The organism is Kitasatospora sp. NPDC096204, assembly GCF_044763205.1.
Lineage (GTDB): Bacteria > Actinomycetota > Actinomycetes > Streptomycetales > Streptomycetaceae > Kitasatospora.
On the sequence record NZ_JBIWFT010000054.1, the window covers coordinates 1 to 52185 of the forward strand.

Consider the following 52185-nt stretch of genomic DNA (forward strand, 5'->3'; position numbering starts at 1 on the left):
TGCGGGGTGGTGGTTCGCTGCCCTACCGCGCCGCCGCGGCGTGGTATGGGCGGTGGCGCCCGCCGGGCGTGGCCGGGGGGGGGGGGGGGGGGGGGGGCCCGCGGGGGGGGGGGGGGGGGGGGGGGGGGGGGGGGGTGCGGGGGGGGGTGGGGGGGGGGGGGGGGGGGGGGGGGGGGGGGGGCGGGGGCCCCCCACCCCGGTAGGACGCGGTGGAGTGACCCCGGGTGCGAACGCTCCTAGTCGGCCAATCCGGTCGGTGCGCCGCCCCGCCTACCCTCAAATCCGGGTCCCACGTCCGTGGGCCGTAGGACAGACGAGGAGAGGGCCGGTACCACGGTGACCACCACGTACGATTTCTGGCTCGCCGGCCGCCGGGCGAGCGGTGACGCCGACTTCGAGGTGCACAACAGCTGGGACGGCCGTCTGGTCGGCAGGGTGAGCATCCCGACCGAGGCCCAGGTCGACGAGGCGCTGGACGCCGCCGTCGCCGCTCTGCCGGTGTTCGCCGCCACCCCGGCGCACCAGCGTGCCGCCGCCCTGGACCACGTGGCCAAGCGGCTGACCGAGCGCACCGAGGAGCTGGCCCAGCTGGTCAGCGCCGAGAACGGCAAGCCGATCAAGTGGGCCCGCGGTGAGATCGGCCGTGCGGTGTCGGTCTTCCGCTGGGCCGCCGAGGAGGCGCGCCGCACCAACGGCGAGACCATGCGGCTGGACACCGACCCGGGCGGCGTGGGCCGTTTCGCGCTGGTGCGCCGTTTCCCGCGCGGTGTGGTGCTCGGGATCGCCCCGTTCAACTTCCCGCTGAACCTGGTTGCCCACAAGGTCGCCCCGGCGATCGCGGTCGGCGCCCCGATCATCCTGAAGCCGGCTCCGTCGACGCCGCTGTCGGCGATGGTGCTGGGCGAGATCCTGGCCGAGACCGACCTGCCGGCCGGTTCCTGGTCGATCCTGACCGTGCCGAACGACCGGATGCCGGCCCTGGTGCAGGACGAGCGCCTGCCGGTGATCTCGTTCACCGGTTCGGACAAGGTCGGCTACCAGATCATGGACTCGGTGCCGCGCAAGCACTGCACCCTGGAGCTCGGCGGCAACGCCGCGGCCGTGGTCCTCGCCGACTGGTCCTCGGAGGCCGACCTGGACTGGGCGGCCACCCGGATCGCGATGTTCGCCAACTACCAGGGCGGCCAGTCCTGCATCTCGGTGCAGCGGGTGATCGCCGACGCGTCGGTGTACGACGCGCTGGTGGAGAAGGTCGTCGCCAAGGTCAAGGCGCAGGTCACCGGTGACCCGAGCGACGACGCGACCGACGTCGGCCCGCTGATCGACGAGAACGCCGCGAAGCGCGTCGAGTCCTGGGTCGAGGACGCGGTCGCCAAGGGCGCCAAGGTGCTCACCGGCGGGACCCGCGAGGGCGCGACCTACGCTCCGACCGTGCTGGCCGAGCTGTCCGAGGACGCCATCCTGGCCAAGGCCGAGGTGTTCGGCCCGGTGCTGTCGCTGCACAAGGTGGACGGCGTGGACGAGGCCTTCGCGGCCGTCAACGACTCCGCGTTCGGCCTCCAGGCGGGCGTGTTCACCCACGACCTCCAGACCGCCTTCCGCGCCCACCGGGAGCTGCAGGTCGGCGGTGTGATCATCGGTGACGCGCCGTCCTACCGTGCCGACCAGATGCCGTACGGCGGTGTCAAGGACTCCGGTGTCGGCCGCGAGGGCGTCAAGTACGCGATGGACGACTACACCGTCGAGAAGGTCATGGTCCTGAGCGGCCTCGACCTCTGAGAGAGCCCGTGACGGCGCCGTAGCGGTGTCGTGGAGGAGGGCCCGGTTCGGCCGAACCGGGCCCTCCTCGCGTTCGCGCCCGGCGGGTTCAGCCGTCGTGCCCGGCGGCCGCGGCGACCGCCTCCTCGACGGTGGTGTTCCCGGCGACCAGCTCCAGGGTCAGTCCGGCGGTGCGGGGTTCGTGCAGCACGGCGGCCAGGACGGCGGCCACGTCGGCCCGGTCCACCGTGCCGCGGTCGACCGAGGGGGCGAGCCGGACCAGGCCGGTGCCGGGGCCGTCGGTGAGCCGCCCGGGGCGCAGCACCGTCCAGTCCAGCGCGGTGCGGGATCGGACGGCGTCGTCGGCGGCGCCCTTGGCCCGCAGGTAGGCCTCGAAGACCTCGTCGGGGTGGTGCGCCGCAGCGTCGGCGGCCATCGTCGAGACCATCACGTACCGGCGGACTCCGGCGAGTTCGGCGGCGTCGGCGAGCAGCACGGCGGCGTCCCGGTCGACGGTGTTCTTGCGGGCGGCGCCGCTGCCCGGTCCGGCGCCGGCGGCGAAGACCACCGCGTCGGCCCCGGTCAGCAGCCCGGCGAGCTGCGTGGCGGTGGCGGCCTCCAGGTCGAGCAGCAGCGGCTCGGCACCGGCGTCGACGAGGTCCTGGGCCTGTTCGGGGCGGCGGATGATTCCGGCGGGGCGCTCGCCGCGTGCGGCGAGCAGCCGTTCCAGCCGGAGCGCGATCTGTCCGTGGCCCCCGGCGATGACGGTACGCATGGCTCCGACGGTAGCCCGGACGGGGCGCGGCGGCCCGGGGAACCCCGGAAAAGGCCGTGCGGGGCCGGGAAGGACCAGGGGGCTCGGCGGAGTCCGGGGAACCCCGCGGAGGTCGGGGGCGGTGCCGCGGACAGGACACAATGGGCGCATGACTTCGCTCGCCCACCCGCAGCTGCGCTTCACGCCCACCGTGGCGGACCCCTCCGGCCCCCGGGAGCTGGTGATCCTGGGTTCCACCGGTTCGATCGGCACCCAGGCCATCGACGTGGTGCTCCGCAACCCGGACCGCTTCCGGGTGGTCGCCCTGTCGGCGGCCGGCGGCCGGGTGGAGCTGCTCGCCGAGCAGGCGGTGCGGCTGGGTGTGCACACCGTGGCGGTGGCCGATCCGGCGGCCGAGCCGGCGCTGCGCGAGGCGCTGGCCGCGAAGGCGGCGGGCGGTCCGCTGCCGACCGTGCTGGTGGGTCCGGACGCGGCGACGGAGCTGGCCGCCCTGGAGTGCCACTCGGTGCTGAACGGCATCACCGGTTCGATCGGTCTGCGGCCGACGCTGGCCGCGCTGCGGGCGGGCCGGGTGCTGGTGCTGGCCAACAAGGAGTCGCTGATCGTCGGCGGTCCGCTGGTGAAGGCGGTGGCGAAGCCGGGCCAGATCGTGCCGGTGGACTCCGAGCACGCCGCGCTGTTCCAGGCGCTGGCCGGCGGTACCCGGGCCGAGGTGCGCAAGCTGGTGGTCACCGCCAGCGGCGGCCCGTTCCGCAACCGCACCCGTGACCAGCTGGCCGGCGTGACCCCGCAGGACGCGCTGGCGCACCCGACCTGGGCGATGGGCCCGGTCGTCACGATCAACTCGGCCACCCTGGTGAACAAGGGCCTGGAGGTGATCGAGGCGCACCTGCTGTACGACGTGCCGTTCGACCGGATCGAGGTCGTGGTCCATCCCCAGTCGGTGGTGCACTCGATGGTGGAGTTCACCGACGGTTCGACCCTGGCCCAGGCGAGCCCGCCGGACATGCGGATGCCGATCGCGCTGGGCCTGGGCTGGCCGGACCGGGTGCCGGACGCCGCCCCCGCCTGCGACTGGACCAAGGCCGCCACGTGGGAGTTCTTCCCGCTGGACGACGAGGCCTTCCCGGCGGTCGAGCTGGCCCGTGAGGTGGGCACCCTGGGCGGTACCAGTCCGGCGGTGTTCAACGCGGCCAACGAGGAGTGCGTGGAGGCGTTCCTGAAGGGCCGCCTCGCTTTCACCGGAATCGTGGACACTGTTGCCAAGGTCGTGGCCGAGCACGGCCGGCGGGACGGCGGTTCGGCGTCGGGAACTTCCCTGACGGTGGAGGACGTCCTGCACGCGGAGGACTGGGCGCGCGCCCGGGCCCGCGAGCTGGCGGCCGGCTGACGGTCGGCTGACGACCCCGATTGCGGTAGGACGAAACGATGAGCGGAGCGGCATGACGGAGGACCAGCGGTGGCAACGGTTTTGACGGTGGTCGGCATCCTGGTCTTCGTCATCGGGCTGCTCGTCTCGATCGCCTGGCACGAACTCGGCCACCTCTCCACGGCCAAGCTGTTCGGCATCCGGGTGCCCCAGTACATGGTCGGCTTCGGCCCGACCCTCTGGTCGCGCCGGAAGGGCGAGACCGAGTACGGCATCAAGGCGATCCCGTTCGGCGGGTACATCCGGATGATCGGGATGTTCCCGCCGGGCGAGGACGGCCGGATCACCAAGCGCAGCAGCTCGCCCTGGCGCACCATGATCGAGGATGCCCGCGAGGCCTCCTACGAGGAGATCCAGGAGGGTGACGAGGACCGGCTCTTCTACACCCGCAAGCCCTGGAAGCGCATGATCGTCATGTTCGCCGGGCCGTTCATGAACCTGATCCTGGCGTTCGGGCTCTTCCTGACCGTCATGATGGGCTTCGGCGTCAACATGAGCGTGCCGACGGTCAGCTCCGTCGAGAAGTGCCTGGTCAAGGTGGGCCAGCCCAGGGACACCTGCCCGGAGGGCGCCCCGCAGACACCGGCCGCCCAGGCCGGACTGAAGGCGGGCGACCGGATCCTCTCCTTCGACGGCGACCGGATCGGCACCTACGAGCAGCTCCAGGCGGACATCCGCCGGTCGGCCGGCCTGACCGTGCCGGTCGTGGTCGAGCGGGCCGGGGAGCAGATCACCCTCAACCCGACCATCGCGGTCAACGACGTCCAGAAGTACGACGGCAACGGCGTCCCGCTCAAGGGCCAGACCCTCCAGGCCGGGTTCCTCGGGTTCACTCCCGCGAGCGGTGTGGTCCAGTTGGGGTTCGGGCAGTCGGTCGACCGGATGTACGACATGGCCGAGAACGGGGTGAAGTCGCTGCTCGCGTTGCCCGGCAAGATCCCCGGGTTGTGGACCGCGGTCGTCGGGGACGCCCCGCGCGACCCGGACTCGCCGATCGGGATGGTCGGCGCCGCCCGGGTCAGCGGCGAGGTGTTCTCCCTGCACGAGTCGGCCACCCAGAAGATCGCGATCTTCGTGAACCTGCTGGCCGGCATCAACCTGTCGCTCTTCCTCTTCAACATGCTGCCGCTGCTCCCGCTGGACGGCGGGCACATCGCCGGCGCGGCCTGGGAGGCGGTGCGGCGCCGCTTCGCACAGCTGTTCAGGCGGCCTGACCCGGGCCCCTTCGACGTCGCCAAGCTGATGCCGGTGGCGTACGTGGTGGCCAGCATCTTCATCGGTTTCACCCTGCTGGTGATGGTCGCCGACCTGGTGAACCCGGTGAAGATCAGTTAGGGCGTTCGGGTACCACGGGTGTGCTGGGCGCCATGGCGGTGCCGTACCGTGGAGGCCGGGTGCGCGATCGTCAGCGCGCCCGGCCTCGGCCGTGTCACGGCCGGGCGGTCGACCACACCTCAACCCCGGGGAACCCTGCGCACATGACCGCGATCTCGCTCGGTATTCCGTCCCTGCCGCTCAAGCCGCTGGCCAAGCGCCGTCACTCCCGGCAGATCATGGTCGGCAACGTGCCGGTCGGCGGCGACGCCCCGGTCTCGGTGCAGTCGATGACCACCACCGTGACGTCGGACATCAACGCCACGCTCCAGCAGATCGCCCAGCTCACCGCGTCCGGCTGCCAGATCGTCCGGGTCGCCGTGCCCTCGCAGGACGACGCCGACGCGCTGCCGATCATCGCCAAGAAGTCGCAGATCCCGGTCATCGCGGACATCCACTTCCAGCCGAAGTACGTCTTCGCGGCGATCGACGCCGGCTGCGCGGCGGTGCGCGTGAACCCGGGCAACATCAAGGCCTTCGACGACAAGGTCGGCGAGATCGCCAAGGCCGCCAAGGACGCGGGCGTCCCGATCCGGATCGGCGTCAACGCCGGCTCGCTGGACAAGCGCCTGATGGAGAAGTACGGCCGGGCCACCCCGGAGGCGCTGGTCGAGTCGGCGCTGTGGGAGTGCTCGCTGTTCGAGGAGCACGACTTCCGCGACATCAAGATCTCGGTCAAGCACAACGACCCGGTCGTGATGATCAACGCCTACCGCCAGCTCGCCGCCGCCTGCGACTACCCGCTGCACCTCGGCGTCACCGAGGCCGGCCCGGCCTTCCAGGGCACCATCAAGTCGGCGGTCGCCTTCGGCGCGCTGCTGGCCGAGGGCATCGGCGACACCATCCGGGTCTCGCTCTCCGCGCCGCCGGCCGAGGAGATCAAGGTCGGCAACCAGATCCTGGAGTCGCTCGGGCTGCGCGAGCGCGGCCTGGAGATCGTCTCCTGCCCGTCCTGCGGGCGCGCCCAGGTGGACGTCTACAAGCTCGCGGAGGAGGTCACCGCCGGGCTGGAGGGCATGGAGGTGCCGCTGCGGGTGGCCGTCATGGGCTGCGTCGTGAACGGCCCGGGCGAGGCGCGCGAGGCCGACCTCGGGGTCGCCTCCGGCAACGGCAAGGGGCAGATCTTCGTCAAGGGCGAGGTCATCAAGACCGTTCCGGAGTCGAAGATCGTCGAGACCCTGATCGAGGAGGCGCTCAAGCTCGCCGAGCAGATGCGGGCGGCGGGCGTCGAGGCGGGGGCGCCGACGGTGGTCGCCGGGGAGTAACCCCGCGCGGTTCGCCGTTCGTGGGTCGTCGTTCGTCCCGACAGCCGTGGGTTGTCGGCAGTCCTGACCGCGCGGGAGCGCCCGTGCGGTGTTCTCCGGAAGCGGGGCCGTCCGTTCGCGGACGGCCCCGCGGCCGTAGCCGGGTGGGGCCACGGATAGGGTGCGGCCAGAGTCGTCTCAGTGAGGTGCTGTCTCGATGCTCGATCGAGGTGTGATGCTCCCGAGCTCCTTCCAGGCCGCCCGGGCCCTGGCCACCACCCGCGTGCTGGAGCCTCCGGACCTCCCGGACGCCCTGGAGATCCTCCACCGCGACCCGGTCGCCAACGCCTTCGTCGCGACCAGGGTCGAGGCCGTCGGGCTGGATCCGTGGCGGCTCGGCGGGGAGTTGTGGGGCTGGTACGACGGGCAGGGCGTGCTGGACGCGCTCTGCTACGCCGGGGCGAACCTGGTCCTGATCAACGCCGGGTCCGAGGCGGTCGCGGCCTTCGCGGAGCGTGCCCGCCGACAGGGGCGGCGCTGCTCCTCGATCGTCGGGCCGGCGGCGGCCACGGCGGCCTTCTGGGCGCTGCTGGAGCGCAGTTGGGGGCCGGCCCGGGAAGTGCGGGCGCACCAGCCGCTGTTGGCGACCTCGGTGCCGTCGGCGGAGATCGCGCCGGATCCGCTGGTGCGCAGGGTGCGGCGCGACGAGGTCGAGACCTTGATGCCGGCGTGCGTGGCGATGTTCACCGAGGAGGTGGGGGTGTCGCCGCTGGCGGGGGACGGCGGACTCCTCTACCAGGCCCGGGTGGCCGAACTCGTGTCCACCGGACGGTCGTTCGCGCGGTTCGGGGAGGACGGGCAGGTCGTCTTCAAGGCGGAGATCGGGGCGGTGACGGAGGGGGCCTGCCAGGTCCAGGGGGTCTGGGTCGCGCCGGAGCACCGGGGGCAGGGGCTCTCCGAGACGGGGATGGCGGCGGTCCTCGACGTCGCGCTGCGGGAGGTGGCGCCGGTGGTGTCGCTGTACGTCAACGACTTCAACCTGCGGGCCCGGGCGGCGTACCGCCGGGTGGGGTTCCGCGAGGTCGGGGCGTTCATGAGCGTGCTGTTCTGAGGGGCCCGCGGCGGGCCGTGCGGTGGGTCGCGAGGTTCCGGGCCGGGGGCTGTTGGGATCTTCGGCCGCGCCGCGGGGCCGCTGGTAGTAACGTCCGGAGCATGGATCAGCTGACCGGGGTGACGATCGAGGCCATCGACCTTGCGGCCTGGGCGCCGCAGGCGCTGGAGGTCCAGGCGGTGGCGTTCGGGCTGACGCCCGAGGAGGTCGCGGTGCGGCTGCACATCGTGGGGCGGCACGCCCTGCAGCCGGGGGTGATCGCGCTCGGGGCGATGAGCGGGGGGCAGCTGGTCGGGTTCGGGTACGGGATGCCCAACCAGCGGGAGCACTGGTGGAGCACGGTGATCGAGCCCTACCTGACCGCCCGGGGGTACGGGGACTGGCTGGACGGGGTCTTCGCCGTCACCGAGTTGCACGTGCTGCCGGAGTTCCAGGGGCAGGGGATCGGCTCGCGGCTCATCCGGACGCTGTGCGAGGGATCGGGGCTGGAGCGGAGCATCCTCTCGGCGATCGACGCGGAGACGCCGGCGCGGCGGCTGTACCGGGCGCTGGGGTACCGGGACCTGGCGCGGGCGGTGCAGTTCCCGGCGACGGAGCGGCTGTACGCGGTGATGGGGGCTCGGCTGCCCCTGCGCGGGGCCGAGAGCGGGGCGCTCGGGGCTTAGAAGCCTCAACGGCCTTCGGGTCAGAGGGTGTTGGCGAACTCGAGGTAGAGCTCGGCGTCCTCGCGGCGGTCCGCGGCGAGGGCACGGAGGGCGAGGTCGACGGCGCGGAAGAGGGTCCAGCCGCGGAGGCGGTCCTGGTCGACCTCAAGGGCTTCGGAGAGCCGGCCCAGCCGGCGGCGGACGGCGGCGGGGGCGCCGGGGGAGCCGAACAGGGTGTCGGCGCGGTCCAGGGCGAGGCGGGCCAGGTCGAAGGCGCGTTCGCCGGCCAGCGGTCGCGGGTCGATGGCCAGCCAGGGGGCACGGTCGGCGGCCAGGACGTTGCCGTGGTGGAAGTCGCCGTGCAGGAGGAAGGACTCGTCGGCGGAGTCGGCCAGGGCCCGGGCGGTGTCCAGGGCCTCGTCGATCAGCTGCCGCGCCTCGGTGGCGGCGTGGGGGCGCTCCGCCAGGCGGGCGGTGGCGGCGATCCGCTGGGCGGGGGCGGGGAAGGGGTGGCCCTCGGGGAGCTCCGTCCAGAGGCGGTGCAGCAGGCTGGTGGCCTCCAGCATGGCCTTGGGCTCGGCGAGGGAGCGCAGCGGGATCTCGCCGTGGAGGCGTTCGAGCAGGAGGACGCCCTCGGTGGGGGCGGCGTCCAGCAGGAGGACGGCTCCGCGACCGGCCCACTGGGTCAGGGCGGTGTGCTCGTGGGCGGTCTCGGGGGTGGGGAGGCCGACCTTGAGGACGGCGGGGGAGAGGTCGTCGCGGTGGACGTACGCGACGAGACTGAGGCTGCCGCCGGGGTCGAGGGTCCGTTCCAGGGTGAGGTCCCAGGCGGCGAGGTGGGCGGCGGCCCTGGCGGGGAGGGTGGCCAGCCATTGGCGGCCGCTCTCGCCGTGGGTGGCGGTGACGGAGTTCGTCAGCCGGCTGGGGACGGTGATGGTGGGTTCGGCTCCCGACATGGGTCCATTGTCAGGGTTTGGGAGCGGGTGCGGGGCTTTCGGGAGGGTTCGGGGTGGCGGGCGTGCGGGCCCTTGCCCCGCGTGCCCGCCGCGTCAGGTGGCGGGGATGCCGGGGAAGGCCGTGGGCGGGGCGCCCCAGCGGCGGGCGCGCAGGGCGGTCTCGCGCAGGGCGGTCGCGGCGAGCGGGCGGTGGAAGGCGGGGAGGGTGGTGACCAGCTCGGCGTAGGTGGCGGTGAGGCGGGTCTCCAGGTGGACGGCGAGCTTGGTGGCGTCGGCGGGGGAGGCGACGGGGAAGGGGAGCTGGTAGCCGCCGGCGGCCGGGGTGGGGGCGGCGGTGGCGGCGGTGAGGAGGCGCTGCCAGGCGTCGCGTTGGGCCTGGTGGGCGGCGAGGGTGGTGCGGGCGTCGGTGCGCTGGGGGTCGTCGGGGAGGTGGGCGCCGACCACGCCGTAGCCGTAGACGGCGGCGTGTTCGGCGCTGAGGGCGGTCTGGAGGGCCGGGCCGGGGTCGGCGGCGCGTTCGGCGCGGGCGTGGCCGGCCGGGGTGCCGATGGGGGTCTGGTCGCCGAGGGCCGCGGCGTGCAGGGCGTTGGAGGCGGACACGGAGGCGAGCAGCCGGGCGAGGGGCGGGCTGACCTCGTCGAAGCCGTAGAGGTGGGACTCGGCGGTCCGGTGCTCCATGAGGGCCAGCTCGGGGAGCGTGGGCAGGGAGCGGTACGGGGTGCTGGTGGGGGAGGGGGTCGCGGCCGGCAGGCCCTGGACGAGGGCGGTGCGGTGCTGGACGGTGTCGTCGCGCAGGGGCTGGAGCAGGGCGGTCGGGGCGCCGGCGACGGTGAGCAGGTTGTCGTAGGCGCCGAGCAGGAGGTCGGTGTCGGCGATCGCCCGGAGGCGCGCGGGGGTGTCCGGGTCCTGGGGCGGGGTGGGGTCGGCCGGGCGGCCGCCCGGGTCGGCGGTGCAGGCGGCGAGGGTGGTGAGCAGTCCGAGGGCCAGGAAGGTCCGTCGGCTGGGCGGCTGCATCGGGAATCACTCCGGGCGGGTACGGGAGGACGGCCTCCCCGCCTGCCCTCGTTGGCGTGAATGATTACAGAATCCCCACGTTCCCGGGCCCGGTTCGGGGATGCGGTGCCGGGTGTGAGCTTGCTCGCAGTGGATGGTGTGCGCGCGGTCGGCGGAGGTCCGGAATCGGTGGTTGGGGGCTTGACCGGATAGGCTTTGGGCCGAGCTGCCGTGATCCGGTGCGTGACACCGGGGGCGCGGGGCGACCTCTGACAACAGCAGACGCGGCCGAGGAGTCCACCCGGATGAGCACCACCCACACCGACCGGCTGCGAGCGTTGCTGGAGCCGCTGGCCGAGCAGGCCGGACTGGATCTGGAGGACGTCAGGGTCACCAGGGCGGGCAGCCGCCGGCAGGTCCAGATCGACGTCGACACCGATGGCGGCGTGGACATGGACACCATCGCCGAGTTCAGCCGGGTGGTCGGTGAGGCCCTGGACGAGTCGGACCTGATGGGGGACGACGCGTACCTGCTGGAGGTCGGCTCGCCGGGTGCGGAGCGCCCGCTGGCCCTGCCCCGGCACTGGCAGCGCGCCGAGGGTCGGCTGGCCAAGATCCACCTGGTGGACGGCGGGGAGATCGTCGCCCGGGTGCTGGAGGCCGACGAGGACGGTGCACTGGTCGAGGTGCAGCCGGTGAAGGGCCGTGGCCGCCCGAAGGAGCGCCGTCTGGCGTACGCCGAGGTGGCCCGTGCCCGGGTCCAGGTCGAGTTCAACCGCAAGGACGACGAGAAGCTCCTGGACGAGGCCGCTGACTTCGACGAGGGGGAGGACGGCGCCGAGTGACCCTCGAGTGCCGTACGACCATGACGAACGTGACGAAAGACGAGGAGGCGTAGCCGTGGACATCGACATGAGTGCCCTGCGCACGCTGGTCAACGAGAAGAACATCCCCTTCGACCTGCTGGTCGAGTCCATCGAGTCCGCCCTCCTCACCGCGTACCACCGCACCGAGGGCTCGCGCCGCCGGGCCCGGGTGCACCTGGACCGCAAGAGCGGCCACGTCACCGTGTGGGCCATGGAGGACCCGGCGGAGCTGGACGAGGGTGTCGAGCCGAAGGAGTTCGACGACACCCCGAACGGCTTCGGCCGGATCGCGTCCAGCATCGGCATCCAGGTGATGATGCAGCGTCTGCGCGACGCCGCCGACGACCAGACCTTCGGTGAGTACGCGGGCAAGGAGGGCGACATCGTCACCGGTGTCGTCCAGCAGGGCAACGACCCGAAGAACGTGCTGGTCGACATCGGCAAGCTGGAGGCCATCCTGCCCCCGCAGGAGCAGGTCCCGGGCGAGGACTACCGGCACGGCACCCGGCTGAAGTGCTACGTGGTGGCCGTTCGCCGGGGCGTGCGCGGGGCTTCGGTGACGCTGTCGCGCACCCACCCCAGCCTGGTGAAGAAGCTGTTCGCGCTGGAGGTCCCGGAGATCGCGGACGGCAGCGTGGAGATCGCGGCGATCGCCCGCGAGGCCGGCCACCGGACCAAGATCGCGGTCTGGTCGCGCCGCCAGGGCCTGAACGCCAAGGGCGCCTGCATCGGCCCGATGGGCTCCCGGGTGCGCGCGGTGATGGGCGAGCTGCACGGCGAGAAGATCGACATCGTCGACTGGTCGGAGGACCCCCGGGAGATGGTGGCCGCCGCCCTGTCGCCCGCGCGGGTGACCAGCGTGGAGATCGTGGACGCCGCCCAGCGCTCCGCCCGGGTGATCGTGCCGGACTACCAGCTGTCGCTGGCGATCGGCAAGGAGGGGCAGAACGCCCGCCTGGCCGCGCGCCTGACCGGCTGGCGGATCGACATCCGCCCGGACACCGAGGGCCAGGCCGAGGAATCGCAGGCCCGCTAGTCAGTGTTGTCGTTGCCGAGCCCGCCGTCCTCCAGGATCGGCGGGGCGGCGCCATGTCGCTCCGGAGGGGTAGACTTGCCTTCGTCTGGCCGGACGCATGTCCGAGCACGCCCGGAACGCACCTGCGTGGGCTGCCGCAAGCGCGCGGCCAAGCACCAGCTGTTGCGTGTCACGGCGGTCGAGGGCGAGTGCGTCCCTGATCCCCGTGGCGCACTCCCGGGCCGGGGTGCTCACGTGCACCCCGATCCGGCCTGCCTCGACCTCGCGGTCCGCCGTCGGGCGTTCCCCCGGGCCTTCCGGCTCCAAGGAGCGCTCGACACGGAGCGGCTCCGCGGGTTCATCGGGGAGCGGGCGGACGAAGCCTCGTAGCAGGGCCGTCTCCCGCGACGGCCGCCGCTCGCGCGGCGGAGAACCACCGCAACAAGCACGGCATGCGGGCAGCCGCGCGTCGTGCCACCAGTCAGGTACCTCGCGATGTGGAAGTAGGTCGAGATTGCGATGAGCACTCGATGAGTACGCGATGAGTACGCGATGGGTACGCCCATGAAGTAGCGACAGTCCGGCGGACGAGACCCCCGGACTCATAGACAGGAGTGAAGTGGCTAAGGTCCGGGTTTATGAACTCGCCAAGGAACTTGGCTTGGAGAGCAAGGCCGTCATGGCCAAGCTCACCGAGCTCGGTGAGTTCGTCCGTTCGGCGTCCTCGACGATCGAGGCGCCGGTCGTGCGCAAGCTGACTGACGCGCTTGGTGTGGCCCCCACCGGTGGTGGATCCGCTGCCAAGCCGGGCCCGCGGAAGACCGCGGCGCCCTCCCCCGCCGCCGGCTCGGGTGCCCCGAAGCCGGGGGCTCCGACTCCGGGTCCGCGCCCCGGCGCGACCCCTGGTCCCCGTCCGACCCCGGCTGCCGCCGCGCCTTCCGCGCCGGCCGCCCCCGCCGCCCCGAGGCCGGGCGCGCCGACTCCGGGCCCGCGCCCGGCCGCGCGTCCCGCCGCTCCGGCGGCCCCGGCCGCGCCCGCGGCCGAGTTCTCCTCGCCGGCTCCGGCCGGCGACGCCCCGCGTCCGTCCACCCAGGCCCCGCGCCCGGGTGGCCAGGCCGCCGCCGGTGCCCGTCCGGGCCCGCGTCCGGCCGGTCCGCGTCCGGGCAACAACCCGTTCACCTCGGGTAGCGCCACCGGCATGGGCCGTCCCGGCGACCGCCGTCAGGGCGGCCAGGGCGGCGCCCCGCGTCCGGGCGGTGCTCCGGGTGCCGGCGCTCCGCGTCCCGGTGGCGACCGTCCGCGTCCGGCCGGTGCCCCCGGTGCCGGTGCTCCGCGTCCGGGTGGCGACCGTCCGCGTCCGGGCGGTGCTCCGGGTGCCGGTGCCCCGCGTCCCGGTGGCGACCGTCCGCGTCCGGCCGGTGCCCCCGGTGCCGGTGCTCCCCGTCCGGGTGGCGACCGTCCGCGTCCCGACGGCATGCCGCGTCCGGCCGCGCCGCGTCCCGGTGGCCCGACCCCGTCCGGCATGCCGCGCCCGAACCCGGGCATGATGCCGCAGCGTCCGGCCGGCCCGCGTCCGGGTCCGGGTGGCCGTGGTCCGGGTGGCCCCGGCGGCCGTCCGGGTGGTCCGGGTGCCGGTGGCGCCCGTCCCGGCTTCCAGGGCCGTCCGGCCGGTCCGGGCTCGCGTCCGGCCGGTGGCGGTGGCTTCGGCGGTCCGCGTCCCGGTGGCGGTGCCCCGGGTGGCGGCGGTGGCTTCGGCCCGCGCCCCGGTGGCTTCGGCGGTCGTCCCGGCGGCCCGGGTGCCCGTGGTGGCACGCAGGGCGCCTTCGGTCGTGGCCCGGGCGGTCGCCCGGCGCGTGGCCGTAAGTCGAAGCGGGCGAAGCGCCAGGAGTACGAGGCCATGCAGGCCCCGTCCGTCGGCGGTGTGATGCTGCCTCGCGGCAACGGCCAGACCGTTCGCCTGTCGAGCGGCGCCTCGCTGATGGACTTCGCGGAGAAGATCAACGCCAACCCGGCCGCGCTCGTCTCCGTCATGTTCAACCTCGGTGAGATGGTCACCGCGACCCAGTCGGTCTCCGACGCGACCCTCGAGCTGCTGGCCGGCGAGATGGGCTTCCAGCTGGAGATCGTCAGCCGGGACGACGAGGACCGCGAGCTGCTGGAGTCGTTCGACATCGACTTCGGCGCCGACGAGGGCGACGAGGACCAGCTGGCCCCGCGCCCGCCGGTCGTCACCGTCATGGGTCACGTCGACCACGGTAAGACCCGCCTGCTGGACGCGATCCGCAAGTCCAACGTGGTGGCCGGCGAGGCCGGTGGCATCACCCAGCACATCGGTGCCTACCAGGTGGCGACGATCGTGAACGGCGAAGAGCGTCCGATCACCTTCCTCGACACCCCGGGTCACGAGGCGTTCTCCGCCATGCGTGCCCGTGGTGCCAAGTCCACCGACATCGCGATCCTGGTGGTCGCGGCCAACGACGGTGTCATGCCGCAGACGGTCGAGGCGCTGAACCACGCCAAGGCCGCCGGTGTGCCGATCGTGGTCGCCGTCAACAAGATCGACGTCGAGGGCGCCGACCCGACCAAGGTCCGCGGCCAGCTGACCGAGTTCGGCCTGGTGGCCGAGGAGTACGGCGGCGACACCATGTTCGTCGACATCTCCGCGCGCCAGGGCCTGAACATCGACCAGCTGCTGGAGGCCGTGGTCCTGACCGCGGACGCCTCGCTGGACCTGCGGGCCAACCCCGAGCAGGACGCGCAGGGTATCGCCATCGAGGCGCACCTGGACAAGGGCCGCGGCGCCATGGCGACCGTGCTCGTGCAGCGCGGTACCCTCCGCGTCGGTGACTCGATCGTCGTGGGCGACGCCTACGGTCGCGTCCGCGCCATGCTGGACGAGAACGGCAACAACCTCACCGAGGCCGGCCCGTCCCGCCCGGTGCTGCTGCTCGGTCTGACCTCGGTGCCCCGCGCCGGCGACAGCTTCATCGTCGTCGACGAGGACCGCACCGCCCGCCAGATCGCCGAGAAGCGCTCGGCCCGCGACCGCAACGCCGCCTTCGCGCAGCGTCGCGTCCGGGTGTCCCTGGAGGACCTGGACAAGGCCATCGCCGCCGGCTCCATCGAGCAGCTCAACCTCATCATCAAGGGTGATGTCTCCGGTTCGGTGGAAGCCCTCGAGGACGCCCTCGTCAAGCTGGACGTGGGCGAGGAGGTCGAGCTCCGGGTCCTGCACCGCGGTGTGGGTGCCATCACCGAGTCCGACGTGGACCTGGCGATGGGCTCGGACGCCATCATCATCGGCTTCAACGTGCGCGCCGAAGGCCGTGCGCGCGCCGCGGCCGACAAGGAAGGCGTGGACGTCCGGTACTACTCGGTCATCTACCAGGCGATCGAGGAGATCGAGAACGCCCTCAAGGGCATGCTCAAGCCGGAGTACGAGGAGGTGCGCCTCGGCGCCGCGGAGATCCGCGAGGTCTTCCGCTCCTCCAAGTTCGGCAACATCGCCGGTGTCCTGGTCCGCGACGGCATCATCCGCCGCAACGCCAAGGCCCGCCTCATCCGCGACGGCAAGGTCGTGGCGGAGAGCCTCACCATCGAGGGTCTGCGCCGCTTCAAGGACGACGCGACCGAGGTCCGTGAGGGCTTCGAGGCCGGTGTCACCCTGGGGTCGTTCAACGACATCAAGGTCGAGGACATCATCGAGACCTACGAGATGCGCGAGAAGCCGCGCGCCTAGTCGGTGTCAGCCGGGGCCGGTCGACGGGTGGTATTTCCGTCGACCGGCCCCGGTCTCGCTGTGTAGGGTCCGGGAGTAGTCAGAAACAGTGGCACCAGCCCGGTTCCGGGCTGCCCCCGAGGCCTTCCAGGTCGGCGAGACCTGTCACACATGTTCGTGGGAACACTCACCTTCGACCTGCTGCTGGGCGACGTCCACTCGCTCAAGGAGAAGCGTTCGATCGTGCGGCCCATCGTGGCCGAACTGCAGCGCAAGTACAGCGTGTGCGCTGCCGAGACCGGGAACCAGGACCTGCACCGCCGGGCCGAGATCGGCCTCGCGGTGGTCTCCGGCGAAGCCGGGTACGTCACCGAGGTCCTGGACAGCTGTGAGCGGTTGGTCGCCGGCCGCCCCGAGGTGCAACTCCTCTCCGCGAGGAGGCGCTACCACAACGACGACGACGAATGAGGACCGTGGAGCCGGCCGGCGGAAGTCGCCGTTCTCACACGGATCAGGACCGAGAGCGCCCGCAAGGCCGGGCGCGGGCCGGTACTTTGGGGCGTGGGCCCCGACGGGTGCGCAGCTCGCCCGGGTACCGGGCCCACTGCACGAGGAGGCAACGTGACCGACACCGCAAGGGCGCGCAAGCTCGCCGACCGCATCCAGGTGGTCGTCGCCCAGACTCTGGAGCGGCGGATCAAGGACCCCCGGCTGGGGTTCGTGACCATCACCGACACCCGGGTGACCGGAGACCTGCGCGAGGCCACCGTTTTCTACACCGTCTTCGGTGACGAGACCGAGCGCGAGGCCACCGCGGCCGCGCTGGAGAGCGCCAAGGGCGTGATCCGCTCCGAGGTCGGCAAGATCGGGGTGCGCTTCACCCCGACGCTGACCTTCGTCGCGGACGCGCTGCCGGACAACGCCCGGAACATCGACGACGCGCTCGACCGGGCCCGCACCTCGGACGCCGCCGTGCGCACCCAGGCCGCGGGAGCGAGCTACGCCGGCGACGCGGACCCGTACCGGGTTCCGGCGTCCGAGCGTGACGACGAGGACGAGTAGTCATGGCGGGTGAGCCGGCGCGGGCCGCCTCGCGAGCCGGATCGACCACGGGGGCGTCCTCCACCACCACGGTGGAGGGTGCCCTCGCGGCACTCCCGGGCCCGCGCACCGAGGAGAGCGGGTTCGAGCTGCTCTGGCAGCAGGTGGTGGCGGAGATCGGGCGGGCCCGTTCGATCGACCTGATCTGCCACATCTGCCCGGACGGCGACGCGCTGGGCTCCTCGCTGGCGGCCGCGCTGGCGCTGCGCGCGCTCGGCAAGCGGGTGCGGGTCTCCTTCGGCGACGACCCGCAGATCGTGCCCGAGTCGCTGGCCTTCCTGCCCGGCCAGGAGCTGATCGTGCCGGCCGGCGAGGTGCCGGACGTGCCCGAACTGGTGCTCTGCTTCGACGTGGCCGCGGAGAGCCGGCTCGGCCTGCTCCGGGACAAGGCCTTCGCCGCGCCCGTCCTGGTGGTGTTCGACCACCACGCCTCCAACCCGGGTTTCGGCACCCACCAGTTGATCGACCCGACCGCGCCGGCCACCGCCGTGCTGGTCGACGAACTGCTGCGCAGGCTCGGCGTGGTGCTCGACCAGGAGCTGGCCACCTGCCTCTACACCGGTGTCGCCACCGACACCGGCTCGTTCAAGTACCGGGCCACCACGCCCGCCACCCACGAGCTGGCCGGCCGGCTGCTGGCCACCGGTATCCGGCACGACCTGATCTCCCGGCAGCTGTGGGACACCTCCTCCTTCGGCTACCTCAAGGTGCTCGCCGGCGCGCTCGACCGGGCCGTCTACGAGCCGGAGGCGGCGGACGGACTGGGCCTGGTGTGGACCTGGGTGCCGTACCAGGACCTCGCGCTGTTCAGCGTCACGGTCGAGGAGATCGAGGGACTGATCGACATCCTGCGCCGCCCGGCCGAGGCCGAGGTGGCGCTGGTGCTCAAGCAGGACCCGGACGGCACGCTGCGCGGCTCCTCGCGTTCCAAGGGCGCGGTGGACGTCGCGGCGGCCTGTGCCGAACTGGGCGGCGGGGGGCACGTCTACGCGGCCGGATTCAGCGTCCGGGAGGACGTGGCCGCAGTGGTCGAGCGGTTCCGGGGCGCGCTGCGACCGGTACGTTGATCATCTCCGCTGATGTTGTTGAGAGAAAGAACCCGATGAAGCGCAAAGGCACCGGCCCGGACGGCCTGGTGATCGTCGACAAGCCCGAGGGCATCACGTCGCACGGGGTCGTCGCCAAGTTGCGGTGGCTGGCCGGGACCCGGAAGGTCGGGCACGCCGGCACCCTGGACCCGATGGCCACCGGCGTGCTGGTGATCGGCGTCGAGCGGGCCACCCGGCTGCTCGGCCACCTGATGCTCACCGCCAAGACGTACGAGGCCACCATCCGGCTCGGCCAGACCACCGTCACCGACGACCGCGAGGGCGAGGTGACCGCCTCGACCCCGGCCGACGCCGTCACCCGGGAGGCGATCGACGCCGGGATCGCGGCGCTCACCGGCGAGATCATGCAGGTGCCGTCCAAGGTCAGCGCGATCAAGATCGACGGCAAGCGCTCGTACGCCCGGGTCCGCGAGGGCGAGGACTTCGAGCTCGCGGCCCGGCCGACCACGATCCACTCCTTCAGCGTGCACGAGCAGCGCGCGGCGGTCGCCGAGGACGGCACCCCGGTGATCGACCTGGACGTCACCGTCGAGTGCTCCTCCGGCACCTACATCCGGGCGCTGGCCCGGGACCTGGGCGCCGGGCTGGGCGTCGGCGGGCACCTGACGACGCTGCGGCGCACCAAGGTCGGGCCGTACGGGGTGGAGTCGGCGCGCACCCTGGAGCAGCTGGAGGCCGAGGTCACCGGCGAGTCCGCCAAGCCGCTGGAGGTGCTGCCGATCGCCGACGCCGCGGCCGCCGCCTTCCCGCGCTGGGACCTGGACGAGGCCTCGGCGCAGAAGCTGTCGCACGGCGCCCGGCTGAAGGCGCCCGGGATGGGCGTGGACGGGCCGATCGCGGTGTTCGGACCGGACGGGCGCTTCCTCGCGCTGGTCGAGGAGCAGGGCGGGCAGGCGAAGCCGGTCGCGGTCTTCGTCGGCTGACGGTCCGGTAGCCGTTCGGAGCCCCCGTCGGGAGTCATCCCGACGGGGGCTCCGCCGTTCCCGGACGCCGTTCACCCGCGCGAGGGAGCGCACGGAGTGAACGCCCGTGGTGAGCAGCGCGGGCGCGGTCGGGCGGGCACCTCGGCGGGCAGGCTCCGGGCGGCGGGCGAGCGACGGCCGAGGGGGCACGAGATGCCGGGTTTTCCGGAGGGCGATCCGGGGCGGTACCTGCTGCGGATCCGCGACCTCAACGGCCGGCTGCACGGCTTAGGGTTCGTCGCCGACCCGCAGGGGGTCGTGCTGACGGCCCACGAGAGCGTCGCCGGACTGGACCGGGTCGTCCTGCACACCCCCGGCGGGCAGACCAGGGTGCTCGGCCCGGACGCCGTGCTGCCGCTGCCCGGGTACGGGCTCGCGCTGCTGCGCACCGAGGCGGTCGGCGGGCTGCCGGTGCCGCCGCTGCCGCTGGCCGCCGTCGCGGCCGGGCCCGAGGTGCTGCTGCCCGCGCTGGTGGGGGAGGACGGACGGGTGGTCGCGCTGCGCTGCGGACTGCTCGGCGTCGCCGACGCGGCGTACGGCGGGCACCGGTCGGCCGGGGTACTGCTGCTGGACGTGCCGGTGGTCGGCGGGGTCGCGGTGCCGGCCGGCTCGCCGGTGCTGGACGCCCGCAGCGGGGCCGTGGTCGCCCTGGCCGCGCCCGCCGTGCGCGGGCCCCGGCACGGCGGGGCACTGCCGGCCGTGCCGGTGGGCGCGGCGGCGGTCGGGGCGGGCCCACCGGGCGGAACGGGCGGCGCCGAGGTGCTGGCCGGGCTGCTGGCGAGCAACGCGGCGGCGGTGCCCGGCTACGGCCCGGCGCTCAACCTGGCCGGGGTGCTGCGGCTGACCGCCGCCCAGGTGGCGGCCGCCGGCGCCGGACCGGGCCGGCTGCCCCACCTGGCCGCCGACCGGGTGGACCGGCCGGACGGCCTGGCCGGGGACGAGCCGGTCGCGACCGTCACCGTGCTGGTCGGCGCCCCCGGCAGCGGGCGCACCACCGAACTGGCCGCGCTGGCCGCCCGCCGCACCGGCGGCGCCCACCCGCTGCCCACCCTCTGGCTGCGCGGCGCCGACCTGCGCGCCGGGGACCGCTCGCTCGCCGAACCGGTGGAACGCGCGCTGGCGGCCGCGGCGGCCGGGCTCGGCACCCCGGCGCCCGCGCCCGAGCCGGTGGCGGCGCTGTGCGCGGCGGCCGGCCGGCGGCTGCTGGTGGTGCTGGACGGCCCCGAGGAGGCCCCGCTGCCGGTGGACGCCCGTTGGCTGCGCGGCGCCGGGCAGTGGCTGACCGGCTGCGGGGCCCGGCTGGTGACGGCCTGCGGGGAGGAGCTGTGGGAGCTGCTCGCCGCCGAGACCTGGGGGAACGGCACCCCCGGCCCCCGGCGCGCGGAGGAGCCGCACCCGGACGGCGACCTGGGCAGCGCCCCCACCGTGCGGATGGACGGCCGCGGCGCGGGCGGGCCGAGCCTGGCCGGGCAGCGGCTCGGCCCGCTGCCCCCCGAGGCGGCCGAGCGGGTGCGCCGCCGGTACGGGCTGCCGCCGGGCCGCCCGGCCGCCGCCGAGGACGCCCGGCACCCGCTGGCCGTCCGGCTGGCCGGGGAGTTGTGGGCGCAGGGGCTGCACGACGGGCCGGTGCGCCGGAGCGAACTGTTCGGCGCCGTCCTGGACCTGCGCTGCCTGCGGGTGGCCCAGCGGCTGGCCGAGGACGACCGGCCGCGCCGCCCGGGCGCCCACCGGCGGGGCGCGGTGCGCCCGGGCGGGCCGCGGCACCGCCGGGTGCGCCGGCTCGCGGCGGCGGTGGCCGGACGGGTGCACGAGGCGGCCCGGCGGATGCTCGGCGACCGGTGCGGCGGCGGGCTGGACCGGGCCGTCTTCGAGGAGCTGTTCCCGGTCGAGGGCGGCTGGGCCACCGCGGTGCTCGCCGAGGGCCTGTTCGTCCCGGCCGGGCCCGGATTCCGCTTCGCGCACGGGGAGTTCGCGGACTGGCTGCAGGGCCGGCACCTGGACCTGGACGCGGCGCTGCGGCTGCTGCTCGGCGAGGCCGAGGACACCCCGCCGTGGCCCGCCGACGAGGCGCGGGAGCCCGGCGGCCACCCGGCGGGGGAGCCGGCCGGGGTGAACGCCGTCGCCCGGCACCGGATCGGCCCGGTCGCCGCCGCACTGCGCCGGGTGGCGGAGACCTGGGGCGCCGGCGCCCTGGACCCGTGGCTGCACCGGATCTGGCGCGCCCTCGACCTGCGCCCGCCGGGCAGCGAACCCGCCTGGTGGGCGGCCCGGTTGCTCGCCGCGGGCCTCGCCGCCAGCCCGGACCGCTCCGAACACGTGGCCCTGCTCGAACAGTTGGCGTCCCGGATCGCCGAACGGGCGGGCGCGGCCGGTGCGGTGGCGCTCCCGGCGGCCTGGCTCGGCCGCTTCGGCCCGGCCTTCTGGACCGGCCTCGGCCTGCCCGTCGAGACCGAACTCGCCCTGCTGCGCCGCCTGGTGCCCGCCGACGGCCCCGGGCAGCGCTTCCTCGCCGCGGTGGCCGAGCGGCTGCGCGCCGACCCGGTCGCGGTGTTCCCGCTGCTCTGCGCCTGGTTCGAGGACGCGCGCGGCCTGCCGGGGCGCCCCGGACGCACGACGGCCGACATCGCCCACGACCTTCTGCTCGCCCACCGCCGGCTCGCCCTGGACGAGTTGGCCGACGCGCTGGCGGCCGCCGCGCACCCGCGGGCGGACGCGCTGCTCACCGTGCTGGCCGCCGAGGAGCCGTCCGCGCTCTGCCGCGCGGTGGACCGCTGGAGCCACGACCGGCGGCCCGAGCGGCACGTCGCGGCCGCCGTGCACGCGCTGCGGACGGCCCCGTACGCCTCCGGTGCCGGGGTCGAGCTGCTGCGGTACACCGCGCTGACCCTGCTCGCCCGCGAGGACGAGCCCGGTCTGCACGGGGCGGCGCTGGCGCTGCTGGTCGGCGACCCGGTGACCAGGGCCGAGTACCTGCCGGCCGCGCTCGCCCGGTTCCGGGCCGGTGGCGACGCCTTCCTCACCCCGCGGGCGCTCGGCCCGGCCCTGGAGAGCGACCCGGAACCCGTCCTGGCCGCGCTCGCCGACCGGGCGGCCGCCCCCGGTGCGGCCCCCGCCGAGACGCTGCGGGTGCTGGCCGACGCCACCGCCCCGGCGGCCCTGCGGCGGGGCGTCGAGCTGGCCGCCGGGCTGCTGCGCGGGAACCCGGCGCTGGCCGGTCCGGTCGCCGTCGACTACCTCGGCCGCCGGCTGGGGCGGGCCGCCGCGGTCGGCCCGGGCGGCCGGCCGGAGCTGCGGATGCTGCTCGGCGCCGCGCTCGCCGACCGCGGCGCGGCGGTCCGGCGGCCGTTCGCCGAGGTGCTGTCCGTCCCGGTGGCCGACCCGGCGGCGGACGCGCTGCGCCGCGAGCTGCTGGACGCCCTGCTCGCCGCCGAGACCGACCCGGCGGTGCTGACCGCCGTCGTGGAGCGGCTCGCCGAGCACTGCGCGGCCGAGGACCCCGCCCGGGCCCGGGCGGTGCTGGCCAGGGCCACCGCGGGGCTGCCGGGCGCGGACGAGCTGCTGGTGCGCTGCGCCGGGCGGTCGGCGGCCTTCGCCCGGCTGCTCGCCCGGTGGCCGTCCGGTGCCGCGCCGACCGCCCCGGACGGTCCCGGGCCGGCCCGGATGCGGGCCCTGGCGGCGGCCGGACGGGACGCGCGGTACGCCGCCGCGGAGGCCGAGCGGGCCGTGCCCGGGCGGTCGGCGGGGCCCTCGGTGGGCTCAACCCGTATTCCGGTGCCTGAGCCGGGGCAGGCGCATGGCACGCTATAGGGGTTCGGGTTTTGAGCGTTTGAGCGTACAGAGGGTACGCACCGTACGGAACAAGGAGCGGTCAGGTGCAGCGCTGGCGTGGCCTGGAGGAGATCCCCGGGGACTGGGGACGCAGCGTCGTCACCATCGGCTCGTTCGACGGGGTGCACCGCGGACATCAGCTGATCATCGGGCGGGCGGTCGAGCGGGCCCGTGAACTCGGCATCCCCTCGGTCGTGGTGACCTTCGACCCGCACCCGCGCGAGGTCATCCGCCCGGGCAGCCACCCGCCGCTGCTCGCGCCGCACCCGCGCCGTGCCGAGCTGATCGCGGAGCTGGGCGTGGACGCGGTGCTGGTGCTGCCGTTCACCACCGAGTTCTCCCAGGAGTCCCCGGAGGTCTTCGTCCGGCAGGTGCTGGTGGACGCGCTGCGCGCGCGGGTCGTCATCGAGGGCCCCAACTTCCGCTTCGGGCACCGGGCGGCCGGGGACGTCGCGCTGCTCGGCGAGCTGGGCCGGGCGGACGACTTCGAGGTCGAGGTGGTCGACCTCCAGGTGTGCGGCACGGCCGGGGACGGCGAGCCGTTCTCCTCCAGCCTGACCCGCCGGCTGGTGGAGACCGGGGACATGGCCGGGGCCAACGAGGTGCTGGGCCGTCCGCACCGGGTCGAGGGCGTGGTGGTGCGCGGCGCGCAGCGCGGCCGCGAGCTGGGCTACCCGACCGCCAACGTCGAGACCGTGCCGCACAGCGCGATCCCGGCCGACGGCGTGTACGCGGGCTGGCTGACGGTCGTACGGCACGGGCCCCTCCTGCCCGAGAGCGGGCAAGGAGGGAGGATGCCGGCGGCGATCTCGGTCGGCACCAACCCGACCTTCGACGGCACCGCCCGTACCGTGGAGGCGTACGCCATCGACCGGGTCGGCCTGGACCTGTACGGGATGCACGTGGCCGTGGACTTCCTGGCCTACCTGCGCGGGATGGAGAAGTTCGACTCCATCGACGCGCTGCTGGACCGGATGGCCGACGACGTCAAGCGGGCCCGCGAGCTGACCGACGGCGCCTGAGCGCCGGGACGGCGGAAGGGGCCCACCGACCGGGTGTCGGTGGGCCCCTTCCGCCGTCTCACTGCTGGGGTGCCGGCGGGTAGCCGTAGCCCGGGCCCGGCTGCTGCGGCCAGGGCGCCCCGGGCGCGGGCTGCTGCGGGTAGCCGTACCCGGGCGGGGGCGGCGGGACCTGGCCGGGCTGCGGGGCCCACGGCGCCCCGGGGGCGGGCTGGCCGGCCTGCTGCGGGTAGGGCTGGGGCTGCTGCGGGTCGGCGTACGGCTGCGGGTAGCCGGGCTGCGGCTGGGCCTGCTGCTGCCAGCCGGCCTGCTGGGCGGCCTGCTGGGCCCGGACGATGTCCTCGCCGACCAGGGTGGCCAGCTCGAAGTAGGCCTCCCGGACCTTGGGCCGCATCATGTCGAGGTTGACCTCGGCGCCGGCCGCCAGGCTCTCGTCGAACGGCACCACGATCACGCCGCGGCAGCGGGTCTGGAAGTGGGCGACGATGTCCTCGACCTTGATCATCTTGCTGGTCTCGCGCACTCCGGAGACCACCGTGATGCTGCGCTGCACCAGGTCGGCGTAGCCGTGCGCGGAGAGCCAGTCCAGCGTGGTCGAGGCGCTGGAGGCGCCGTCCACGCTGGGGGTGGAGACGATGATCAGCTGGTCGGCCAGGTCCAGCACCCCGCGCATCGCGCTGTACAGCAGGCCGGTGCCGGAGTCGGTCAGGATGATCGGGTACTGGCGGCCCAGCACGTCGATCACCTGGCGGTAGTCCGAGTCGTTGAAGGTGGTCGAGACCGCCGGGTCCACGTCGTTGGCCAGGATCTCCAGGCCCGAGTTCAGGTCCTGCGAGGTGAACTGACGGATGTCCATGTAGCTGCGCAGGTGCGGGATGGCCGTCACCAGGTCGCGGATGGTCGCGCCGGTCTGGCGCTTGACCCGCCGGCCCAGGGTGCCGGCGTCCGGGTTGGCGTCGATCGCGATCACCTTGTCCTGGCGCTCGCTGGCCAGGGTCGCGCCGAGCGCGGTGGTGGTCGTGGTCTTGCCGACGCCGCCCTTGAGGCTGATCACGGCGATCCGGTAGCAGCTCAGCACCGGGGTGCGGATGATCTCCAGCTTGCGGGCCTTCTCGGCCGCCGCGGCCTTGCCGCCGAACTGGAAGCGCGGCTGCTGGCGCTGCTGCTTGGGCTGGCTGCGCAGCAGCCGGTCCGAGGACAGTTCGACGGCCGCGGTGTAGCCGAGCGGTGCGCCGTGCGCGGTCTGCTGCGGGGCGGCGGCCTGCTGGAAGGCGCTGGGTTGCGGGGCCTGCGGCTGCTGCCACGGCTGCCCGGGGTGCCCCGGCAGCGGCTGGCCGGGCTGTGGCTGGCCGGGCTGGGCCTGCGGGCCGGGCTGCGGCTGGGCCGGCTGCTGGTACGCGGCGGGCTGCGGCCAGCCGCCCTGGCGCGGGTCCACCGGGCCGGGCTGCGGCTGGCCGGGCTGGGCCTGCGGGCCCGGCTGCTGCGGGGCGACGGGCTGCTGGGGGACGACGGGCTGCTGGGCCTGCTGGGCGGCCCACGCGGCCTGCGGGTCCCAGGCCGCCGGCGGGCCCTGCGGGTCCTGGGGGTGCGGCGGCGGGGCCTGCTGGACCGGCGGCTGCGCGAAGTTCTGCGGCTGGACGGGCTGCCCCGGCTGCGCGGCCGCCGCGGGCCCGGCCGCCGGGTACGGCTGCGCTACGGGCTGCTGCGCCGCGGCCTCCGGCATCGGCCAGGCCGGGGCGCCGGCCTGCGGCTGCTCGGTGACCGGCGGGGCCGGGGCGGCAACCGGGAACGGGACGTGCTGGGCCTCGGCCTGCACCGGCGGGACCGGCGCGGCGGGCGTGGCAGCGGGCGCCGGAACGTGGGCGACGGGGGTGGCGGTCGGCACGGCCTCGGCCGCCGGGGCGGTGGCCTGGCCGGGCACCGGGGCGTGGGCCTGCTGCTGCACCGGAGCCTGCGGAGCCTGCCCCGGAACGACGGCGGGCGCCGGTGCGTCGGCCTCGGCCGGAGCGGGGGAGGCCGGTGCGGAAGCGGCCGGCGCGGCCGCGCCGGAAGCCCCCGCGGGCTCGGTCTGCACGTACCAGGACGGGGGAGTGTAGTCAGGCGCGTCCGACCAGTCGTCGTCGTCCTCTGCCGCGTTGTCGCCGACGTAGACGCCGTCCCGATCGCTGCTCACTCTGGCTCCCTCGTGTTCGCCGCCGCTTGTTCAGCGGTGCCGTTGCCGCATCAAAGACTAGGCCGTACGGCAACCCCCGCTGAAGGCGGCTTCGCTTCCCCGCCGGCCCGCCCGGTGCGGCGAGCCGCCGCTCAGTCCATCCGGCGCGGCCCGCCGAGCACCTGCTGTTCGGCCTGCCCGGCCACGGCCCGTACGTACTGACGCCGCATCCGGGTCGCCCACAGAGTGAGGTCGTCGCCGAGGGTGGGAAGCGCGGCCACGTCCTCCGGCGGCAGCGACAGCACCCGGCCGGTCAGTTCCGCCTCCTGCGGCGAGATCCGCTGCACACCGACCAGGTCGGCCGCGTTCAGCACCCGGGAGGCGTTCGGGCCCAGGTAGGGCAGCAGCGTCAGGGTGGTCTGCCAGGGCGCGGCGGAGAGCCGGCTGCGCGGCGGGCGGGCGCCGAGGTCGCGCACCACCAGGACCGGCGAGGCCACCGAGGCGCCCTGCGGGCCGAGTCGGCCGACCTGGTGGATCGTCACGCACGGCTGGCCTCCGCCGGCCGCCTGGGCCATCGGGCCCCACAGCTGTCCGCGGGCGGTCTCCACCGCGACCCGGGCGCCGATCGCGGCCGCCCGCAGCGCGATGACCTGGGCCGTCCACATGCCGCCGACGAGCACCAGGTCGTACGAGGTCGGGCGGAACAGGCCGAGCACCGCGGGCAGCCCCTGCGGGTCGACGCCGATCACCACGCCGTCGTCGCCGACCGGGAAGGCCAGCGCCGCGAGGTCGGCGGGCTCCAGCACGTGCTTCTCCCGGCGAGGGCCGCGCAGCCCGAAGCCGGGCAGGATCCGCGGCCGGGCCCGGCGCTGCTCGGCGCCGGGCTGCGGTCCCGTGGTGGGGTAGGTCTGGTACGCCATCAGGAGGCCCCTCCGAGCGGCAGGGTGGCGAGCATGCCGGGCGCCTGCTCCAGGTCGAGCCGGACGAGGCCGAGCCCGCTGCTCTGGGCCCGGGTCTCCACCAGGCGGCCGATGTCGCCGACCTCGCTCTCGTTGCGGCCGGTCACCCGCAGGTGCCCGCTGACCGTCACCGAGCCGCCGGTGCCGTGCCCGGCCGTCAGGCTGAAGGTGCTGGCGAGGGCCGGGGAGCCGGTGATCAGGTTGACCAGGTCCGGCGCGGCGATCCGGCCGGGGGCGCCGCCGGGGCGGCTCAGCTGCGGCCAGCGGGAGATCCAGTACGTGGTGTGCCAGCGGTCGTCGATCCGCCAGAACCGGTTGCCCTCCTGGGTGCGGCGGGTGGTGCCGCCGCCGCTTCCGGTGCCCTGGCGGCCGGCCACCGCGATCGGGTTGGCGCAGGTGGAGATGGCCAGCGCGGCGATCAGCTCGCGCTCGTCCAGCACGGTCGCGTTGAAGCCGGCGCTGTTGAGCCGGCCGGCCAGCTGGTCGGTGACCCGCTGCAGCGCCTTGCGGGCGCCCTCCTCGCCGCCGCCGCGGGCCCGGACGGCGGTCGCCGCGCGCTCCGGGTCGAGCTTCAGGGCGATCCAGGTCAGCCGGAGCCCGGGGGTGGCGGTGCCCTCCGGCAGCTCGCGGTAGGCACGGGCGGCCAGCGACTGGTCGGGCAGGTGCTGGGCCGGGGCGGGCTGGGTGTGCTGGACCAGCTGCACCGACTCCAGGGTGATGTCGTCGACCGTGAGCGCCGAGCAGATCACGTCCAGCGGCAGCGGCAGGGCGGTGCGCGCCGGGCGCAGCGGCTGGTCCTTGGCCTGGACGAGCAACACCGAGCTGAGGAAGGTCCCGTCGCCGACCATGCCGGTCTCCCGGCGGACCGGGCGGCCGCCGAACTCGGCCTCGGTGGCGTGGGTGCAGGTGCGCAGCCCCGGTTCGAGCTCCAGGGCGGGTGCCAGCGCCGGGTCGGTGCCGGCCGGCGGCAGCAACGTCCTGGCCTGCTTGCGGCGGGACTTGAGGGCGGCGCGGACCAGCAGCAGCTCGGGGACGGTGCGGCCGCGCACCGGGACGAGGGCGAGCAGGACCAGCACCAGCGCGACCGCGCCGAAGCCGGCCGCGACCGTGCGGCTGATCGTCCAGCCGACCGCGACCAGGGCCGCCGCGACCTCGACCAGGACGAGCTGCTGGAGCTTCAACCGCCCGCCCAGCAGCCCCGGTCGGGGGTTGACCCGCACCTGGACGGCGCCGCCGCCCCCGGTGCCGGTCGGCTGCGGTCCCGCGCTCGCGGGCCCGGCCCCCGTTCCCGTCCCGGTCGGCGGCGCGCTGCGCTGCGCCCGGCCGGCCCGGCGCGTCCTCCCGCCGCCCGCGCTGCGGCGGCGTCCTGGAGCGGTCTGGCTTGGCATCCCCCGGTGGCCCTCTCTGATCCGTTGTCGCGGCCCGGCTGGCTGTGTCGCGGACCGTACCCGTACCGTACTCACCGTCTGCTGCCGCATCGTAGAGGGTTCGCGCCGGTTCGTGCCCGGCGGGTGACCACGGGGCAGGTCGGTCTGAGAACGCCCGACGACGTCTGACTAGGGGGACGACGAGGTATGGCATCGCGCCGGGACGAGCTGAACGCGTACACCTTCGCCCGCAAGCGCACGGTGGGCGCCTTCCTGCTGCCCGCCGGCGGCGGCAGCGACGAGGACGCGCCGCGTCCGGTGAAGGCGGTGCTGCCGAGTGTGCTGGCCGGGGCGGTGTTCGTGGCCGGGTTCGGGATCTGGGGGGTCTTCAAACCGAGTGCGCCGGTGAAGTGGGACGACGGCAAGAACATCATCCAGGGCAAGCAGTCGACCACCCGGTACGTGGTGCTCACCGACCAGGACAACAAGACCAAGCGGCTGCACCAGGTGCTCAACATGTCCTCGGCGCGGCTGGTGCTGCCGGCGGGTGCCAAGGTCGTGGTGGTGGACGACGGGGTGCTCGACCGCTACCCCAACCACGGGCCGACGATCGGGATCCCGTACGCGCCGGACAAGTTGCCGACCACGGACAACGCCAGCAAGCCGATGAAGTGGGCGGTGTGCGACCGCCCGGGCTCGGACGACAAGCAGGAGACGGTCAACCAGGCGGTGTTCGTCGCGGCCGGCGCGGACGCGGCGGCCCTGGCGGCCAAGGACCGGATGCTCGGCCCGGACCAGCTGATGCTGGTGCAGCAGGCCGACGAGCAGCAGATCTCGGCCGCGCCGGCGCCGGGTCAGCCGGCCGGCGGGGGCGCCGCGCTGTTCCTGGTCGACGCGCAGGGGCGCAAGCACCCGATCGGATCGCCGCAGTCGGACGACAAGGAGCGCAAGGCGCTGGTCACCGCGGTGTTCGGGCCCAACGCGGTTCCGCAGCGGGTCAAGCGGGACTGGCTGGACACCCTGGTGAACGCCACCCCGATCACCTTTCCGCAGGTCGAGGCGGTCGCCGACAGCCAGGGCGCCAACTCCAAGGTGGAGCTGAGCAACCCGGCCGACCGCCGGATCGGCCGGCTGGTGCACTACCAGGACCGCCACTACGTCGTCGGCAAGGACCAGCTCTTCCTGGTCACCCCGTTCCAGGCGGAGCTGATCCGGCAGAACCCGGCGTACCAGATGCTCTACAAGTACGACCAGGACAAGAAGCCGCGCAGCGACGAGATGACCCCGGCCGACAACGCCCAGTGGGGCGGGGACGCCCCGCTGAAGGGCACCGCCCCGGACTGGCCGGTGAAGACCGGCGCGCCGGTGAACAACTGGCAGGACCGCCAGGACGCCCGGATGGTCGTGTGCAGCACCTACGACGGCGTCGCCGCGGACGGCAGCACGGCCAAGCGCAGCGTCTGGGCCGGGACTTCGTACCCCGCGCAGTACAACAACGGCGCCGGGGCGGCGTACGTGACCCCCGGTCACGGGCTGTTCTACCGCTCGATGGACAACGCGGCCGCCGGCTCCGGGACCGACTTCCTGATCACCGAGACCGGGTTGCGCTACTCCGTCCCGTCCAACGGTGACGGCGGCCAGCGCCCCGCGGCCTCGCCGCAGCCCGGCCAGAGCGGCTCCCCGAAGCCGTCGGCGCAGCAGCCCACCGGCACGCCGACCCCCGGGGCGCCGTCCCAGGAGCCGGGGCAGCAGCAGGACGAACCCGGCGGCAACCAGGCCAGGTTGGGCTACCAGGGGGTCCAGCCGCTGCCGGTGCCGAAGGAGTGGTCGAACCTGGTTCCGGCCGGTCCGCCGCTGACGGCGAAGAGCGCCGCCCAGCCGCAGAACGCCTGATCGGCCAAGCGCGGCAACCGAATTGGCCCCAGTGTCATGGTCTGGTAACTACTCGGTGATCGGTGTTGGGTGAGTTGCGTGTGCCGACTACAGTGCTGCTGGACATCACACAGGTGATGCGACGGTCGGCCCGCTGGGCCCTCCGTACACGCAAATGTTGTCTCATGGGGGACGTGGAGCATGGCTCAGGGTCAGTTCACGATGACCGCGCAGGAGATGCTGGCTTTCGCCAAGCAGATCGAAGAGGCCATCGGCAAGATCGAGGCTGAGAAGAACAAGCTGATCAGCACGGTCACCGGCATCACCAGCGGTTGGCAGGGCCAGGCCGCGACGGCCTACACGAACCTGCAGAACCGGGTCAACGAGGACATCGCGAGCCTCAAGGAGTCGCTCAACGCGATCAAGCACGCGATCGAGATGACCACCAAGCACTACGCGAGCACCGAAGAGGAGCAGAAGGCGATGTTCTCCTCGGCCCAGGGCTGATCACCGCATCCGCGCTGATCGCCGCACCTGCGCCGACCGCCGTTCTGTCCCGATCCACCGCTCTGCGGAGCGCCCGTCGCTGACCTCGCGGCGCTCCTCATCCTCGTAAGGGAGACAACGTGTCCGAACACATCCTCGTCAACTTCCAGACCGTCCACCAGGCGGCCGAGGAGGTCAAGGCTTCGGCGAGCCGTATCGACCACCTGCTGAACGACCTCAAGGGCAACGTGACCCGCATCGCCTCCAGCTGGCAGGGTGCCGCCCAGCAGGGCTACCAGGCCCACCAGGCCAAGTGGGACGCCAAGGCCAACGACCTCCAGCAGGTCTGCACGCAGATCGCGACCTCGCTCGAGAACGCCGCGCAGAGCTACCGGACCACCGAGGACGCCAACACCAAGCTCTGGGGCTGACGTTCGGGTTCCATGGGGAACGACAGGGGGCGGGTACCCGGATTCCGGGCACCCGCCCCCGGCGCGCGGCACGGGTGGACGACATGAGGGGTGGCAGGGTGACCCGACACGGGTACCGGAAGGCGGCCGCGGCGATCGCCGCGCTCGCGGTGCTGGGCGGCCCGCTCGCCGCCCCGGCGTACGCCGACGGCGGGCCCGGCCTGGCCGCGGCCGGCGACTGCCCCAAGCCCGCGCCCGACGTGCAGACCGTGCCGTGGTCGCTGCAGCGCCTGCTGCTGAACGAGCTGTGGCAGGACGGTAAGACCACCGGTGCGGGCGTGACGGTCGCGGTCATCGACACCGGGGTGGACAACGGCAACCCGCAGCTGGCCGGCAAGCTCGACGAGGGCCCGAACCTGCTGGTCAACCGGGAGACCAAGGAACCGATCCAGGGCAAGTCCACCGAGGACCCGGTCGGCCACGGCACCAAGGTGGCCGGCATCATCGCCGCCCGGCCCAGCAAGACCACCGGCTTCGTCGGGCTGGCTCCCGACGCCCGGATCCTGTCGATCCGGCAGAACGACAGCGACGGCAACGGCGACGTCTCCACCCTGGTCACGGCGATCAGGGAGGCGGTCAAGCGCGGCGCCAAGGTCATCAACATCTCCCAGGACGTGCGCGGGGCGGGCGACGCCCGGTTCGGCGGCTACCAGGAGCTGAAGGCCGCCGTCGAGTACGCCGAGGAGAACAAGGCCGTGGTGGTCGCCTCCACCGGGAACGACGGCAAGGAGGGCGACACCTACCCGGGCGCCTTCCCGACCGTGCTGGCCGTCGGCGCCTCCGACCGCAACAACGAGCGTGCGCCCTTCTCCCAGTACGGCGGCTTCGTGAAGGTCGCAGCGCCCGGCGTCGACATGCTGTCCACCGTGCCCGGGGGCGGCCAGTGCGTGGACAACGGCACCAGCTTCGCCGCCCCGTACGTCTCCGGCCTCGCCGCGCTGCTGGTCGGAGCCCACCCGAACTGGAAGCCGGCCCAGGTGCGGGCCTGGATCGAGCAGACCGCGCAGCGCACCCAGCGCGACCCGGACACGTTCATCGGCTGGGGCGTGGTGGACCCGGTGAAGGCCGTCACCACGGCCCCCGTCGACGCGCCCCTCGCCGCCGTCCCGGACGCCCCGGTGCAGCTCGCCGCCGCGCCGATCGTGCCGCGCCCGGTGGGCCTCGGCGAGACCCAGGCCGACCGCGACGGCCGCACCGCGACGTACGTCCTCGGTGTCGGCGCGCTGCTGGTCGCCCTGTTGATCGGCGGCGGCGTGGTGCTGCGCGACCACCGGCGCAAGTCCTCCTCCTGACCCGCGGCCTGCGCCCGCCGCCCGGTGCCCGGTGCCCGGTGCCCCTCCGAGATTCCGCCGGACCCCTGTAACACCGCCGCCCGCCCGCCGCATCGATGAAGTGTCAGGGAGGGCGGACCACGGGGGGCAGGGCGCATGGGGCGGATCGGGTCGGGCCGGGAGGCCAAGGACGCGGAGTTCCTGGAGCTCGTCTCCGGCCGGACCGGCCACCTGTACCGCTCGGCCTGCCTGCTCACCAGCGGCGACACCCACTACGCCGAGGACCTCGTGCAGGAGGCCCTCAGCCGGATGTACGTGCTGTGGCGGCGCAGCGCCTTCACCGGCCGCGGCCGGATCGACAACCCGGCGGCCTACACCCACACCGTGATGGTGCGCACCTTCCTGGCCCAGCAGCGCCGCCGTTCCAGCGGCGAGCGCCCCAGTGCCGCCCTGCCGGAGCAGGAGGGGCAGGACGCCGACAGCGCCCTGCGGCTGACCCTCCTCGACGCGCTCGGCCGGATGCCGCCCAAGGACCGCGCGGTCCTGGTGCTGCGCTACTGGGAGGACCGCAGCGTCGAGGAGACCGCCGAGGCCATGCGGGCCTCCTCCGGCGCCGTCCGCACCCGCACCACCCGGGCCCTGGCCAGGCTGCGCGCCCTGCTCGGCGACTCGCTGGCCGAGCTGGCCGCCCGCTGAGGCGGGCGCCCGCCCAGGCCGGCGCCCGTCGGCCGCAAGGAACTTCTCTCGCAACCCGCGACGCAAGGAGACGGTGAACACCCATGTCCGAACCGGACAAGTTCGAGGACGATCTTCTCTACGCCCTCACCCGCACGGGCGAAGGCTTCCGCACCGAGCAGGCCGAGCAGGCGGGCCTGGTCGCGGACGGCTACCGGCTCGGCCGCCGCCGCTGGCGCCGCCGCTCGGCCGCCGCCGTGGTGGGCGGCGCGGCCGCGCTGGCCCTGGTGGGCACCGGCACCGTGTACCTGGTCTCCCCGGGTGCCGGGGACGCGGGCACCGTGAGCGCGGCCTCCGCCCCGGCCTCCTCCGTCGGCATCACCGCGGGCAGCAGCGCCGGCGCGGCCACCCCGACCGTGCTGCAGTCCGCGGCCCGGGCCGCGGTCTCCGGCGACGAGGTGCTGGCCACCTTCCGGGCCCTGCTGCCCAAGGGGGAGATCACCGAGGCCACCGGGCAAGGTACCGATGGCGGGCCGAAGGCCACCCAGGCCTTGGCGAACCTGGTCTTCGACGACGGCCAGGGCAAGTCGCTGATCCAGTTCAGCATCAGCAAGCACCGGCCCGGTCAGGTGCAGCTGCCCAGCTGCCCGCCGGACCCCACGTTGGTCCGGGTCGACGCCTGCACCGACACCGTCCTGCCGGACGGCTCCAAGCTCCTGCTGCAGCAGGGGTACGAGTACTCGGACAGCCGGGCCGACACCAAGGAGTGGTTCGCCGTGCTGAACGGCCCGGACGGCCGGTCCGTCGCCGTGCACGAGTGGAACGCGCCCAAGGAGAAGGGCGCGCCGGACAGCCGTCCCAACCCGCCGCTCACCCTCGACCAGCTGAAGGCCGTCGTCACGGACAAGTCCTGGGACCGGATCGTCAAGGCCCTCAGGTTCGACGGCATCGACACCGAGGCGATCGACCCGGGCCTGTCGCCGGCGGACTACGAGACCGTCCTGACCGGGCTGCTGCCGTCCGGGGCGACCGTGACGGGCCGCACGGGCCAGGACACCGGGGTGGCCTTCGAGCTGGCCAGGGCCGGGCGGGCCGGCACGGTGTCGGTGCTGGTGAAGAACTGGGCCAAGGCCCCCGACGACCGGCCGGCACCGCAGTGGTACCAGGACGCGGAGATCCTGCCCGACGGGACGAAGCTCCTCACCCACGCCCCGGCCGCCCCCACCCTGTCGGGCAAGCTGATCGCGGACGCGACCAGGCCGGACGGCTTGGAGGTCCTGGTCGTGACGGCGTCGAACGGCGACCCGCTGCTGACCGCGGCGGAGCTGAGGACGATCGTCACCAGCCCGGCCTGGAAGGCCGGGAAGTAGCGGAACACGGCGGTGCCCCGGGCTGGGGGAGGCCCGGGGCACCGCCGTGTGAGGGAGGGGTGGGGATCAGTCCTGCTGGTCCTCGGGAAGGCTGATCACCCAGCGGGTGTCCTGCCGGGGGCGCAGGTAGAACAGCCAGTAGAGGGTGGCGGCGGCGGTGATGCCGCCGGTCCACAGCAGGGGCTCGGCGTCCAGCTTGGTGATCACGTAGACCAGGACGGCGATCAGCACGACCGGGATGGCCGGCCACAGCGGCATCCGCCAGGCGGAGGCGTGCTTGTGGTGGGCGCGGCGGGAGAGCAGCGCGGCGATCGCGACCAGCAGGTACATCCCGGTGACGGCGACGCCGGTGATGTTGCTCAGCAGCTCGCCCTTGACGAAGCAGAGCGCGGCGCCGGGCAGGCCGACCGCCAGGGTGGCGATCCACGGCGAGCCGAACCGGCCGAGGGTGCCGAAGGCCTTGTTGACCGGCTCCGGCCAGGCCTTGTCACGGGCGGAGGCGAACAGCACCCGGGAGTTCTGGATGACCATGACGATGCCGGCGTTGATGATGGCCAGCGCGACGCAGAGGCTGATGAAGGTGCCGACGGCCGAGTTGCTCCAGGCGGTGACCATGCCGGAGATGTTGCCGGAGGACAGGGTCTGCAGGTCGGGGGCGCCCACGGTGATGGCGACGACCGGGACCAGGATGATGGCCGAGGAGATGCCGAGCGTCCACAGCACGGTGCGCGAGACGTTGCGGCGGGGGTTCTCCAGCTCCTCCGACAGGTAGACCGCGGTGGAGAAGCCCTGGGTGATGAACAGGGCGATGCCGAGCGCGCCGACGATGGCGCCCACGCTCACCGTGGTGGTGGCGCCGCCGTCCCCGGCGACCACGCCGTGCAGCAGGCTGGGGGCGTCGCTGTTGGTGTGGGCGAAGCCGAGCACCGAGACCACGCCGGCCGCGATGACCTCCAGCACCAGGAAGATGCCGGTGATCCAGGCGTTGGCGCGCAGGTCGAGCAGTCCGGCCAGGGTGGCGGCCAGCATCACGGCGGCGCCGGTCATGGCCTTGTCCAGGTGCAGGACGGGGGCGAGGTAGTCGGCGGTGCCGAGGGCGATGACCGAGGGGACGATCATCACCACGATCAGCGAGAGCACGAAGACCAGCCAGCCCATCAGCCGCCCGGCGAGGGTGCCGACCATCGCGTACTCGCCGCCGGCGCTGGGGATCAGGGTGCCGAGTTCGGAGTAGCAGAACGCGACCGCGACGCAGAGCACGGTGCCGATCGCGATCGCCAGCGCGGTGGCGCTGCCGATGCTGGAGAACAGCTCCGGCACGATCACGAAGAGCGTCGAGGCGGGCGTGACGCAGGACAGCGTGAGCAGGGTGCCGCCCACGACGCCGATCGAGCGCTTGAGCTGTTGGGGCGCTGCCGCCTCGGCCGCCGGGGCGGCTACGGTCTGTGGCGGACGAAGCGTGTCGGTCATGTGGCTTCCGATCGGCTCTGTGCGGTGCTGGGGTGGGAGCGGTATCGCCTCCGCTGGCTGGTTGCTCGGTGTCCGGTTCCAGTCGCTCCCTGGCCGCAATGGAACCTCGGCGTATTGATTGCGTCAACGTCGGAACTGCTTCGGAATCCGTTGCGGTGAACGGCATAAACATGCGATCCGATGATCACGTTCAGTCATTGCGACCTTTGTCCGACTTGTTACCTAAGCCACATCGCAATTGAATCGAAGGTGAACAAAGCGGGGAGTGCCGTCATTCAAAGGTCGTGCTCCGGGTGGACAGTGCTACGCCCAGGCGCCCCCGAAACGCCCGGCAACTCCCCGGCCGGGTACGGGAACCGCAGCTCCCGCCCGGAAAGAACTAGGTAACGTTTCGGAACCCGGGACGCCGAAGGGGCCGGACTCCACGAGTCCGACCCCTTCGCTCACCGTCCGTGACGGGCGGCGCGGCTACACCACCGGCAGCCAGCCCGTCTGGATCATCTGCCCGCCGGTCGCGCGGCGGGACACGTAGACCCCTCGGCCGGGCGGCAGCGCCTGCGGCTTGACCGTCCCCAGCAGCGCGCCCTCGTCCCGGTTGCCGGAGAGGATCACGCCCTGGCCGCCGAGTTCGCGCATCCGCTGCAGCACCGGCTCGTACAGCGAGCGGCCGGCGCCGCCCGCGCTGCGGGCCACGATCACCCGCAGGCCGATGTCACGGGCGAACGGCAGGAACTCGGCCAGCGGGGCCAGCGGGTTGCCCGAGCTCGTCGAGACCAGCTCGTAGTCGTCGACGATCACGAACATGTCCTTGCCGCTGTACCAGCTGCGGTTGCGCAGCTGCTCGGCGGTCACGTCCGGGCCCGGCAGGCGGCGCGCGCAGGCGCCGCGCAGCATGTCGACGATGGCCGCCATGGCCGGCTGCGCGGCCGCGTACTCCACCAGGTACTCCGGCGGTACGGTGCCGAGCAGCGCGCGCCGGTAGTCGCCGATCACGATGCCGGCCTGGTCCGGGGTGTAGCGCTCGGTGATCTGCTTGATCAGCATCCGCAGCACCGCCGACTTCCCGGACTCGGTGTCGCCGAAGACGATGAACAGCGGGTCGGTCTCGAAGTTGACGAAGACCGGCGCCAGCTCCGCCTCGTCCACGCCGAAGGCGACGCCGCGCTCCGGGTGCTCGAAGCCCTTCGGCAGCGAGTCGCCGTCCAGTACGGCCGGCAGCATCCGCACCTGCGGGGCGCGCGGGCCGGTCCAGGCCCCGTCCACCGCGCTGACCAGTCCGGCGACGCCGTTCTGCAGGTCGTCCACCGAGGAGGAGCCGTCCAGCCGCGGCAGGCCGGACAGGAAGTGCAGCCGCTCCGGGGTGATGCCGCGCCCGGCCAGCGCCGGGACGTTCTGCGCCACCCGGCGGTCGACCTCGGACTCCATCGCGTCACCGAGCTTCAGCTCGGTCCGGTTCTGCAGCAGGTCCTTCAGCGCCGGGCGCACCTCGGCGTACCGGGCCGCGGTGATGACCAGGTGCACGCCGTAGCCGAGACCGCGCTGGGCGATGTCGCCGATCACCGGCTCCAGGCCCTCGAACTCCTGCTTGAAGGTGTTCCAGCCGTCGATCACCAGGAAGACGTCGCCGAAGGCCTCGTCCGGCAGCCGGCCGGCCGCCCGGGTGGCCCGGTACGTGGCGATGGTGTCGATCCCGGCGACCCGGAACAGCTCCTCGCGCCGGTTGAGCACCCCGTGCACCTCGGAGACCATCCGGCGCACCTTGTCCACGTCCAGGCGCCCGGCCACCCCGCCGACGTGCGGCAGTCCGGCCAGCGACTGGAAGCTGCCCGCACCGAAGTCGAGCAGGTAGAACTGCACTTCCAGCGGGGTGTGGGTGAGGCCGAACGAGGCGACCATGGTGCGCACCACGGTCGACTTGCCGGACCGCGGACCGCCGACGATCAGGCCGTGGCCGGCCGCCCCCGCGTAGTCGACCTCGAGGATGTCCGTCTTCTGCTCGCGAGGCTTGTCCACGATGCCGATCGGCACCCGCAGCCGGCCCGCCGGGTAGCCGGGTGCGGTCAGCCCGCGCTCCGGCACCACCTGCAGCGGCGGCAGCAGGTGGTCCATGCTGGGGGCGTCCTCCAGCGGCGGCAGCCACACCTGGTGCGCGGCCGGGCCCTGGCCGGTCATCCGCTGGACGAACACGTCCAGCACGGTGTCCACCAGCGCGTCGTCCTGCTCCGGGACCTGCGGCGCGACCTCCTCTTCCACCGGGTCCGGCAGCTCCACGAAGGCCGCGGTGAACTCCACCGGGCGGGTGTCGACCCGGCGCCCGCCGGTCGACCGCTGCTGCCCCGGCGCGCGGTACGGGCCCGAGACGTAGGCGGCCTTGAACCGGTCCATCACGTCCTCGCCGAACTTGAGGTAGCCGACGCCCGGCACCGGCGGCAGGTGGTAGGCGTCCGGCACGCCGATCGCCGCCCGGGACTCCGCGGCCGAGAAGGTGCGCAGTCCGATCCGGTACGAGAGATAGGTGTCCAGGCCGCGCAGCTTGCCCTCCTCCAGGCGCTGCGAGGCCAGCAGCAGGTGCACGCCCAGTGAACGGCCGATCCGGCCGATCTGGATGAACATCTCGATGAAGTCGGGCTTGGCGGTGAGGAGTTCGGAGAACTCGTCGATGATCAGCACCAGCGAGGGCAGCGGGTCCAGGGCCGCGCCGGCCGCCCGGGCCCGCTCGTACTCGTGGATGTTGGCGTAGTTGCCGGCCGAGCGCAGCAGCTCCTGGCGGCGGTGCAGCTCGCCCTCGATCGCGTCGCGCATGCGGTCGACCAGGGTGAGCTCGCCCTCGAGGTTGGTGATCACCGCGGAGGTGTGCGGCATGTCCGCCATGCCGGAGAAGGTCGCACCGCCCTTGAAGTCGGCGAGGACGAAGTTCAGGATCTCCGAGGAGTGGGTCATCGCCAGCGCCAGCACCAGCGTGCGCAGCAGCTCCGACTTGCCGGAACCGGTCGCGCCCACGCACAGGCCGTGCGGGCCCATGCCCTCCAGTGCGGCCTCCTTGATGTCCAGGTAGACGTGCTCGCCGTTGGCGCCGACGCCGATCGGCACCCGCATCCGCTCGTGCTGGGCGCGCGGACGCCAGCTGCGGGCCACGTCGAAGGAGCCCGGGTCGCCCGAGCTCATCATGTCGGTGAAGTCGAGGTTGGACAGCAGCGGCTCGTCGTCCCCGCCGGCCGAGATCCGGTACGGCGCCAACTGCCGCGCCAGCGCCTCGGACTGCCACACCGAGAGCAGGTCCGGCTTGCCGGTGTACGTCGCGCCGGAGGCCGAGCGCAGCACCAGCTCCTCGGCGCCGACCGTCACCATCAGGTGCCCGCTGGGCTCGTCGACCTCGCCCGGCACCACCTCGATGACCGTCACGCCCTGCACGCCCTCCGGGCTCGCCAGCAGCGAGTCGTGCGGCACACCGGCGCCGTCCATGACGACCACCAGGTGCGGCTGGTCGGCGGGCGGTGCCACCTCCCGCACGAAGCGCTGGCGGCCGGCCAGCTCGTCCTGGAGCAGGTACTCCAGGTCGCCCAGGTCGCTCGCGAAGAGCCGGCGCGAGCCCGCGCCGTCGGCCTCCTTGCGGTGCTGGTTGTGCGGGAGCCACTTGGTCCACTCCCACTCCTCGGCCGCACCGGGCGCGGCCGCGACCGCCACCATCAGGTCGTCCGGCGAGTGCAGGGTGGTCAGCTGGGCGATCATCGCGCGCACGTTCCCGTACACCGAGTCCGGGTCCCCGCACACCGTGATGTGGTAGAAGGCCCGCAGCGAGACCGCCAACGGCAGGTCCTGGAGGGTGCCGTGGGCCTTCAGGAAGGAGTGCATCGCGGCCGCCGACAGCGGCTCCAGCTCGTCCATCGGCGCGGTCTGCGGTGCCACCAGCGGGGTGGACAGCTGCACCGGCCCGAGACCCACCCGGATCTGCGCGAAGTCGCCGTCCCCGATGCGCCGTTCCCACAGCCGCCGGCCGTCCTCGACGATCGACCAGAGCTGGTCCGGCGCCGGGTTCAGGAACAGCAGCGCGCCGCGCTGGCGCTCCGCCGTGCGGCGCACCTGGCGGCGGGTCTGCTGGAGGTACTTCAGGTAGTCGCGCCGCTCGTCCGCCATCGCGGTCGAACCGCCCTTGCGGGCCCGGACGATCTGCGCCAGCACCATGCCGAGCGTCGAGGCGATCATCAGACCGCCCATGATCTTCATCGGGGCCGCGGCCCCCGGCGAGAAGAAGAACACCGCCGAGCCGCCCATGCCCAGCATCGGCAGGATGCTCATCAGCCAGTCCTCGCCGCCCTGCCTGGGCAGTTCGGGCGGGCTCACCAGCTCCACCGGTTCGTCCGGCACGGTCGGCGGATACGCCCTCGCCGGTCGCTTGACCGTGATCACACCCATGTGTCATCCACCCCGCGGCGTCGATCGATCACTTCGGCATCAGCCCTCACGCGATTGCGTACGGTCCGTACGGGAATCCGGTGGCTGAGGACGCCCCACCCAGCGCAGCCCCCGTACCTTGCGCAGGCGCCGATCCTAACGGTCGCCCGCGCACCGCCCGTCGGCGCCCGGGTACGCACCGGCAGCGGACACGAACCGAACGGGTAGGGTAACGCCGCGCCAACTCGCGGCCCGGTCGGGCCGGTTCCACAGCAACACCGAGCGCCGCCGGGCCTCGGCACCGTCAACAAGGGGGAGCGCCAAGTGCGTCGAAGGATCGAGGTGGGCGCCCGCATCGGCGTGCGCAGCGAGGTGGGCGCATGAGTGCCGCCGCGACCGGATACTGCCGCGTGACCGTCGTCGCCCCGGACCGCCGGATCGACGTCGCTCTGCCCGAGGACGTCCCGCTCGCGGACGTCTACCCGGAGGTGCTGCGCCTGGCCAACCAGAGCCAGCCCGACGGCGCCCCCACCGGCTTCCACCTGGTCCGCCGCGACGGCACGGTGCTCGACAGCGGACTGCCGCTGGCCGCCCAGCAGGTCCGCGACGGCGACCTGCTGGCGCTGCGCCCCTTCGCCGAGTCGCTCCCGCCGGCCGTCTACGACGACGTCGCCGACGCGATCGCCAGCGCCGTCGAGGCCGACCGCCGGTTCTGGACCGCCGAACTGATGCGCGGCTTCGGCCTGATCGGCGCCGGGGTGCTGCTCACCCTGCTCGGCTTCGCGCTCTGGTTCTCCGACCTGCGCCACGACATGCACGGCCTGCCCGGCGTCCTGGCCGGCGTCACCGCCGTCGTGCTCACCGCGCTCGCCGGGGTGCGGGCCCGGGTCTACCAGGACGCCCACGCGGCCGTCGCGCTCGGCCTCGGCGCGCTGCCCCACGCCATGATCGGCGGCAGCGGCCTGATCGCCGTCGCCCACCCGTGGGAGGGCCCCGGCCGGCTCCAGTTCCTGGCCGGCTGCGTCGCCGCGCTGGTGGTCTCCGTCCTGCTGGCCGGCCTGCTGCCGGAGAGGGACGCGGTGTTCGTCGCCGCCGCCCTGGTCTCCACCGCCGGCGCGCTCGCCACCTTCGCGGCCGTCCTGCTGCCGCAGACCCCGGCCGGGCACATCGCCGCCGTCACCGGCGTCGCCGCCGTCGCCGTGGTCGGCTTCCTGCCCGGCCTCTCCGCCCGCTTCGCCCGGCTGCCGGTCGGCTTCAGCGCCCCCGGCCAGACCCGCACCCGAAGCCGCGACTACGACGAGGAGGCCGAGCGCGCCGAGGCCGTCCAGTACGAGCGGATCGCCCACCAGGCCCGCCGCGGCCACGAGGTGCTGGTCGGCCTGGTCGGCGGCTGCGCCGCGGTCGTGGTCGGCGCCTGCGCCGTCCTCGGCTTCACCGACGAGACCTTCCCCGAGCTGCTCGCGCTCGCCCTGGGCCTGACCACCATGCTGCGCGCCCGGCTGTTCCGTTACACCGCGCAGGTGCTCAGCCTCACCGTGGCCGGCCTGCTCGGCCTGAGCCTGCTGATCGTCGGGCTGTCCCTGCACACCCCGCAGTTCTTCCTGCGGGTGGCCGGCTCCACCACCGAGCTCGACCTGCGCACGATCTGGCTGACCGCCTCCATCGCCTTCGGCGCCGCGCTGCTCACCGCGATCGCCCTGGTGGTGCCGCGGCTCGGGGTGTCCCCGTTCTGGGGGCGCATCCTGGACCTGGTGGACAGCCTCACCCTGATCTCGCTCGTCCCGCTGGCGCTCGCCGTCCTGGACGTCTACCGGCTGGTCCGCGGCGCCACCAGCTGACCGGTGCCACCCCCGTGCCGCCCACCTGCGCTGCCCCGGCCACCCGCCGGACGACCGGGTGGGCGGCACTGGTACGCTTGGCCTCCGAGCGCAGCCGTGTTGTCCGCAGCCCATCCGTGGGCGGCAGAGCGCCGGCCGCGCTCACGACACCGAGTTCTCGATGAGTCCTGTGTTGTCGACCAGGACCGCTCGGTAGACCCTGAAGGAGTTGCAGTGGCTCTCGCCTCTGACGTCAAGAAGCAGATCATCGCCGAGTTCGGCCAGAAGGAGGGCGACACCGGCTCCCCCGAGGTCCAGGTGGCCATGCTCTCCCGTCGCATCTCGGACCTGACCGAGCACCTGAAGACGCACAAGCACGACCACCACTCGCGTCGTGGCCTGCTGATCCTGGTCGGCCAGCGTCGCCGCCTGCTCCAGTACCTGGCCAAGAAGGACATCGAGCGTTTCCGTACGCTCGTCGACCGCCTGGGCATCCGCCGCGGTGCCGCCGGCGGCGCCCGCTAAGACCGCCGCACGGGGCGGCTCCCCACACCGGGGGGCCGCCCCTCGCGCGTATGCCGCGGCTGTCCGGCCGCGGCGCCCTGAGATAACAACTCGCGCGCACCTCCCCAGGTGGCCGAGGATTGCACCGTAGGGTTGTGGGCATGTCGGGTGATGGCGCACCAGCGCGCCACCCGGGCAGAAGGACCCGAACCCCCCGCGGGACGAAGGCTTCAAACGGAAGCCGCCCGCATCCGAGAGAGCGTCCAGACGCGGACCGCCCATCCCGGCCCGGCAGCCGTGAGGCGCCGGTCCTCGGTAGTGGCCGTCGGAACCCCCGCAGACCGAGCGGGGCACTCCGGAGGCTTCGATCGAAGACCGGCCCGACTGCCGCCCTCCTTGACGAGGGCCCGGGGCCCACCGCAGGCAGTGCGCGGGGACGCTCTCCCGGAGACGTACGAAAGAGGAGATCTTCCAGGTGGAAGAGAACGTGTTCTACGCCGAGGCCGTGATCGACAACGGTTCCTTCGGCACCCGTACCATCCGCTTCGAGACCGGCCGTCTGGCCCGTCAGGCCGCCGGTTCCGCCGTGGCCTACCTGGACGACGACACCATGGTGCTGTCGGCCACCAGCGCGTCCAAGCAGCCGAAGGAGCACTTCGACTTCTTCCCGCTGACCGTGGACGTCGAGGAGCGGATGTACGCCGCCGGCCGCATCCCCGGCTCGTTCTTCCGTCGCGAGGGCCGGCCCTCCGAGGACGCGATCCTCACCTGCCGCCTGATCGACCGCCCGCTGCGCCCGTCCTTCGTCAAGGGCCTGCGCAACGAGGTCCAGGTCGTCGTCACCGTGATGGCGCTCAACCCCGACCACCTGTACGACGTGGTCGCGATCAACGCCGCCTCCGCCTCCACCCAGCTGGCGGGCCTGCCGTTCTCCGGCCCGATCGGCGGCGTGCGCGTCGCGCTGATCAACGGCCAGTGGGTCGCCTTCCCGACCCACAGCGAGCTGGAGTCGGCCGTCTTCGACATGGTCGTCGCCGGTCGCGTCCTGCCGGACGGCGACGTCGCGATCATGATGGTCGAGGCCGAGGCCACCGACAAGACCATCAAGCTGGTCGAGGGCGGCGCCGACGCGCCGACCGAGGAGATCGTCGCCTCCGGCCTGGAGGCCGCGAAGCCGTTCATCAAGGTCCTGTGCGCCGCGCAGTCGCAGCTGGCCGCCCAGGCCGCCAAGCCGACCGGTGAGTTCCCGGTCTTCCTGGACTACCAGGACGACGTCCTCGCCGCGCTGACCGCCGCCGTCAAGGACGAGCTCGCCCAGGCCCTGACCATCCCGGGCAAGCAGGAGCGCAACAACGAGCTGGACCGCGTCAAGGCGCTGGCCGCCGAGAAGCTGCTGCCCGAGTTCGAGGGCCGCGAGAAGGAGATCAGCGCCGCCTACAACGCGCTGACCAAGAAGATCGTCCGCGAGCGCGTCATCACGGACAAGGTCCGCATCGACGGCCGCGGCGTCACCGACATCCGCACCCTGGCCGCCGAGGTCGAGGCCATCCCGCGGGTGCACGGCTCCGCCCTGTTCGAGCGCGGCGAGACCCAGATCCTGGGCGTCACCACGCTGAACATGCTCCGGATGGAGCAGCAGCTCGACACGCTCTCCCCGGAGACGCGTCGCCGCTACATGCACAACTACAACTTCCCGCCGTACTCCGTCGGTGAGACCGGCCGCGTGGGCTCGCCCAAGCGCCGCGAGATCGGCCACGGCGCGCTGGCCGAGCGCGCCCTGCTGCCGGTGCTGCCGACCCGCGAGGAGTTCCCGTACGCCATCCGCCAGGTCTCCGAGGCGCTCGGCTCCAACGGCTCCACCTCGATGGGCTCGGTCTGCGCCTCGACCATGTCGCTGCTGAACGCCGGTGTGCCGCTGAAGGCCGCCGTCGCCGGCATCGCCATGGGCCTGATCTCCCAGGAGATCGACGGCGAGACCCACTACGTCACGCTGACCGACATCCTCGGCGCCGAGGACGCGTACGGCGACATGGACTTCAAGGTCGCCGGTACCCGCAACTTCATCACCGCCCTCCAGCTGGACACCAAGCTGAACGGCATCCCGGCGTCGGTGCTCGCCGCCGCGCTGAAGCAGGCCAAGGACGCCCGCCTGCACATCCTCGACGTGATGAACGAGGCCATCGACTCGCCCGACGAGATGTCCCCGAACGCGCCGCGCATCATCACCATCAAGATCCCGGTGGACAAGATCGGTGAGGTCATCGGCCCCAAGGGCAAGATGATCAACCAGATCCAGGAGGACACCGGCGCCGAGATCACGATCGAGGACGACGGCACCATCTACATCGGTGCCGCCGACGGCCCGGCCGCCGAGGCCGCCCGCACCACGATCAACCAGATCGCCAACCCGACCATGCCGGAGGTCGGCGAGCGCTACCTGGGCACCGTGGTCAAGACCACGACGTTCGGCGCGTTCGTGTCGCTGATGCCGGGCAAGGACGGCCTGCTGCACATCTCGCAGATCCGCAAGCTGGCCGGCGGCAAGCGCGTCGAGAACGTCGAGGACGTCCTCGGCGTCGGCGCCAAGGTGCAGGTCGAGATCGCCGAGATCGACCCGCGCGGCAAGCTCTCCCTGATCCCGGTCATCGAGGGCGAGGAGGGCGGCGAGGCCGCTTCCGAGTGAAGCGCCGCTAGCTGACCCCCGCGGCCCGTACGCCTCCCGGCGTGCGGGCCGCACCCCGTTGTCCACGCGTTCGTCCGTACGTGCCCAGCCGCACGTGCGATTCCTCTGGAGGTACCCCCCGTGGCGCAGGCCCCGGCGGTAACGCAGCGTCCCGGCACCACCCGGACCCTGCTCAAGGGCGTCGACGGCGCCGGCACGGTGCGCCGCACCGTCCTCCCCGGCGGCCTTCGGGTCGTCACCGAGACCCTGCCGACGGTGCGCTCCGCGACCTTCGGCATCTGGGTCGGCGTCGGCTCGCGGGACGAGACCCCGCAGCTCAACGGCGCCACCCACTACCTGGAGCACCTGCTCTTCAAGGGCACCGAGCGGCGCAGCGCGCTGGACATCTCGGCGGCCCTGGACGCGGTCGGCGGCGAGATGAACGCCTTCACCGCGAAGGAGAACACCTGCTACTACGCCCGGGTCCTGGACACCGACCTGCCGCTGGCCGTCGACGTGGTCTGCGACATGGTCACCGGCTCGCTGATCCGGCCCGAGGACGTGGAGTCCGAGCGCGGCGTCATCCTGGAGGAGATGGCGATGGCCGAGGACGACCCGGGCGACGTGGTGCACGACCTGTTCGCCAAGGTGATCTTCGGCAGCGGCCCGCTCGGCCGCCCGATCCTCGGCACCCAGGAGACCATCAGGACGCTCACCCGGGACCAGATCGCCGGCTTCTACCGCCGCCGCTACCGGCCCGAGAACCTGGTCGTCGCCGCGGCCGGCAACCTCGACCACCGCAAGGTGGTCAAGCAGGTCGAGCAGGCCTTCGCACCGGTGCTGGCGGCCTCCACCGCGGCTCCCGCCGAGGCCCGCCGCGGCCACAAGGCGCTGCGCACGGCCGGCAGGGTCGAGGTGCTCAACCGCTCCACCGAGCAGGCCCACCTGGTGCTGGGCGTGCCGGGGGTGCCGCGGCACGACGAGCGCCGCTGGGCGATGGGTGTGCTCAACGCGGCCCTCGGCGGCGGGATGAGCTCCCGGCTGTTCCAGGAGGTCCGCGAGAAGCGGGGCCTGGCGTACTCGGTCTACTCGTACTCCTCGTCCTACGCGGACAGCGGCCTGTTCGGCATCTACGCCGGCTGCCAGCCCAAGCGGGTCGAGGAGGTGCTGCGGATCTGCCGCGCCGAGCTGGCCAAGGTGGTCGAGGAGGGCATCACCGAGGAGGAGCTGAACCGGGCGATCGGCCAGATCTCCGGCTCCACCGTGCTCGGCATGGAGGACAGCGGCTCGCTGATGAACCGGATCGGCAAGGCCGAGCTCAGCTACGGGCACCACCTGTCGGTGGACGACATGCTGGAGCGGATCGCGTCGGTGACCCTGGAGGACGTCCACGCGGTGGCCCGTGATGTGCTGGGCGCGTACCGGCCGTCGCTCGCCCTGATCGGCCCGGTCAACGACAAGCGGGCCGCCAAGCTCGCCGACCTGCTGGTCTGATCCGCCGATTTCCGGGTGAGAGGAATTTTGCTATGACGCTGCGTGTCGCCGTGATCGGCGCCAAGGGACGGATCGGCTCCGAGGCGGTCAAGGCCGTGGAGGCCGCGCCCGACCTGGAGCTGGTGGCCGCCCTCGGCCGCGGCTCCAAGCTGGAGGAGCTGACCGAGGCGGGCGCCCAGGTGGCCGTCGAGCTGACCCACCCGGACTCGGTGATGGGGAACCTCGACCACTGCCTGCACCACGGCATCCACGTGGTCACCGGCACCACCGGCTGGACGGACGAGCGGCTCGCCACCGTCCGCGGCTGGCTGGACCAGGCCCCGGAGCTCGGCCTGCTGATCGCCCCGAACTTCTCCATCGGCGCCATCCTCGGTATGAAGTTCTCCCAGGTCGCCGCCCGGTACTTCGAGTCGGTCGAGGTGGTCGAGCTGCACCACGACCGCAAGGCCGACGCCCCCAGCGGCACCGCCACCCGCACCGCCCAGCTGATCGCCGCCGCCCGGGCCGAGGCCGGCCGCCCGCCGCAGCAGGACCCGACCACCCACAGCCTGCCCGGCGCGCGCGGCGCCGACGTGGACGGGGTGCCGGTGCACGCGGTGCGGCTGCGGGGTCTGCTCGCCCACCAGCAGGTGATGTTCGGCGACACCGGCGAGACGCTCACCATCCGGCACGACTCGCTGCACCACAGCAGCTTCATGCCGGGCATCCTGCTGGGCGTGCGCAAGGTCGTCGGGACGCCGGGGCTGACCTTCGGCCTCGAACACTTCCTGGACCTGTGACAGTGTCGACCTCCAGGAGGGCGTCATGACCTCTCGTACCGGTTTCTTCGTCCTGTCCGGCGTCCTGCTGCTGGTCGCCCTGGTCTGCGTGGGCGAGGGCGTCCAGCTGATCGCGACCGGCAAGCCGCTCGGCATCGGCATCGGGATCTGCGCCTTCGTGATCCCGGTGATCGGCGTCTGGTTCCTGCGCCAGACCGTCCGCTTCGGCCGGGACAGCGAGCGGCTGGCCCGCGAGCTGGAGGCCGAGGGCGGCCTTCCGGTGGACGAGCTGGAGCGCAGCAAGGGCGGGCGGATCGACCGGGCCTCGGCCGACGCGGTGTTCGCCCGCCGCCAGGCCGAGGCACAGGACGCGCCGGGCGACTGGCGGGCCTGGTTCCGCCTCGCCGTGGCCTACGCCGACGCCGGCGACACCCCGCGCGCCCGCAAGACCATGCAGCACGCCATCAAGCTGCACAGCACCGAACCCGCAAGGAGTAACGCGTGAGCGACGAACCGACGGCCCCCAGCTTCCGCAGCGACGTGACGGTGGAGCTGGTCCGCAGCGCCGCCGCCGACTCGGACGTCATCTGGGCGGCCCGGGTCTCGACCGCGGGCGAGCAGTCCCTGGAGGCCCTCGACCAGGACCCGGAGAAGTCCAAGGGCCTGATCAACTTCCTGATGCGCGACCGGCACGGCACGCCGTTCGAGCACAACTCGATGACCTTCTTCATCAGCGCGCCGATCTTCGTGTTCCGGGAGTTCCACCGGCACCGCAGCGGCTGGTCGTACAACGAGGAGTCCGGCCGCTACCGCGAGCTCCAGCCGGTCTTCTACGTCCCGGGCGAGGAGCGCAAGCTGGTCCAGCAGGGCCGCCCCGGCAAGTACGAGTTCCACGAGGGCACGCCCGAGCAGCACCGGACCACCACCGGGGCGATGGAGGCCGCGTACCTCGAGTCCTACGCCCGCTACCAGGAGATGCTGGCCGCCGGCGTGGCCCGCGAGGTGGCCCGCGCGGTGCTGCCGGTGGGCCTGTTCTCCTCGATGTACGCGACCTGCAACTCGCGTTCGCTGATGCACTTCCTGTCGCTGCGCACCCGGCGGGAGAACTCGGCGGTGCCGTCCTTCCCGCAGCGCGAGATCGAGATGGTCGCGGAGCAGATGGAGGAGCAGTGGGCCCGGCTCATGCCGCTCACCCATGCGGCCTTCGAGAAGCACGGCCGAGTCGCCCCCTGACCTGGGACGACAGGCATACGGGCAGAGTGTCTGGCATGTCTGGATTGCGGCTTTTCTAGCCGCTCCCTACATTCGTGAACACGGATTCCGGTGCTGTCCGAACCCCCGAGCGGGCAGCACCGGAATCCCACGTCCGCGCCACGAATGCGCCGCACCTGTCCGAACACCGGACCGGCATGGGTACCGCCCCACCGCCTACGAGTAGCTTTGGACGCATGGCTCCGACCTCCACCCCCCAGACGCCGTTCGGCCGGGTACTGACCGCGATGGTCACCCCGTTCACCGCCGACGGCGCGCTCGACCTCGACGGCGCCCAGCGCCTCGCCACGCACCTCGTGGACTCCGGCAACGACGGCCTCGTCGTCAACGGCACCACCGGTGAGTCCCCGACCACCAGCGACGCCGAGAAGGCCCAGCTGGTCCGCGCCGTGGTCGAGGCGGTCGGGGACCGCGCCCACGTGGTGGCCGGCGTCGGCACCAACGACACCCACCACAGCATCGAGCTGGCCCGGCAGGCGGAGGCGGCCGGGGCCCACGGCCTGCTGGTCGTCACGCCGTACTACAACAAGCCCCCGCAGGAGGGCCTGTACCGGCACAACGTCGCCGTCGCCGACGCGACCGGGCTGCCCGTCATGCTGTACGACATCCCGGGCCGCAGCGGGGTCGCGCTGAGCCACGAGACGCTGGTCCGCCTCGGCGCGCACCCGCGGATCGTCGCCAACAAGGACGCCAAGGGCGACCTCGGCGCCGCGGCCTGGGCGATCGCCCGCGCGGACCTCGCCTGGTACTCCGGCGACGACATCCTCAACCTGCCGCTGCTGTCCGTCGGAGCCGTCGGCGTGGTCAGCGTGGTCGGGCACGTGGTGGCCGGGGACCTGCGGGCGATGGTCGAGGCCTTCCTGGCGGGCGATGTGGTCAAGGCCACCAGCATCCACCAGCGCCTGCTGCCGGTGTTCAGCGGTATGTTCCGCACCCAGGGCGTCATCCTCGCCAAGGCCGCGCTGGAACTCCAGGGCCGGCCGGCGGGCCCGCTGCGGCTGCCGCTGGTCGGCGCGACGCCCGAGGAGATCGAGCGATTGAAGCAGGATCTCGCCGCCGGCGGGGTACACCTCTAACAGACACGGACGTGCGCGCCCCGGCTCGCCGGACCTCCCAAGGGTCCGCCGCTGGACCGGACCGAAGGCGCGAGAGCACAGACCCAGTAGGAAAACGACACTGAGAACGCACGCCATATGTCTCCAGGGGGAGGACCCCGAGCATATGGCGTGCGTCGTGAGGAGAGTCTTTTGAGCCACCCGCACCCCGAGCTCGGCGCGCCCCCGGCCCTGAAGGAGGGCGCCCTCCGCATCACTCCGCTCGGCGGCCTCGGCGAGATCGGCCGCAACATGACGGTCCTGGAGTACGGCGACCGCATCCTGATCATCGACTGCGGCGTCCTCTTCCCCGAGGACGAGCAGCCCGGCGTGGACCTGATCCTGCCGGACTTCAGCTACATCCGGGACCGCCTCGACAAGGTCGACGGCATCGTCCTCACCCACGGGCACGAGGACCACATCGGCGCCGTCCCCTTCCTCCTGCGGGAGAACCCGGACATCCCGCTGATCGGCTCCAAGCTGACCCTCGCGCTGATCGAGGCCAAGCTCGCCGAGCACCGCATCCGGCCGTACGTGCTGGAGGTCAAGGAGGGGGAGCGCGAGCGCATCGGCCCCTTCGACTGCGAGTTCATCGCGGTCAACCACTCCATCCCGGACGCCCTGGCGGTGGCGGTCCGGACCCCCGCCGGCATGGTCGTGGCCACCGGCGACTTCAAGATGGACCAGCTGCCGCTGGACGGCCGCCTGACCGACCTGCCGACCTTCGCCAAGCTGGCGGAGGAGGGCATGGACCTCCTGCTGGTGGACTCCACCAACGCCGAGGTCCCCGGCTTCATCCCGCACGAGCGGGACATCTCGGCGGCGCTGCGGAACGTCTTCGCGAACGCCGACAAGCGCATCATCGTGGCCTCCTTCGCGAGCCACGTGCACCGCATCCAGCAGGTCCTGGACGCCGCCCACGAGTACAAGCGCAAGGTCGCCTTCGTCGGCCGCTCGATGGTCCGCAACATGGGCATCGCCCGCGACCTCGGCTACCTGAAGGTCCCCGGCAACATGGTCGTGGACGTCAAGCAGCTGGACGACCTGCCGGACAAGGAGGTCGTGCTGATCTGCACCGGTTCGCAGGGCGAGCCGATGGCCGCGCTGTCCCGGATGGCCAACCGCGACCACCAGATCCGCATCGTCGAGGGCGACACCGTCGTCCTGGCCTCCTCGCTCATCCCGGGCAACGAGAACGCCGTCTACCGGGTGATCAACGGCCTGACCCGCTGGGGCGCCAAGGTCGTGCACAAGGGCAACGCCAAGGTGCACGTCTCCGGCCACGCCTCGGCAGGCGAGCTGCTGTACTTCTTCAACATCTGCAAGCCGCGCAACCTGATGCCGGTCCACGGCGAGTGGCGCCACCTGCGCGCGGCCGCCGAGCTGGGCATCGCCACCGGGGTGCCGCGCAACCGCGTGGTCATCGCCGAGGACGGCGTCTGCGTCGACCTGGAGGGCGGCGTCGCCCGGATCGCCGGCAAGGTGCAGGCCGGGTACGTCTACGTGGACGGCTCCTCGGTCGGCGACATCAGCGAGGCCTCGCTCAAGGACCGCAAGATCCTCGGCGAGGAGGGCTTCATCTCGGTCTTCGTCGCGGTCGACTCGGCCAACGGCAAGATCGTCGGCGGCCCGACCATCCAGGCCCGCGGCTCCGGCATCGACGACAACGCGTTCGTCCCGGTGGCCGCGAAGCTCCAGGAGGCGCTGGACCGCTCGGCGAGCGACGGCGTGCTGGAGCCCCGTCAGGTGCAGCAGCTGGTCCGCCGGACCATCGGCAAGTGGGTCGCGGACAACTACCGTCGCCGGCCGATGATCCTGCCGGTCGTGGTCGAGGTCTGACGCTCGCTCAACACCGGCTGAGGCCGGTTTGACGTGGGGCGACCCGGTGCGTAATGTTCTCCGGGTTGCCCCACGGGACGGCCCCTCGGAAACGGGCTCGAATCTGAATTCGAGAACGACCGGGGAAAACGGACCGAGTAACTCTGATAGAGTTCGGGAGCGCCGAAAGGCGAAAGCGAATCGGATGAATGAAACTCCGGAAAACGGAGCGGAAAACATCTGATAAGCTGGAAACACGAAAGAACGAAGCCCGGAGGGCCCGCCGGAAGGCGGTCCGAAGGAAGCGTCCGTTCCTTGAGAACTCAACAGCGTGCCAAAAGTCAACGCCAGATATGTTGACATCCCCGGCCTCAGGTTTC

The 52185-nt window shown here is 73.1% G+C and carries 39 protein-coding genes; 31 read left to right on the forward strand and 8 right to left on the reverse strand.

Annotated features, from left to right (window positions below; all coding sequences use genetic code 11):
- The first annotated feature begins 336 nt into the window (after nt 1–336).
- Nucleotides 337–1779: an aldehyde dehydrogenase family protein gene (locus tag ACIQ87_RS36720; RefSeq protein WP_402415780.1), complete on the forward strand. Its 1443-nt coding sequence runs from the start codon at nt 337–339 to the stop codon at nt 1777–1779.
- Nucleotides 1780–1867: 88 nt separating this feature from the next.
- Here ACIQ87_RS36720 and ACIQ87_RS36725 read toward each other — a convergent pair whose 3' ends face one another.
- On the reverse strand, nt 1868–2533 hold the full coding sequence (locus tag ACIQ87_RS36725; protein ID WP_402415783.1) for an NAD(P)-binding oxidoreductase: 666 nt from the start codon (nt 2531–2533) through the stop codon (nt 1868–1870).
- Between the two features lie 148 nt (nt 2534–2681).
- Here ACIQ87_RS36725 and dxr point away from each other — a divergent pair, with 148 nt between their 5' ends.
- From dxr to ACIQ87_RS36750, 5 genes are all read left to right on the forward strand, one after another.
- A complete protein-coding gene (gene dxr, locus ACIQ87_RS36730) occupies nt 2682–3923 on the forward strand; it encodes a 1-deoxy-D-xylulose-5-phosphate reductoisomerase (RefSeq protein WP_402415785.1) in 1242 nt (413 codons plus the stop codon).
- Between the two features lie 69 nt (nt 3924–3992).
- Nucleotides 3993–5297 carry a M50 family metallopeptidase gene (locus ACIQ87_RS36735; protein WP_402415788.1) on the forward strand — a complete coding sequence of 435 codons (1305 nt, stop codon included), beginning with the start codon at nt 3993–3995 and terminating at the stop codon, nt 5295–5297.
- A gap of 143 nt (nt 5298–5440) precedes the next feature.
- Nucleotides 5441–6601, forward strand: a complete 1161-nt coding sequence (gene ispG, locus ACIQ87_RS36740; RefSeq protein ID WP_402415790.1) for a flavodoxin-dependent (E)-4-hydroxy-3-methylbut-2-enyl-diphosphate synthase — start codon at nt 5441–5443, stop codon at nt 6599–6601.
- 214 nt (nt 6602–6815) lie between these two features.
- A complete protein-coding gene (locus tag ACIQ87_RS36745; protein ID WP_402415869.1) occupies nt 6816–7691 on the forward strand; it encodes a GNAT family N-acetyltransferase in 876 nt (291 codons plus the stop codon).
- Nucleotides 7692–7792: 101 nt separating this feature from the next.
- Entirely contained in the window at nt 7793–8356 is a 564-nt protein-coding gene (locus ACIQ87_RS36750) for a GNAT family N-acetyltransferase (RefSeq protein ID WP_402415793.1), read from the forward strand.
- A 20-nt stretch (nt 8357–8376) separates the two neighbouring features.
- Here ACIQ87_RS36750 and ACIQ87_RS36755 read toward each other — a convergent pair whose 3' ends face one another.
- Nucleotides 8377–9291 carry an aminoglycoside phosphotransferase family protein gene (locus tag ACIQ87_RS36755; protein WP_402415795.1) on the reverse strand — a complete coding sequence of 305 codons (915 nt, stop codon included), beginning with the start codon at nt 9289–9291 and terminating at the stop codon, nt 8377–8379.
- 93 nt (nt 9292–9384) lie between these two features.
- Complete coding sequence (locus tag ACIQ87_RS36760) at nt 9385–10305, reverse strand: ferritin-like domain-containing protein (protein ID WP_402415797.1); 921 nt, start codon at nt 10303–10305, stop codon at nt 9385–9387.
- Nucleotides 10306–10589: 284 nt separating this feature from the next.
- Here ACIQ87_RS36760 and rimP point away from each other — a divergent pair, with 284 nt between their 5' ends.
- From rimP to ACIQ87_RS36810, 10 genes are all read left to right on the forward strand, one after another.
- Nucleotides 10590–11129, forward strand: coding sequence for a ribosome maturation factor RimP (gene rimP, locus ACIQ87_RS36765; protein ID WP_402415800.1), 540 nt, complete (start codon nt 10590–10592; stop codon nt 11127–11129).
- A 55-nt stretch (nt 11130–11184) separates the two neighbouring features.
- Entirely contained in the window at nt 11185–12186 is a 1002-nt protein-coding gene (gene nusA / locus ACIQ87_RS36770; protein WP_360354326.1) for a transcription termination factor NusA, read from the forward strand.
- Nucleotides 12187–12261: 75 nt separating this feature from the next.
- The gene (locus ACIQ87_RS36775) at nt 12262–12555 is read left to right on the forward strand and encodes a YlxR family protein (RefSeq protein ID WP_402415803.1); all 294 of its coding nucleotides are present in this window, start codon (nt 12262–12264) and stop codon (nt 12553–12555) included.
- Between the two features lie 229 nt (nt 12556–12784).
- Nucleotides 12785–15904 (forward strand): translation initiation factor IF-2, encoded by a 3120-nt coding sequence (gene infB / locus ACIQ87_RS36780; RefSeq protein WP_402415806.1) that lies wholly within the window; start codon nt 12785–12787, stop codon nt 15902–15904.
- A gap of 150 nt (nt 15905–16054) precedes the next feature.
- Nucleotides 16055–16351 carry a DUF503 domain-containing protein gene (locus ACIQ87_RS36785; protein ID WP_030289887.1) on the forward strand — a complete coding sequence of 99 codons (297 nt, stop codon included), beginning with the start codon at nt 16055–16057 and terminating at the stop codon, nt 16349–16351.
- 153 nt (nt 16352–16504) lie between these two features.
- Entirely contained in the window at nt 16505–16945 is a 441-nt protein-coding gene (gene rbfA, locus ACIQ87_RS36790) for a 30S ribosome-binding factor RbfA (protein ID WP_402415809.1), read from the forward strand.
- A 2-nt stretch (nt 16946–16947) separates the two neighbouring features.
- A complete protein-coding gene (locus ACIQ87_RS36795) occupies nt 16948–18051 on the forward strand; it encodes a bifunctional oligoribonuclease/PAP phosphatase NrnA (RefSeq protein ID WP_402415812.1) in 1104 nt (367 codons plus the stop codon).
- A 35-nt stretch (nt 18052–18086) separates the two neighbouring features.
- Entirely contained in the window at nt 18087–19016 is a 930-nt protein-coding gene (truB, locus tag ACIQ87_RS36800; RefSeq protein WP_402415814.1) for a tRNA pseudouridine(55) synthase TruB, read from the forward strand.
- 192 nt (nt 19017–19208) lie between these two features.
- A complete protein-coding gene (locus ACIQ87_RS36805; RefSeq protein ID WP_402415817.1) occupies nt 19209–22862 on the forward strand; it encodes a serine protease in 3654 nt (1217 codons plus the stop codon).
- Nucleotides 22863–22927: 65 nt separating this feature from the next.
- On the forward strand, nt 22928–23905 hold the full coding sequence (locus ACIQ87_RS36810) for a bifunctional riboflavin kinase/FAD synthetase (RefSeq protein ID WP_402415820.1): 978 nt from the start codon (nt 22928–22930) through the stop codon (nt 23903–23905).
- A 58-nt stretch (nt 23906–23963) separates the two neighbouring features.
- On the opposite strand, the gene ACIQ87_RS36815 is transcribed toward ACIQ87_RS36810, so the two are convergent.
- The 3 genes from ACIQ87_RS36815 to eccE form a co-directional block, all read right to left on the reverse strand.
- The gene (locus tag ACIQ87_RS36815; RefSeq protein ID WP_402415823.1) at nt 23964–26075 is read right to left on the reverse strand and encodes a MinD/ParA family protein; all 2112 of its coding nucleotides are present in this window, start codon (nt 26073–26075) and stop codon (nt 23964–23966) included.
- Nucleotides 26076–26206: 131 nt separating this feature from the next.
- Complete coding sequence (locus tag ACIQ87_RS36820; protein ID WP_402415825.1) at nt 26207–26974, reverse strand: hypothetical protein; 768 nt, start codon at nt 26972–26974, stop codon at nt 26207–26209.
- On the reverse strand, nt 26974–28401 hold the full coding sequence (eccE, locus tag ACIQ87_RS36825) for a type VII secretion protein EccE (RefSeq protein WP_402415828.1): 1428 nt from the start codon (nt 28399–28401) through the stop codon (nt 26974–26976). The genes ACIQ87_RS36820 and eccE overlap by 1 nt, the downstream gene beginning before the upstream one ends.
- 186 nt (nt 28402–28587) lie before the next feature.
- Here eccE and ACIQ87_RS36830 point away from each other — a divergent pair, with 186 nt between their 5' ends.
- From ACIQ87_RS36830 to ACIQ87_RS36855, 6 genes are all read left to right on the forward strand, one after another.
- Complete coding sequence (locus ACIQ87_RS36830) at nt 28588–30273, forward strand: type VII secretion protein EccB (protein ID WP_402415831.1); 1686 nt, start codon at nt 28588–28590, stop codon at nt 30271–30273.
- Nucleotides 30274–30453: 180 nt separating this feature from the next.
- The gene (locus ACIQ87_RS36835) at nt 30454–30759 is read left to right on the forward strand and encodes a WXG100 family type VII secretion target (RefSeq protein WP_392884231.1); all 306 of its coding nucleotides are present in this window, start codon (nt 30454–30456) and stop codon (nt 30757–30759) included.
- 119 nt (nt 30760–30878) lie between these two features.
- Nucleotides 30879–31169 carry a WXG100 family type VII secretion target gene (locus tag ACIQ87_RS36840; RefSeq protein WP_402415834.1) on the forward strand — a complete coding sequence of 97 codons (291 nt, stop codon included), beginning with the start codon at nt 30879–30881 and terminating at the stop codon, nt 31167–31169.
- 98 nt (nt 31170–31267) lie between these two features.
- A complete protein-coding gene (gene mycP, locus ACIQ87_RS36845; protein ID WP_402415837.1) occupies nt 31268–32500 on the forward strand; it encodes a type VII secretion-associated serine protease mycosin in 1233 nt (410 codons plus the stop codon).
- A 135-nt stretch (nt 32501–32635) separates the two neighbouring features.
- Nucleotides 32636–33175 (forward strand): SigE family RNA polymerase sigma factor, encoded by a 540-nt coding sequence (locus tag ACIQ87_RS36850; protein ID WP_402415840.1) that lies wholly within the window; start codon nt 32636–32638, stop codon nt 33173–33175.
- Between the two features lie 83 nt (nt 33176–33258).
- The gene (locus ACIQ87_RS36855) at nt 33259–34524 is read left to right on the forward strand and encodes a hypothetical protein (protein WP_402415843.1); all 1266 of its coding nucleotides are present in this window, start codon (nt 33259–33261) and stop codon (nt 34522–34524) included.
- 66 nt (nt 34525–34590) lie between these two features.
- On the opposite strand, the gene ACIQ87_RS36860 is transcribed toward ACIQ87_RS36855, so the two are convergent.
- Both ACIQ87_RS36860 and eccCa read right to left on the reverse strand, forming a co-directional pair.
- Nucleotides 34591–35994: an APC family permease gene (locus ACIQ87_RS36860; RefSeq protein ID WP_402415846.1), complete on the reverse strand. Its 1404-nt coding sequence runs from the start codon at nt 35992–35994 to the stop codon at nt 34591–34593.
- A gap of 468 nt (nt 35995–36462) precedes the next feature.
- The gene (eccCa, locus tag ACIQ87_RS36865) at nt 36463–40407 is read right to left on the reverse strand and encodes a type VII secretion protein EccCa (RefSeq protein WP_402415848.1); all 3945 of its coding nucleotides are present in this window, start codon (nt 40405–40407) and stop codon (nt 36463–36465) included.
- Between the two features lie 359 nt (nt 40408–40766).
- On the opposite strand from eccCa, the gene eccD reads away from it, so the two are divergent.
- The 9 genes from eccD to ACIQ87_RS36910 all read left to right on the forward strand — a co-directional run bounded on the left by eccD (nt 40767) and on the right by ACIQ87_RS36910 (nt 51826).
- A complete protein-coding gene (gene eccD / locus ACIQ87_RS36870) occupies nt 40767–42224 on the forward strand; it encodes a type VII secretion integral membrane protein EccD (protein ID WP_402415851.1) in 1458 nt (485 codons plus the stop codon).
- A gap of 213 nt (nt 42225–42437) precedes the next feature.
- A complete protein-coding gene (rpsO, locus tag ACIQ87_RS36875) occupies nt 42438–42728 on the forward strand; it encodes a 30S ribosomal protein S15 (RefSeq protein WP_196952393.1) in 291 nt (96 codons plus the stop codon).
- Nucleotides 42729–43182: 454 nt separating this feature from the next.
- Entirely contained in the window at nt 43183–45390 is a 2208-nt protein-coding gene (locus ACIQ87_RS36880; RefSeq protein WP_402415854.1) for a polyribonucleotide nucleotidyltransferase, read from the forward strand.
- A gap of 120 nt (nt 45391–45510) precedes the next feature.
- The gene (locus ACIQ87_RS36885; protein WP_402415857.1) at nt 45511–46863 is read left to right on the forward strand and encodes a M16 family metallopeptidase; all 1353 of its coding nucleotides are present in this window, start codon (nt 45511–45513) and stop codon (nt 46861–46863) included.
- Nucleotides 46864–46895: 32 nt separating this feature from the next.
- Nucleotides 46896–47642 carry a 4-hydroxy-tetrahydrodipicolinate reductase gene (gene dapB, locus ACIQ87_RS36890; protein ID WP_392884247.1) on the forward strand — a complete coding sequence of 249 codons (747 nt, stop codon included), beginning with the start codon at nt 46896–46898 and terminating at the stop codon, nt 47640–47642.
- A gap of 25 nt (nt 47643–47667) precedes the next feature.
- Nucleotides 47668–48126, forward strand: a complete 459-nt coding sequence (locus tag ACIQ87_RS36895) for a hypothetical protein (protein WP_402415860.1) — start codon at nt 47668–47670, stop codon at nt 48124–48126.
- Nucleotides 48123–48854 carry an FAD-dependent thymidylate synthase gene (gene thyX, locus ACIQ87_RS36900; RefSeq protein WP_402415863.1) on the forward strand — a complete coding sequence of 244 codons (732 nt, stop codon included), beginning with the start codon at nt 48123–48125 and terminating at the stop codon, nt 48852–48854. Before ACIQ87_RS36895 ends, thyX begins: the two co-directional genes overlap by 4 nt.
- Before the next feature lie 215 nt (nt 48855–49069).
- Nucleotides 49070–49969, forward strand: a complete 900-nt coding sequence (gene dapA / locus ACIQ87_RS36905) for a 4-hydroxy-tetrahydrodipicolinate synthase (RefSeq protein WP_392884251.1) — start codon at nt 49070–49072, stop codon at nt 49967–49969.
- A gap of 171 nt (nt 49970–50140) precedes the next feature.
- Nucleotides 50141–51826, forward strand: a complete 1686-nt coding sequence (locus ACIQ87_RS36910) for a ribonuclease J (protein WP_402415866.1) — start codon at nt 50141–50143, stop codon at nt 51824–51826.
- Nucleotides 51827–52185 lie beyond the last annotated feature (359 nt).

What these genes read in the sequence shown, in the direction of transcription:
- ACIQ87_RS36725 (WP_402415783.1), bottom strand. Translation starts at nt 2,533, where the DNA reads ATGCGTACCGTCATCGCCGGGGGCCACGGACAGATCGCGCTCCGGCTG.
- dxr (WP_402415785.1), top strand. Translation starts at nt 2,682, where the DNA reads ATGACTTCGCTCGCCCACCCGCAGCTGCGCTTCACGCCCACCGTGGCG.
- ispG (WP_402415790.1), top strand. Translation starts at nt 5,441, where the DNA reads ATGACCGCGATCTCGCTCGGTATTCCGTCCCTGCCGCTCAAGCCGCTG.
- ACIQ87_RS36745 (WP_402415869.1), top strand. Translation starts at nt 6,816, where the DNA reads ATGCTCCCGAGCTCCTTCCAGGCCGCCCGGGCCCTGGCCACCACCCGC.
- ACIQ87_RS36750 (WP_402415793.1), top strand. Translation starts at nt 7,793, where the DNA reads ATGGATCAGCTGACCGGGGTGACGATCGAGGCCATCGACCTTGCGGCC.
- ACIQ87_RS36755 (WP_402415795.1), bottom strand. Translation starts at nt 9,291, where the DNA reads ATGTCGGGAGCCGAACCCACCATCACCGTCCCCAGCCGGCTGACGAAC.
- ACIQ87_RS36760 (WP_402415797.1), bottom strand. Translation starts at nt 10,305, where the DNA reads ATGCAGCCGCCCAGCCGACGGACCTTCCTGGCCCTCGGACTGCTCACC.
- rimP (WP_402415800.1), top strand. Translation starts at nt 10,590, where the DNA reads ATGAGCACCACCCACACCGACCGGCTGCGAGCGTTGCTGGAGCCGCTG.
- ACIQ87_RS36785 (WP_030289887.1), top strand. Translation starts at nt 16,055, where the DNA reads ATGTTCGTGGGAACACTCACCTTCGACCTGCTGCTGGGCGACGTCCAC.
- ACIQ87_RS36795 (WP_402415812.1), top strand. Translation starts at nt 16,948, where the DNA reads ATGGCGGGTGAGCCGGCGCGGGCCGCCTCGCGAGCCGGATCGACCACG.
- truB (WP_402415814.1), top strand. Translation starts at nt 18,087, where the DNA reads ATGAAGCGCAAAGGCACCGGCCCGGACGGCCTGGTGATCGTCGACAAG.
- ACIQ87_RS36805 (WP_402415817.1), top strand. Translation starts at nt 19,209, where the DNA reads ATGCCGGGTTTTCCGGAGGGCGATCCGGGGCGGTACCTGCTGCGGATC.
- ACIQ87_RS36820 (WP_402415825.1), bottom strand. Translation starts at nt 26,974, where the DNA reads ATGGCGTACCAGACCTACCCCACCACGGGACCGCAGCCCGGCGCCGAG.
- eccE (WP_402415828.1), bottom strand. Translation starts at nt 28,401, where the DNA reads ATGCCAAGCCAGACCGCTCCAGGACGCCGCCGCAGCGCGGGCGGCGGG.
- ACIQ87_RS36830 (WP_402415831.1), top strand. Translation starts at nt 28,588, where the DNA reads ATGGCATCGCGCCGGGACGAGCTGAACGCGTACACCTTCGCCCGCAAG.
- ACIQ87_RS36835 (WP_392884231.1), top strand. Translation starts at nt 30,454, where the DNA reads ATGGCTCAGGGTCAGTTCACGATGACCGCGCAGGAGATGCTGGCTTTC.
- ACIQ87_RS36850 (WP_402415840.1), top strand. Translation starts at nt 32,636, where the DNA reads ATGGGGCGGATCGGGTCGGGCCGGGAGGCCAAGGACGCGGAGTTCCTG.
- ACIQ87_RS36855 (WP_402415843.1), top strand. Translation starts at nt 33,259, where the DNA reads ATGTCCGAACCGGACAAGTTCGAGGACGATCTTCTCTACGCCCTCACC.
- ACIQ87_RS36860 (WP_402415846.1), bottom strand. Translation starts at nt 35,994, where the DNA reads ATGACCGACACGCTTCGTCCGCCACAGACCGTAGCCGCCCCGGCGGCC.
- eccCa (WP_402415848.1), bottom strand. Translation starts at nt 40,407, where the DNA reads ATGGGTGTGATCACGGTCAAGCGACCGGCGAGGGCGTATCCGCCGACC.
- eccD (WP_402415851.1), top strand. Translation starts at nt 40,767, where the DNA reads ATGAGTGCCGCCGCGACCGGATACTGCCGCGTGACCGTCGTCGCCCCG.
- dapB (WP_392884247.1), top strand. Translation starts at nt 46,896, where the DNA reads ATGACGCTGCGTGTCGCCGTGATCGGCGCCAAGGGACGGATCGGCTCC.
- ACIQ87_RS36895 (WP_402415860.1), top strand. Translation starts at nt 47,668, where the DNA reads ATGACCTCTCGTACCGGTTTCTTCGTCCTGTCCGGCGTCCTGCTGCTG.
- dapA (WP_392884251.1), top strand. Translation starts at nt 49,070, where the DNA reads ATGGCTCCGACCTCCACCCCCCAGACGCCGTTCGGCCGGGTACTGACC.